Origin of the sequence: Mycobacterium paraintracellulare (genome assembly GCF_000276825.1) — a bacterium.
In the GTDB taxonomy this organism is placed as follows: domain Bacteria; phylum Actinomycetota; class Actinomycetes; order Mycobacteriales; family Mycobacteriaceae; genus Mycobacterium; species Mycobacterium intracellulare.
Genome location: NC_016948.1, coordinates 564,228 through 619,702, shown reverse-complemented (window position 1 = coordinate 619,702; position 55,475 = coordinate 564,228). Strand labels below are relative to the sequence as shown.

General features: G+C 67.7%; 60 protein-coding genes and 1 tRNA gene (2 of these 61 cut by a window edge). 27 read left to right on the top strand and 34 right to left on the bottom strand.

Annotation, left to right across the window (positions count from 1 at the left end):
* Positions 1-463, bottom strand: partial view of an adenylosuccinate lyase gene (gene purB / locus OCQ_RS03110; protein WP_014383793.1) — the start only. Its footprint begins 956 nt before the window's first position; the window shows 463 of its 1,419 coding nt (coding positions 1-463); its start codon is at positions 461-463; the stop codon falls past the left edge of the window.
* A gap of 153 nt (positions 464-616) precedes the next feature.
* Between purB and OCQ_RS03105 the strand changes: the two genes are divergently transcribed.
* On the top strand, positions 617-1,366 hold the full coding sequence (locus tag OCQ_RS03105) for a DUF429 domain-containing protein (RefSeq protein WP_014383792.1): 750 nt from the start codon (positions 617-619) through the stop codon (positions 1,364-1,366).
* On the opposite strand, the gene OCQ_RS03100 is transcribed toward OCQ_RS03105, so the two are convergent.
* Complete coding sequence (locus OCQ_RS03100; RefSeq protein WP_008263833.1) at positions 1,345-1,962, bottom strand: TetR/AcrR family transcriptional regulator; 618 nt, start codon at positions 1,960-1,962, stop codon at positions 1,345-1,347. The genes OCQ_RS03105 and OCQ_RS03100 overlap by 22 nt on opposite strands.
* Positions 1,963-2,035: 73 nt before the next feature.
* Here OCQ_RS03100 and OCQ_RS03095 point away from each other — a divergent pair, with 73 nt between their 5' ends.
* Positions 2,036-2,947 carry an alpha/beta hydrolase-fold protein gene (locus tag OCQ_RS03095; protein WP_014383791.1) on the top strand — a complete coding sequence of 304 codons (912 nt, stop codon included), beginning with the start codon at positions 2,036-2,038 and terminating at the stop codon, positions 2,945-2,947.
* Positions 2,948-3,029: 82 nt separating this feature from the next.
* Positions 3,030-4,613 carry a gamma-glutamyltransferase family protein gene (locus tag OCQ_RS03090; protein ID WP_014383790.1) on the top strand — a complete coding sequence of 528 codons (1,584 nt, stop codon included), beginning with the start codon at positions 3,030-3,032 and terminating at the stop codon, positions 4,611-4,613.
* Positions 4,614-4,619: 6 nt separating this feature from the next.
* Here OCQ_RS03090 and purD read toward each other — a convergent pair whose 3' ends face one another.
* Positions 4,620-5,888 (bottom strand): phosphoribosylamine--glycine ligase, encoded by a 1,269-nt coding sequence (gene purD / locus OCQ_RS03085; protein ID WP_014383789.1) that lies wholly within the window; start codon positions 5,886-5,888, stop codon positions 4,620-4,622.
* 50 nt (positions 5,889-5,938) lie between these two features.
* Positions 5,939-6,367 (bottom strand): MarR family winged helix-turn-helix transcriptional regulator, encoded by a 429-nt coding sequence (locus OCQ_RS03080; protein ID WP_232065632.1) that lies wholly within the window; start codon positions 6,365-6,367, stop codon positions 5,939-5,941.
* Between the two features lie 49 nt (positions 6,368-6,416).
* On the opposite strand from OCQ_RS03080, the gene OCQ_RS03075 reads away from it, so the two are divergent.
* Entirely contained in the window at positions 6,417-7,511 is a 1,095-nt protein-coding gene (locus tag OCQ_RS03075) for an aldo/keto reductase (protein ID WP_014383787.1), read from the top strand.
* A 10-nt stretch (positions 7,512-7,521) separates the two neighbouring features.
* On the opposite strand, the gene OCQ_RS03070 is transcribed toward OCQ_RS03075, so the two are convergent.
* From OCQ_RS03070 to OCQ_RS03055, 4 genes are read right to left on the bottom strand one after another with little or no spacing between them, the layout of a single operon-like run.
* Positions 7,522-7,950, bottom strand: a complete 429-nt coding sequence (locus OCQ_RS03070; protein WP_009951960.1) for a carboxymuconolactone decarboxylase family protein — start codon at positions 7,948-7,950, stop codon at positions 7,522-7,524.
* Positions 7,950-8,807, bottom strand: a complete 858-nt coding sequence (locus OCQ_RS03065; RefSeq protein ID WP_014383786.1) for an NAD(P)-dependent oxidoreductase — start codon at positions 8,805-8,807, stop codon at positions 7,950-7,952. The genes OCQ_RS03070 and OCQ_RS03065 overlap by 1 nt, the downstream gene beginning before the upstream one ends.
* A 46-nt stretch (positions 8,808-8,853) precedes the next feature.
* Positions 8,854-9,603 carry an SDR family oxidoreductase gene (locus OCQ_RS03060; RefSeq protein ID WP_009951963.1) on the bottom strand — a complete coding sequence of 250 codons (750 nt, stop codon included), beginning with the start codon at positions 9,601-9,603 and terminating at the stop codon, positions 8,854-8,856.
* A gap of 15 nt (positions 9,604-9,618) precedes the next feature.
* On the bottom strand, positions 9,619-11,088 hold the full coding sequence (locus OCQ_RS03055; RefSeq protein ID WP_014379073.1) for an aldehyde dehydrogenase: 1,470 nt from the start codon (positions 11,086-11,088) through the stop codon (positions 9,619-9,621).
* A gap of 210 nt (positions 11,089-11,298) precedes the next feature.
* On the opposite strand from OCQ_RS03055, the gene OCQ_RS03050 reads away from it, so the two are divergent.
* The 9 genes from OCQ_RS03050 (at position 11,299) to OCQ_RS26445 (ending at position 18,526) form a co-directional block, all read left to right on the top strand.
* Positions 11,299-11,937, top strand: a complete 639-nt coding sequence (locus OCQ_RS03050) for a TetR/AcrR family transcriptional regulator (RefSeq protein WP_009951967.1) — start codon at positions 11,299-11,301, stop codon at positions 11,935-11,937.
* A 3-nt stretch (positions 11,938-11,940) separates the two neighbouring features.
* Positions 11,941-13,158, top strand: coding sequence for a cytochrome P450 (locus OCQ_RS03045; protein WP_014379072.1), 1,218 nt, complete (start codon positions 11,941-11,943; stop codon positions 13,156-13,158).
* On the top strand, positions 13,159-13,986 hold the full coding sequence (locus OCQ_RS03040) for an SDR family oxidoreductase (protein ID WP_014379071.1): 828 nt from the start codon (positions 13,159-13,161) through the stop codon (positions 13,984-13,986).
* A gap of 58 nt (positions 13,987-14,044) precedes the next feature.
* Positions 14,045-15,397 carry a cytochrome P450 gene (locus tag OCQ_RS03035; RefSeq protein WP_014379070.1) on the top strand — a complete coding sequence of 451 codons (1,353 nt, stop codon included), beginning with the start codon at positions 14,045-14,047 and terminating at the stop codon, positions 15,395-15,397.
* A 12-nt stretch (positions 15,398-15,409) separates the two neighbouring features.
* Positions 15,410-15,619 carry a ferredoxin gene (locus OCQ_RS03030; RefSeq protein WP_008263814.1) on the top strand — a complete coding sequence of 70 codons (210 nt, stop codon included), beginning with the start codon at positions 15,410-15,412 and terminating at the stop codon, positions 15,617-15,619.
* Between the two features lie 2 nt (positions 15,620-15,621).
* On the top strand, positions 15,622-16,161 hold the full coding sequence (locus OCQ_RS03025; RefSeq protein WP_008263812.1) for a nuclear transport factor 2-like protein: 540 nt from the start codon (positions 15,622-15,624) through the stop codon (positions 16,159-16,161).
* A 200-nt stretch (positions 16,162-16,361) separates the two neighbouring features.
* A complete protein-coding gene (locus OCQ_RS03020; RefSeq protein WP_008263811.1) occupies positions 16,362-17,489 on the top strand; it encodes an NDMA-dependent alcohol dehydrogenase in 1,128 nt (375 codons plus the stop codon).
* Between the two features lie 188 nt (positions 17,490-17,677).
* Positions 17,678-18,115 carry a ketosteroid isomerase family protein gene (locus tag OCQ_RS26450; RefSeq protein ID WP_009951973.1) on the top strand — a complete coding sequence of 146 codons (438 nt, stop codon included), beginning with the start codon at positions 17,678-17,680 and terminating at the stop codon, positions 18,113-18,115.
* A gap of 6 nt (positions 18,116-18,121) precedes the next feature.
* The gene (locus OCQ_RS26445; RefSeq protein WP_009951974.1) at positions 18,122-18,526 is read left to right on the top strand and encodes an HIT family protein; all 405 of its coding nucleotides are present in this window, start codon (positions 18,122-18,124) and stop codon (positions 18,524-18,526) included.
* Here OCQ_RS26445 and OCQ_RS03005 read toward each other — a convergent pair.
* Positions 18,514-19,956 (bottom strand): sensor histidine kinase, encoded by a 1,443-nt coding sequence (locus tag OCQ_RS03005; protein ID WP_014381773.1) that lies wholly within the window; start codon positions 19,954-19,956, stop codon positions 18,514-18,516. The two genes, OCQ_RS26445 and OCQ_RS03005, sit on opposite strands and share 13 nt — an antisense overlap.
* A 40-nt stretch (positions 19,957-19,996) precedes the next feature.
* Positions 19,997-20,716 (bottom strand): two-component system response regulator PhoP, encoded by a 720-nt coding sequence (gene phoP / locus OCQ_RS03000; protein WP_008263800.1) that lies wholly within the window; start codon positions 20,714-20,716, stop codon positions 19,997-19,999.
* 158 nt (positions 20,717-20,874) lie between these two features.
* On the opposite strand from phoP, the gene OCQ_RS02995 reads away from it, so the two are divergent.
* Entirely contained in the window at positions 20,875-21,591 is a 717-nt protein-coding gene (locus OCQ_RS02995) for a hypothetical protein (protein ID WP_008263798.1), read from the top strand.
* Positions 21,592-21,742: 151 nt separating this feature from the next.
* Here the strand turns inward: OCQ_RS02995 and OCQ_RS02990 are convergent.
* The 3 genes from OCQ_RS02990 to OCQ_RS02980 form a co-directional block, all read right to left on the bottom strand.
* Positions 21,743-21,818, bottom strand: a tRNA-Thr gene (locus OCQ_RS02990).
* Between the two features lie 149 nt (positions 21,819-21,967).
* On the bottom strand, positions 21,968-22,216 hold the full coding sequence (locus OCQ_RS02985) for a hypothetical protein (protein ID WP_009951978.1): 249 nt from the start codon (positions 22,214-22,216) through the stop codon (positions 21,968-21,970).
* Positions 22,217-22,301: 85 nt separating this feature from the next.
* Positions 22,302-23,084, bottom strand: coding sequence for a DUF732 domain-containing protein (locus OCQ_RS02980; protein WP_014383785.1), 783 nt, complete (start codon positions 23,082-23,084; stop codon positions 22,302-22,304).
* A gap of 163 nt (positions 23,085-23,247) precedes the next feature.
* On the opposite strand from OCQ_RS02980, the gene OCQ_RS02975 reads away from it, so the two are divergent.
* The gene (locus OCQ_RS02975; protein ID WP_179293401.1) at positions 23,248-24,141 is read left to right on the top strand and encodes a lytic transglycosylase domain-containing protein; all 894 of its coding nucleotides are present in this window, start codon (positions 23,248-23,250) and stop codon (positions 24,139-24,141) included.
* A 7-nt stretch (positions 24,142-24,148) separates the two neighbouring features.
* Here OCQ_RS02975 and OCQ_RS02970 read toward each other — a convergent pair whose 3' ends face one another.
* From OCQ_RS02970 to OCQ_RS02955, 4 genes are all read right to left on the bottom strand, one after another.
* The gene (locus OCQ_RS02970) at positions 24,149-25,165 is read right to left on the bottom strand and encodes an MAP_0585 family protein (RefSeq protein WP_014383784.1); all 1,017 of its coding nucleotides are present in this window, start codon (positions 25,163-25,165) and stop codon (positions 24,149-24,151) included.
* A gap of 39 nt (positions 25,166-25,204) precedes the next feature.
* Positions 25,205-25,675 (bottom strand): lipoprotein LpqH, encoded by a 471-nt coding sequence (locus OCQ_RS02965; protein WP_014379063.1) that lies wholly within the window; start codon positions 25,673-25,675, stop codon positions 25,205-25,207.
* Between the two features lie 85 nt (positions 25,676-25,760).
* Positions 25,761-26,426: a S1 family peptidase gene (locus OCQ_RS02960; protein ID WP_014383783.1), complete on the bottom strand. Its 666-nt coding sequence runs from the start codon at positions 26,424-26,426 to the stop codon at positions 25,761-25,763.
* Between the two features lie 88 nt (positions 26,427-26,514).
* Positions 26,515-27,390: an alpha/beta fold hydrolase gene (locus OCQ_RS02955; protein WP_029385077.1), complete on the bottom strand. Its 876-nt coding sequence runs from the start codon at positions 27,388-27,390 to the stop codon at positions 26,515-26,517.
* Positions 27,391-27,510: 120 nt separating this feature from the next.
* Here OCQ_RS02955 and OCQ_RS02950 point away from each other — a divergent pair, with 120 nt between their 5' ends.
* Complete coding sequence (locus tag OCQ_RS02950) at positions 27,511-29,001, top strand: amidase (RefSeq protein WP_014383782.1); 1,491 nt, start codon at positions 27,511-27,513, stop codon at positions 28,999-29,001.
* On the opposite strand, the gene OCQ_RS02945 is transcribed toward OCQ_RS02950, so the two are convergent.
* Entirely contained in the window at positions 28,998-29,195 is a 198-nt protein-coding gene (locus OCQ_RS02945) for a hypothetical protein (RefSeq protein ID WP_008263776.1), read from the bottom strand. The two genes, OCQ_RS02950 and OCQ_RS02945, sit on opposite strands and share 4 nt — an antisense overlap.
* A gap of 377 nt (positions 29,196-29,572) precedes the next feature.
* Here OCQ_RS02945 and OCQ_RS02940 point away from each other — a divergent pair, with 377 nt between their 5' ends.
* The 3 genes from OCQ_RS02940 to OCQ_RS02930 all read left to right on the top strand — a co-directional run bounded on the left by OCQ_RS02940 (position 29,573) and on the right by OCQ_RS02930 (position 32,113).
* A complete protein-coding gene (locus OCQ_RS02940; protein ID WP_009955870.1) occupies positions 29,573-29,815 on the top strand; it encodes a hypothetical protein in 243 nt (80 codons plus the stop codon).
* Positions 29,816-29,832: 17 nt separating this feature from the next.
* Positions 29,833-30,213 carry a hypothetical protein gene (locus OCQ_RS02935; protein ID WP_014383781.1) on the top strand — a complete coding sequence of 127 codons (381 nt, stop codon included), beginning with the start codon at positions 29,833-29,835 and terminating at the stop codon, positions 30,211-30,213.
* A 340-nt stretch (positions 30,214-30,553) separates the two neighbouring features.
* Positions 30,554-32,113, top strand: a complete 1,560-nt coding sequence (locus OCQ_RS02930) for an LCP family protein (RefSeq protein WP_014710882.1) — start codon at positions 30,554-30,556, stop codon at positions 32,111-32,113.
* Between the two features lie 4 nt (positions 32,114-32,117).
* Here the strand turns inward: OCQ_RS02930 and OCQ_RS02925 are convergent, their stop codons facing one another.
* From OCQ_RS02925 to OCQ_RS02915, 3 genes are all read right to left on the bottom strand, one after another.
* Positions 32,118-32,909, bottom strand: a complete 792-nt coding sequence (locus OCQ_RS02925; protein ID WP_014379058.1) for an SDR family NAD(P)-dependent oxidoreductase — start codon at positions 32,907-32,909, stop codon at positions 32,118-32,120.
* 32 nt (positions 32,910-32,941) lie between these two features.
* Positions 32,942-33,781, bottom strand: a complete 840-nt coding sequence (locus OCQ_RS02920) for an SDR family oxidoreductase (RefSeq protein WP_009955875.1) — start codon at positions 33,779-33,781, stop codon at positions 32,942-32,944.
* A 103-nt stretch (positions 33,782-33,884) separates the two neighbouring features.
* On the bottom strand, positions 33,885-34,820 hold the full coding sequence (locus OCQ_RS02915) for an enoyl-CoA hydratase (protein WP_009955876.1): 936 nt from the start codon (positions 34,818-34,820) through the stop codon (positions 33,885-33,887).
* A 233-nt stretch (positions 34,821-35,053) separates the two neighbouring features.
* Between OCQ_RS02915 and OCQ_RS26440 the strand changes: the two genes are divergently transcribed.
* The 3 genes from OCQ_RS26440 to OCQ_RS02905 all read left to right on the top strand — a co-directional run bounded on the left by OCQ_RS26440 (position 35,054) and on the right by OCQ_RS02905 (position 37,365).
* Complete coding sequence (locus tag OCQ_RS26440) at positions 35,054-35,218, top strand: hypothetical protein (RefSeq protein ID WP_008263763.1); 165 nt, start codon at positions 35,054-35,056, stop codon at positions 35,216-35,218.
* Positions 35,219-36,700, top strand: coding sequence for an alpha,alpha-trehalose-phosphate synthase (UDP-forming) (locus tag OCQ_RS02910; RefSeq protein WP_014383779.1), 1,482 nt, complete (start codon positions 35,219-35,221; stop codon positions 36,698-36,700). It abuts the gene before it with no gap.
* Positions 36,701-36,786: 86 nt separating this feature from the next.
* A complete protein-coding gene (locus tag OCQ_RS02905; protein WP_008263759.1) occupies positions 36,787-37,365 on the top strand; it encodes a hypothetical protein in 579 nt (192 codons plus the stop codon).
* Position 37,366: 1 nt separating this feature from the next.
* Here OCQ_RS02905 and OCQ_RS02900 read toward each other — a convergent pair whose 3' ends face one another.
* The 12 genes from OCQ_RS02900 to OCQ_RS02845 form a co-directional block, all read right to left on the bottom strand.
* The gene (locus OCQ_RS02900) at positions 37,367-37,858 is read right to left on the bottom strand and encodes a mammalian cell entry protein (protein ID WP_008263757.1); all 492 of its coding nucleotides are present in this window, start codon (positions 37,856-37,858) and stop codon (positions 37,367-37,369) included.
* A complete protein-coding gene (locus OCQ_RS02895) occupies positions 37,858-38,565 on the bottom strand; it encodes a hypothetical protein (protein WP_008263755.1) in 708 nt (235 codons plus the stop codon). The genes OCQ_RS02900 and OCQ_RS02895 overlap by 1 nt, the downstream gene beginning before the upstream one ends.
* Positions 38,565-40,286 (bottom strand): virulence factor Mce family protein, encoded by a 1,722-nt coding sequence (locus OCQ_RS02890; RefSeq protein ID WP_009955883.1) that lies wholly within the window; start codon positions 40,284-40,286, stop codon positions 38,565-38,567. Before OCQ_RS02890 ends, OCQ_RS02895 begins: the two co-directional genes overlap by 1 nt.
* Before the next feature lie 11 nt (positions 40,287-40,297).
* The gene (locus OCQ_RS02885; RefSeq protein WP_009955884.1) at positions 40,298-41,452 is read right to left on the bottom strand and encodes a virulence factor Mce family protein; all 1,155 of its coding nucleotides are present in this window, start codon (positions 41,450-41,452) and stop codon (positions 40,298-40,300) included.
* Positions 41,449-42,888, bottom strand: coding sequence for a virulence factor Mce family protein (locus tag OCQ_RS02880; protein WP_014383777.1), 1,440 nt, complete (start codon positions 42,886-42,888; stop codon positions 41,449-41,451). Before OCQ_RS02880 ends, OCQ_RS02885 begins: the two co-directional genes overlap by 4 nt.
* On the bottom strand, positions 42,885-43,949 hold the full coding sequence (locus OCQ_RS02875; protein WP_014383776.1) for a virulence factor Mce family protein: 1,065 nt from the start codon (positions 43,947-43,949) through the stop codon (positions 42,885-42,887). The genes OCQ_RS02880 and OCQ_RS02875 overlap by 4 nt, the downstream gene beginning before the upstream one ends.
* Complete coding sequence (locus tag OCQ_RS02870; RefSeq protein WP_008263746.1) at positions 43,939-44,994, bottom strand: virulence factor Mce family protein; 1,056 nt, start codon at positions 44,992-44,994, stop codon at positions 43,939-43,941. The genes OCQ_RS02875 and OCQ_RS02870 overlap by 11 nt, the downstream gene beginning before the upstream one ends.
* Positions 44,994-46,196: a virulence factor Mce family protein gene (locus tag OCQ_RS02865; protein ID WP_008263744.1), complete on the bottom strand. Its 1,203-nt coding sequence runs from the start codon at positions 46,194-46,196 to the stop codon at positions 44,994-44,996. The genes OCQ_RS02870 and OCQ_RS02865 overlap by 1 nt, the downstream gene beginning before the upstream one ends.
* 19 nt (positions 46,197-46,215) lie before the next feature.
* Entirely contained in the window at positions 46,216-47,058 is an 843-nt protein-coding gene (locus OCQ_RS02860; protein WP_008263742.1) for an MlaE family ABC transporter permease, read from the bottom strand.
* Positions 47,059-47,077: 19 nt separating this feature from the next.
* Positions 47,078-47,842 (bottom strand): MlaE family ABC transporter permease, encoded by a 765-nt coding sequence (locus tag OCQ_RS02855; protein WP_014379050.1) that lies wholly within the window; start codon positions 47,840-47,842, stop codon positions 47,078-47,080.
* A gap of 235 nt (positions 47,843-48,077) precedes the next feature.
* Positions 48,078-48,992 carry a 3-oxoacyl-ACP reductase gene (locus OCQ_RS02850; protein ID WP_009957037.1) on the bottom strand — a complete coding sequence of 305 codons (915 nt, stop codon included), beginning with the start codon at positions 48,990-48,992 and terminating at the stop codon, positions 48,078-48,080.
* 44 nt (positions 48,993-49,036) lie between these two features.
* Positions 49,037-49,228, bottom strand: coding sequence for a ferredoxin (locus OCQ_RS02845; RefSeq protein WP_003877155.1), 192 nt, complete (start codon positions 49,226-49,228; stop codon positions 49,037-49,039).
* A gap of 212 nt (positions 49,229-49,440) precedes the next feature.
* Between OCQ_RS02845 and OCQ_RS02840 the strand changes: the two genes are divergently transcribed.
* The 5 genes from OCQ_RS02840 to OCQ_RS02825 all read left to right on the top strand — a co-directional run bounded on the left by OCQ_RS02840 (position 49,441) and on the right by OCQ_RS02825 (position 54,349).
* The gene (locus OCQ_RS02840; protein WP_008263734.1) at positions 49,441-50,622 is read left to right on the top strand and encodes an acyl-CoA dehydrogenase; all 1,182 of its coding nucleotides are present in this window, start codon (positions 49,441-49,443) and stop codon (positions 50,620-50,622) included.
* A gap of 29 nt (positions 50,623-50,651) precedes the next feature.
* Entirely contained in the window at positions 50,652-51,749 is a 1,098-nt protein-coding gene (locus OCQ_RS02835; RefSeq protein WP_008263732.1) for an acyl-CoA dehydrogenase family protein, read from the top strand.
* Positions 51,750-51,754: 5 nt separating this feature from the next.
* The gene (gene fadD17, locus OCQ_RS02830) at positions 51,755-53,266 is read left to right on the top strand and encodes a long-chain-fatty-acid--CoA ligase FadD17 (RefSeq protein WP_014383775.1); all 1,512 of its coding nucleotides are present in this window, start codon (positions 51,755-51,757) and stop codon (positions 53,264-53,266) included.
* Positions 53,267-53,325: 59 nt separating this feature from the next.
* Positions 53,326-53,544, top strand: a complete 219-nt coding sequence (locus OCQ_RS25745; protein WP_008263729.1) for a hypothetical protein — start codon at positions 53,326-53,328, stop codon at positions 53,542-53,544.
* 91 nt (positions 53,545-53,635) lie between these two features.
* Positions 53,636-54,349 carry a serine hydrolase family protein gene (locus tag OCQ_RS02825; RefSeq protein WP_008263728.1) on the top strand — a complete coding sequence of 238 codons (714 nt, stop codon included), beginning with the start codon at positions 53,636-53,638 and terminating at the stop codon, positions 54,347-54,349.
* Here OCQ_RS02825 and OCQ_RS02820 read toward each other — a convergent pair.
* Positions 54,335-55,475: the 3' portion of an acetolactate synthase large subunit gene (locus OCQ_RS02820; protein ID WP_008263726.1), read on the bottom strand. 410 nt of this gene lie beyond the right edge of the window; 1,141 of the gene's 1,551 nt are visible here — the last part of the coding sequence; the start codon falls outside the window, past its right edge — the gene reads right to left on this strand; its stop codon occupies positions 54,335-54,337. The two genes, OCQ_RS02825 and OCQ_RS02820, sit on opposite strands and share 15 nt — an antisense overlap.

The window sequence follows — 55,475 nt, the reverse complement described above, 5'->3', positions numbered from 1 at the left end:
TCGTGGCCTGGGCGGCGACATTGTGGCTGCGTCCGGCCATCACCAGGTCGCGATAGGCGACGGCCCGCTCGGCGAGCCGCGCCGCGACCGCAACCCCGTGCGCGAAGACGAGCTCCAGCGACCGCCGGATCTGCAGCTGCTCCACGTTCTCGGTCAGGTCGCGGCTGGTCATGCCTTTGTGCACATGCTCGTGACCGGCCAGCGCGTTGAATTCCTCGATGCGGGCCTTGACGTCGTGGCGCAGGACGCGTTCACGGTCCGCGATCGACGACAGGTCGACGTCCTCGAGCACCCGCTCGTAGTCGGCGATCGCGTCGGGGGGTACCGCGACGCCCAGCTCGGCCTGCGCGCGCAGCACCGCGAGCCACAGCCGCCGCTCCGCGACGATCTTGGCCTCCGGCGACCAGATCGCGACCATCTCGGCGCTGGCGTACCGGGTGGCCAGCACATTCGGAATGCTCACTTGGTCCTCACGAACACACAGCTTACGGTCGTCGCGCCCGGGTCTTCTCATCACCGGGCGTAACGTGGCGGCGAAAAATCGGGCCGAAAATCACCGTGGCGTTACATTCGATGCCGCCATACCCTCGTTGCGTCGCGGTCATACCCTGTGCGGATGTACTTCGCCGGTGTCGACCTCGCCTGGGCGGGTCGCAACCCGAGCGGCGTCGCCGTCGTCGACTCCGACGGCGATTTGGTGAGCGTGGGCGCGGCCCGCGACGACGACGAGATCCTGGCCGCGTTGCGGCCCTACGTGCGGGGCGATTGCGTCGTCGCCTTCGACGCGCCTCTGGTGGTGAACAACCCGACCGGCCAGCGTCCGGCCGAGACCGCGCTCAACCGCGACTTCCGCCGGTTCGAGGCCGGCACCCACCCCTGCAACACCGGAAAGCCCGAATTCGCCAACGGCCCGCGCGGCGGACGCCTGGCCGCGGCGCTCGCCCTCGACCTGGATCCTCGGTCACCGGTCGGCCGTCGCGCCGTCGAGGTCTACCCGCATGCGGCGACAGTCGCGCTGTTCGGGTTGGAGCGAACCCTGAAGTACAAGGCCAAGCCGGGCCGTAGCGTCGACCGGCTCAAGTCCGAGCTGCTGGTACTGATGGACGGGCTCGAACGGCTCGCGCAGGCCCCGATCCCGCTGCGCGTCGCCGCGCACGAGGGCTGGGTCGCGTTGCGGGCGGCGGTGGCCGCCGCGCACCGCAAATGCGAGCTGCGCCGCGCCGAGGATCCGGTCGACGCCGTCGTCTGTGCCTACGTGGCGTTGTACGCGCAGCGTCGCCCGGCCGGGATGACGATCTACGGCGACGTTGACAGCGGGTGCATCGTGACGCCGTCGCTGCCGGGTCAGATCTGCACGGGGCGCTGATCGATGGGGGCGAGCACCTCGATGAGATCGACCACCGCGCCCTGCGCCGCCGCGCGCGGATCCCGGCCCTCGACCAGGGCCGACACCACACACCCGTCGACCGCGCAGATCAGCGTGCACACCAGTTCGATATGCACGGAGCGGCCCGAGCGCTCGATGGCCTCCGCAACGGCCTCGGCGCGCTGACGCAGGCTGCGTCGCATGGTTTCCTGCAACGCGGGCAGGCGAGTGCACGCGATGTGTCGCTCGTAGCGCGAGATCAGCTGCTCGGTGAGTCCCGGGCCGGACACGTCCCCGACGAGCAGGTCCGCCAGCACCTCGGCGATGGTCTCCGGCCCGCGGCGCCGCCGGGACAACGCGGTGACCCGCGAGCGAAGCTGCGCCACCTCGATCATCGCGATGTGCTCGACCGCGCGTGCGATCAGATCGTCGAGGGAGGAGAAGTAATAGGTGGTCGACGCCAACGGCAATCCGGCCCGCCCGGCGACCGCCCGATGGCGCACCGCTTCGAACCCGCCCTCGGCGAGCAGCTCGGCGGCGGCGCTGATGAGCGCGTACCGTCGACGTTCTCCTTTCGGAGTAACCGCTGCAGTCACGAGTAGCCATCGTGCCAGCCAAAGTGGTACTGCATTGCCATTTCGGCCAAACGGCCCGCCGAACGAACATGGCATGATGGCCCGCATGCCCGACTTGAGCCGCCGCGCCGTGCTCGGTCTCGGCGCCGGTGCGGCCCTCGGCGCCGTCGGCGCGTACGGACTCGACATCCTGTTACAGCCACGCACATCTCATGCCACGCCGGTGTCGACGGCCGGCACCCAGGTGCCTTTGGCGCCGAGCCCGCCTCGCGATCCGGCTCCCCCGGCGGCGGCCGCGCCCACCATGGTGACCGGTTCCTTCGTCTCCGCCGCGCGTGGCGGCGTGAACACGAATTGGGCCATCGCGCGTCCGCCGGGCCAGACGAAGCCGCTGCGACCCGTGATCGCGCTGCACGGCAAGGGCAGTGACGCGTCCACCGTGATGGCGGGCGGCGTCGAACACGGTCTGGCGCAGGCTGTCGACGCCGGACTACCGCCGTTCGCGGTCGTCGCCGTCGACGGCGGCGGCAGCTATTGGCACAAACGGTCTTCCGGCGAGGACAGCGGCGCCATGGTGCTCGACGAGCTCATCCCGATGCTGGGCAACCAGAATCTGGACACCTCACGGGTGGCGTTCCTGGGCTGGTCGATGGGCGGCTACGGCGCATTGCTGCTGGGCGGTCGGTTGGGACCGGGCCGCACCGCGGCGATCTGCGCGGTGAGCCCCGCACTGTGGATGTCGTCGGGCGCGGCCGCGCCCGGCGCTTTCGACGGCCCCGACGACTTCGCCGCGAACTCGGTGTTCGGCATGCCCGCCCTGGCCTCGATCCCCATTCGGATCGACTGCGGCGACAGCGATCCGTTTTACAGCGCGACAAAGCAGTTCATCGCGCAACTGCCCAATCCGCCGGCCGGTGGCTTCTCACCCGGTGGGCACGACGGGGGATTCTGGAGCTCGCAGTTGCCCGCCGAGCTGACCTGGATGGCACCGCTGCTGACGGCGTGAGGGGTCTGCGCCGCCGCCCCGCGGGCGTAACGCCACGGCGAAGCATCGCGTCCGAAATCGCCATGGCGTTACGCTCGCGGAGATGAGCGCACCGTTCGACTGGAACCTCCCCTACGCCTGGCCCCGCAAGCCCGTCGTGGCGGAAAACGTTGTGTGCACATCGCAACCGCTCGCCGCCCAGGCTGGCCTGCGGATGCTCGCCGAGGGCGGCAGCGCGGTCGACGCGGCCATCGCCACCGCCATCACGCTGACGATCGTGGAGCCGGTTTCCAACGGCATCGGCTCGGACGCCTTCGCCATCGTGTGGGATGGCAAGCAATTGCACGGGCTGAACGCATCGGGCCGCTCCCCGGCGGGCTGGACTCCGGAATACTTTGGCGGAGAAGATGTTCCCCTCTTCGGGTGGAATTCGGTGACCGTGCCGGGCGCGGTGTCGGCGTGGACCGAACTGCACTCCAAGTTCGGCAAGCTGCCGTTCGAGCGGCTCTTCGAGCCCGCGATCTCCTACGGCCGCAACGGCTTTCTGGTTTCGCCGACGGTGGCCGAGCAGTGGGCGGCCCAGGTGCCGCTCTTCGAGAGGCAGCCGGGTTTCGCCGAGGCGTTTCTGCCGGGCGGGCGGGCGCCGAAACCCGGCGAGCGATTCAGCCTGCCCCATCACGCGGCCACACTCGAGGCGATCGCCGCCACCCGCGGCGAGGCGTTCTACCGCGGGGCACTGGCCGCCAAACTCGAGGCGCACGCGTCGGCCCACGGCGGTGTCATGCGGGGCAGCGACCTCGCGGCGCACCGCGCCGACTGGGTGGGCACGGTCGACGGCGCCTACCGCGGATACACCGTGCACGAGATTCCGCCCAACGGGCAGGGGATCGTCGCGCTGATCGCCCTGGGCATCCTGGAGCGCTTCGACATGGCGTCGCTGCCACCGGATTCCGCCGACAGCGTGCACCTGCAGATCGAAGCGGTGAAGCTCGCGTTCGCCGACGCCCAGGCGTATGTCGCCGACATCGAGCACATGCCGCTGCGGCCCGAACACCTGTTGGACACGGACTACCTGGCGCAGCGCGCCGCACTGATCGACCGCGCGAGGGCGAAGCCGGCCTCCGCGGGCGCCCCGACGGGCGGAACCGTCTACCTGACCGCGGCCGACGCCGCGGGGATGATGGTGTCGATGATCCAGTCGAACTACATGGGATTCGGTTCCGGCGTGGTGGTACCCGGCACCGGCATCTCGCTGCAAAACCGGGGCGCGAATTTCCTTGCGACGAAAGGCCATCCGAACGTCGTGGGCCCGAACAAGCGCCCCTTCCACACCATCATTCCGGCCTTCGTGACCAAGGATGGGGCCCCGGTGATGAGCTTCGGGGTGATGGGCGGAATGATGCAGCCGCAGGGACATGTGCAGGTGATGGTGCGCATCGCCGACCACGGGCAGAACCCGCAGGCGGCGTGTGACGGCCCGCGGTTCCGGTGGGTGGAGGGGACGCAGGTCAGCTGCGAAAAGGGTTTCCCGGCTGCGACGCTCGACGAATTGCGCCGGCGCGGGCACGACCTGGTCGCCGTCGACGACTACAACCAATTCGGCAGCTGCCAGGCGATCTGGCGGCTCGACGGCGGCTATGTCGCGGCCAGCGATCCGCGCCGCGACGGACAGGCGGCCGCCTTCTAACGCCTTTTAGACGCGGATCTGGCCTTCGGCCGCCAGCTGGGCGATGTCGTTGCGGAAATGACTGCCCGGCAGTCGAATCGAACGTAGGACGTCATACGCGTGATCTCGCGCTGCCGAGAGGTCGGCGCCGGTTCCCACCACCGACAGCACGCGGCCACCCGAGGAGACGATTTCGCCGTCCTCGCGTCGCGCGGTTCCGGCGTGCAGCACCCCGTCGGCCTCGGAGCCGACGATGACGTCGCCCACCCGAGGACGCCCGGGATAGTTCTCCGCCGCGAGCACCACCGTCACCGCGGCACCGTCGTGCCAGCGCAGCTCGCCGAACTCCGCCAAGGTGCCGCTGCCCGCCGCGTACAGGAGCTGGCCGAGTGGCGATTCCAGCAGTGCCAGCACCGCTTGGGTCTCGGGATCGCCGAAGCGGCAGTTGAATTCGACCACCGCGGGCCCGTTTGCGGTGATCGCGAGCCCGGCATACAGCAATCCGCTGAACGGGCAGCCACGCGCAACCATCTCGGCCGCAACGGGTTCGACGATGTTGCCGACGATGTCGCGATAGACCTCGTCGGGAAGCCACGGGACCGGCGCGTAGGCGCCCATGCCGCCGGTGTTGGGTCCGCTGTCGCCGTCGCCGACGCGCTTGAAGTCCTGCGCCGGCAGCAGCGGCACCACGGTCGCGCCGTCGACGACGCAGAACAGCGACACCTCGGGACCGTCCAGATACGACTCCAGCAGCACTGGGTGGCCGGCTTCGAGCAGCCCGGCGGCGTGCGCTCGCGCCGCACCGCGATCCGCGGTTACCACCACGCCCTTGCCGGCGGCGAGGCGGTCGTCCTTCACCACCCACGCCGCATCGCCGGCCGGCGGACCGAAGCGGTCCAGGGCGGCGTCCAAAAGTGCGGGGCTGTCGACGATTTCGGTGGCCGCGGTGCGCACGCCGGCCGAGGCCATGACCTCTTTGGCGAACGCCTTGGAGCCTTCGATGCGGGCGGCGTCCTTGCCGGGGCCGAAGCAGACGATGCCGGCCGACCGCAGCGCGTCGGCCACCCCGAGGACCAGCGGCACCTCGGGACCGATGACCACCAGGTCGACGCGGACCGCTCGGGCCAAGGCGACGACATCCTCCGCCGAGGTGACGTCGACGTCGTGCTGCTCGGCCAGCCGGGCGGTGCCGGCGTTGCCCGGGGCGATGGCCAGCCCCGTGACCTGCGGGTCTTTGCGCAGCGCCAGCAGCAGCGCATGCTCACGGGCACCGGAACCGATCACCAGGACGCGCACGACACGTCAGACTAGCCGGGCCAACCTGCTCACGCCCACAGTCCCCACGCTCAGAGGATTTTCTCGAGCAGGTTCCTGAGGTCGTTGCGCTGGGCGACGGTGAGCCGCCCGAGGCGCTTGTCGAACTCGTCGGAAAGCAGCTTCAGGCCGTCCCTGGCGGCCCGGCGCCCGGTCGTCGTGAGCTGCAGCCGGTGCCGGCGCAAATCGGACGGATCGATCTCGCGGCGCACGAACCCCGCGGCCTCGAGCCGTTTCAGGTAGAGCGTCACCGTCGCCTTGGGCATGCTCAGGGTCGCGGCCAGCTCGGCCGGATAGGGATGCTCGTCGATCTCGGCGAGCAGGAAAAGCTCCTTGGATTCGAGGCCCAGCGCGCAGATGTCCGCCTCGGCGCACGAGATGACCGACAGCAGCACCCGATAGTTCAGCGACCAGATCTTGGCCGCATCCACTGCGGACGACTTGCCAGATCGTTCAGACATAAACTAGTTTTGTTATGAACAACCTCATGGTCGAACAATCTACCAGGAAGTGGGCAACATGCCGCTGGATCAATACGTGACACTCGGACGCTCCGGTTTGCGCGTCAGCCCCCTTTGCCTGGGCGCGATGACCTTTGGGGAAGACCTCGGCTGGGGCAGCAGTGTCGAGGAGTCACAACAGATCATCGACCGCTACATCGAACTCGGCGGCAATTTCATCGACACCGCCAACTTCTACACCCGAAGCCACTCCGAGAAGATCATCGGTGACCACGTCGGGCGCCACCCCGCCCGTCGCGATCGGTTGACGATCGCCACCAAGTTCAGCGGCAACCTGTATCCGGGTGATCCCAACGGCGGCGGCTCGGGCCGCAAATCACTGATCAGCGCCTGCGAAAATTCGTTGCGCCGCTTGCAAACCGACTACATCGATTTGTACTGGCTGCACATCTGGGACGCCAACACCCCGATCGAGGAGACCATGGCGGCACTCGACGACCTCGTGCGTGCCGGCAAGGTGCGCTACATCGGGGTTTCGGACACCCCGGCGTGGAAGATCGCCGAAGCCAACCTCCTCGCGCGCTTCCGCGGCTGGTCGGCGTTCATCGGGCTGCAGGTCGAGTACTCGCTGCTGGAGCGCACCATCGAACAGGAACTCGTGCCGATGGCGTCCGAATTCGGCCTCGGCATCACGCCGTGGTCGCCGTTGAAGGGCGGCGTACTCAGCGGCAAGTACACCCGCGCCAACAGCGGCCGGCACGACGCCGACCGCGGCGCCATGGTGGATGCCTTTCTCAACGAGAAGACCTACGCCGTCATCGATGAACTCGAGGTCATCGCGAGAGCGCACGAGACGAATGTCGCCAGCGTGGCGCTGGCCTGGGTCCGCGCGCAGCGTGCCGTCTCGTCCGTCATCATCGGCGCGCGGCGGCTCTCCCAGCTCGAGGACAACGTCCGGGCCGCCGACGTGAACCTCAGCACGGACGAGCTGGCTCGGCTGGACGCGTTGACCAAACCGAGGCTCGGTTTCCCGCACAACATGCTGGAGCTGGCGCCGGGCATCATCAACGGCGGAACGACGATCAACGGGGTCTCCGCGCCGATCTCCGAATACGTGATGCCCGAAGGCGTTCAGCCGTACTGAGATTGACCGATCACTCGCCCGAGTGCATCTTCAGCGCGGCATCCACGTTGGCCTTCTTGTCCTCGCCGCCCCCCTTCGCCGCCGCCTTCTTGCGCTTGGCCACCACGGCGTCGACCGCGCCATTGAGGGCCGAACCCAGCGGGAAGCCGAGGTAGTGGGTGAGGAAGACGGCCATCTCCTTCAGTTCGGTCTCGGAGAGTTCGCCGTTGAGGAGCGCGGCGTTGATCTGGATCTCGGCCAGGTCGCGGTTCCCGATCGCGGTCACGGCCGTCAGCGTCATGATGCGCTTGTCGCGCATCGACAATCCCGGCCGCGTCCAGATGCTGCCGAACAGGTGATCGACGGTCAGGTCGAAGTACGCGTCGCCTTCGACGTTGGGCATCTCCCAGCCGTAGACCTCGTTCATCTTCGCGAGACCCTTGCTGCGCAGCTCGTCCATTACGCCTCTTTCTTCGTGTGCGGCACCCCGAGGCCGGCGGCCAATCGCTCGTAGGCCAACTGCGCGAGCGGTAGATCGACCGACACCGATTCGCCGAGAGCCAATGCCAGGCTCAGATCCTTCTCCCCCAGCCCCCGGGTGTGCAGGAACGGCTGGTACAGGAAGTTGTCCGGCTCGAGGTCTTTCATGTCCTCACGCACCATGATCGCCCCAGGGCCACCGGTGAGAGCGTCGGTATGACGCACCACCCGTCCGAGCGCCTGCAGATCCAGCCCGGCCGCCTCGGCGAGTTTCATGGCCTCGCACGCGGCGGCATACGAGGTGAACGTCAACATGTTGCGGGCCAACTTCATTCGGGTACCCGCACCCGGCTCACCGGCGTGGATGACCACGGCCGCCCAGTGTTTGAACGCCGGCTTGATCCGCTCGTACACCTCGCGGTCGGCGCCCACCATGGTGGCGAGCTCACCCTTCGCGGCGGCGGCCGCGCCGCCGCTGACCGGGGCGTCGACGATGTGGATGCCCCGCTCTTTGAGATCGCGGGCCAGTTCGACGGCCGTGATGTCGCTGATGGTCGAGTGGATGGCGATGACCGTCCCGGGCTCGGCGTGCGCGGCCACCTCGCCGACCACCTCGCGAACCTGGGCGTCGTTGAGCACGGTGATGTGGATGATGTCGGCGGCCGCGACGTCGGCGACGCTGTCGGCCAGGCGGGCGCCCTTTTCGGCCAGTGGGGTCATCGCATCGGTCCGAATGTCGAAAACCGTTACCCCGCCCGGCCATTCGGTCATCTTCGTGGCCATCGGAGCGCCCATATTGCCCAGCCCGATATAGCCCAGCTTGAGCTGGTCAGTCATCTGCGCCGCTCCTCCTCATCGCTACGTTCTGCATCGTCGCCGGCGGCTATGACCGGATTATCTGTCCGCCGTCGACATTGAAGATCTGCCCGGTGATCCACGACGCCTCGTCGGACAGCAGGAACAGGCACATGCCGACCAGGTCCGCCGGCGTGCCCATTCGCGACAGCGGCAGGCCCTTGACGATGTCGGCGACGATCTCTTGAGGGGTGGTGGTCCGGTTGGCCTCGGTGTCGATGGGGCCGGGCGCGATCGCGTTGATCCGGATCTTCTGGCCGCCCAGCTCGCGGGACAGTTGCTGCGTCAGGCCGTTGAGGCCGACCTTGGCCAGGCCGTAGTAGTTCGAGTACAGCCAGGCAGCGGTGGACGACTGGTTGACGATCGCCCCACCGCCGCGCTTGGCCATCTTCTTGTACACCGCACGCGTGCACCACAACGCCCCGTCGAGGTTCACGCTCATGAACTTCTTGTAGTACTCCGGGTCGATGGTGAGCAAGAAGTCCAACTTCATGCCCCCGAAGATGGCGGCGTTGTTGACCAGGTAGTCGATGCCGCCGAATTCGGCCAGCGTGCGGTCGGCCATCGCCTTGGCCGACGCCGGATCGGACACGTCGACCGGAACGCTGATCGCGGTTCCGCCGTCGGCCACGATCTGCTTGGCGACCGACTCGGCCGCCTCGGCGTTGATGTCGGCGACCACCACCGCGGCACCCTCGCGCGCCAGGGCCTCGGCGTAGGCCTGCCCGATGCCGCCCCCGGACCCGGTGACGATGCCGACCTTGTTCTCGAATCGCATGCTCTTGAGGCTCCTCTAGTTAATCGCTGTCGCAATGGTTTTGGTTTCCAGGTACTCCTCGAAACCGGCCAGGCCCATCTCGCGTCCGTTTCCGGACTGCTTGTAACCGCCGAAGGGCGCGTCGGCCGAGTACCACACGCCGCCGTTGACATTGATCGTGCCCGCGCGGACGCGCGCGGCGACCCGGGCCGCCCGGTCGGGGTCAGCGCCGAACACGGTGCCCGATAGGCCGTATGGCGAGTCGTTGGCGATGCGGACGGCGTCGTCGTCGCCGTCGTGCGGGATCACCGTCAGGACCGGGCCGAAGATCTCCTCGCGCGCGCAGCGCGCGTCGTTGCCCAGCCCCGCGATCACCGTGGGCTCGATGAAGAAGCCGACTTCGCGGTCGGCCGGCCGGCCGCCTCCGCAGGCGAACGTCCCGCCCTCGGCGATCGCCGAGTCGAGGTAGCCCTGTATCCGGTCACGCTGGCGCGCCGAAATCACTGGCCCGCAGATGGTTCCGGGGTCGGTGGGGTCGCCGGCCTTGATGCCGCCCATCGTCGCGGCCGCGACGGAGACGGCCTCGTCGTACTTCGCCCGCGGCACCACCAGCCGGGTGGTGATCGCGCAGCCTTGCCCCGCGTGCATGCACACCGAGAACGCGGCCACGCCCACCGCGCCGCCGAGGTCGGCGTCGTCGAGGACGATGAACGCCGACTTGCCGCCCAGCTCGAGGAAGACCTTCTTGATGGTCGCCGCGCCGTCGGCCATCACGCTGCGCCCGGTCGCCGTCGACCCGGTGAACGAAATCATGTCCACCCGTGGGTCTTTCGATAGCAACGCGCCGACACCGTGGTCGTCCGAGGTGACGATGTTGATGACGCCGGGCGGAAAGTCGGTGTGCTCGGCGATGAGTTCCCCCAGCACGGCGGCGCACCAGGGGGTGTCGGGTGCCGGCTTGAGGACGACGCTGTTTCCGGCGGCCAGGGCGGGCCCGATCTTGGCGAGGTTGATCTGGTGCGGAAAGTTCCACGGGGTGATGGCGCCGACGACGCCGACGGCCTCACGCGCGATGGTGCGCCTGGTGGGGATGCCCATCGGCGACGCCTCGCCGAGATCCTGGTTGTACTCGTAGGATTCGGCGGTGTCCGCGGCGAACGCCAGGTCGTTGACCGGGACTTCGAGCTGGGCGATGCTGGTGAGCATTCGCGGCGCCCCGACTTCCGCGATGGTCAGGTCGCGCAGCTCTTCGAGGTGCTGCTTCATCGCCTCGCGCAGTTGCCGCACGCAGCGCACCCGCAATTCGGTGTTGCGCGACCAGTCCGTCTCATCGAAGGCTCGCCGCGCGGCATCGATCGCGCGGTCCATGTCGGCGGCGTCGGCGTTGGCCGCGACCCCGAGCACTTCCTCGGTCGCCGGGTTGACCGTGGCAAAGGTGCCGGCGCTCCCGGCCGACATCTTGCCGTCGATGAAGAGTTCGCTCACGCCGCCGGCCAGCAAGGCCATGTCCCGCTCCTGTCTGTGCGCGGTCAACCCGGCACGCCAATCTAGTGGACAGTTGTCCGATATCGTCCGATCGAACCATAGTCTCCTGGCCAGCGGCGGTGCAAGGGCGGATCCCGTTCGGCTGGAATACTCGCCCCAAAACCGCAGATTAACCACAATGTTTCCCGGACGGACTTGCTTCGCGCCGACACCATCCACTAGCTTGGACATGTGTCCAGCGATGCACTGGCGATCACCTCCGACGCCGACCGTCAGACCGGCCAGACGCCGCGCAACCGGCGTCAAGAGGAGACCTTCCGGAAAGTATTGGCCGCCGGCATCGAAACGTTGCGCGAAAAGTCCTACGCCGACCTGACCGTGCGCGCGGTGGCGGCCCGCGCCAAGGTGGCGCCCGCCACCGCCTACACCTACTTCTCGTCGAAGAATCACCTGATCGCCGAGGTCTACCTGGACCTGGTGCGGCAGGTCCCCTACTTCACCGACGTCAACGACCCGATGCCCAGCAGGGTGGAACAGGTGCTGCGCCATCTGGCCCTGGTGGTCGCCGACGAGCCCGAAGTCAGCGCCGCCTGCACGACGGCCTTGCTCAGCGGCGGGGCGGACCCCGCGGTGCGCGCCGCCCGCGACCGCATCGGCGTGGAGATCCACCGCAGGATCACATCCGCGATGGGCCCCAACGCCGATCCCACGACCGTGTCCGCACTGGAGATGTCCTTTTTCGGCGCGCTGGTCCAGGGCGGCAGTGGCGAATTCAGCTACCGCGAGATCGCCGACCGGCTGGCCTACGTGGTCCGGCTGATCCTGACCGGCGCCAAAGACACCAGCCCAGAGACAGAGGCAGGAACCTAAGCGATGACCGTCCACGTTGGCGACCACGAGCTGGTCCTCGATCCGTACGATTACGACTTCCACGAGGATCCGTACCCGTACTACAAGCGTCTTCGCGACGACGCCCCGCTGTATCGCAATGAAGAACTGAAGTTCTGGGCGCTGTCCCGGCACCAAGACGTGCTGCAGGGATTCCGCAACAGCACCACGCTGTCCAACAAGTACGGCGTCTCGCTGGATCCGGCGTCGCGCGGCCCGCACGCCAGTAAGACGATGAGCTTTCTCGCGATGGACGATCCGGCCCACCTGCGGCTGCGCACGCTGGTCTCAAAAGGCTTCACCCCGCGCCGGATTCGCGAACTCGAACCCCGGGTCACCGAGATCGCCACGCAGCACCTCGACACGATGCTGGCCAAGGCGGAGAACGGCACCGTCGACTATGTCGACGAGTTCGCCGGCAAGCTGCCCATGGACGTCATCTCCGAGTTGATGGGTGTGCCCGAGCCGGACCGAGACCAGGTCCGCGCCTGGGCCGACGGGGTGATGCACCGCGACGAGGGCGTCACCGACGTGCCGCCCGAGGCCGTCGAGGCCTCCCTCAACCTCATCGTCTACTACCAACAGATGGTGGCCGAGCGGCGCGAGCAATTGACGGACGATCTGACGTCGGCGCTGCTGGAAGCCGAGATCGACGGCGACCGGCTCACCGACGACGAGGTGCTCGGCTTCATGTTCCTGATGGTGATCGCGGGAAACGAGACCACCACCAAACTGCTTGCCAACGCCGCCTTTTGGGGTCATAAGAACCCCGATCAGCTGACTCCGGTCTACGACGATCTGTCCCGGGTGCCGCTGTGGGTCGAGGAGACCCTGCGCTACGACACCTCCAGCCAGATCCTGGCCCGCACCGTGTCCGGCGAGCTCACCCTCTACGACACCACCATTCCCGACGGCGACGTCCTGTTGCTGTTGCCCGGTTCGGGCCATCGTGACGAGCGGGTCTTCGACCACCCTGACGACTATGTGATCGGGCGCGAAATCGGGCCCAAGCTATTGAGTTTCGGTAGCGGCGCACACTTCTGCCTGGGCGCGCATCTGGCGCGGATGGAAGCCCGGGTGGCGCTCACCGAGTTGTTCAAGCGAATCCGCGGCTATGAAGTGGACGAGGCCAACGCCGTCCGCGTCCACTCCAGCAATGTCCGCGGATTCGCCCACCTACCAATGAGCGTGGAGGTCCGCTGAATGCCCCGCTTTGAGCCCCTGCCCGAACGCCGGCCCGCCATCGTGGCCGGCGCGTCCTCCGGCATCGGGGAGGCCGCCGCCATCGACCTCGCGGCGCACGGCTTCCCGGTCGCCCTGGGCGCACGCCGGGTCGAGAAGCTCGACGACATCGTCGGCAAGATCAACGCCGACGGCGGCGAGGCGGTCGGGTTTCACCTCGATGTGACCGATCCAAATTCGGTGAAATCCTTTGTGGCCCAGTCGGTCGACGCGCTCGGCGACATCGAGGTGCTGGTGGCCGGGGCGGGCGACACGTACTTCGGCAAGCTCGCCGAGATCACCACCGACGAATTCGAGTCCCAGCTGCAGATCCACCTCGTCGGCGCCAACCGGCTGGCCGCCGCGGTGCTGCCGGGCATGCTGGAGCGCCAGCGGGGCGACCTGATCTTCGTCGGTTCCGATGTCGCCCTGCGCCAGCGGCCGCACATGGGGGCCTACGGCGCGGCCAAGGCCGCGCTCGTGGCGATGGTCACCAACTTCCAGATGGAGCTCGAGGGCACGGGCGTGCGGGCCTCGATCGTGCATCCCGGCCCGACGAAGACGTCGATGGGGTGGAGCCTGCCCGCCGAGAAGATCGGTCCCGCACTGGAAGATTGGGCCAAGTGGGGGCAGGCCCGCCACGACTACTTCCTGCGGGCGTCCGATCTCGCGCGGGCGATTACGTTCGTCGCGGAGACGCCGCGGGGCGGCTTCGTCGCCAACATGGAGCTCCAGCCCGAGGCGCCGTTAGCAGACAACAAAGATCGCCAGAAGCTCGCACTCGGCGAAGAGGGGATGCCAGGACAATGACGACCACTTCGCGAATCGACGATGCGGCGCGCATCGCGCGCCGAGGAGGAGTGAGCAGATGACCACCGCGATCGTGCCCCGGGTTTCCGGCGGTGAAGAGGAGCACGGCCACCTCGAGGAATTCCGCACCGACCCAATCGGTTTGATGAAACGCGTCCGTGACGAGTGCGGCGACGTCGGCTGGTTCCAGCTGGCCGGAAAGCACGTCATCCTGTTGTCGGGCGCGGGCGCCAACGAGTTCTTCTTCCGCTCCGCCGACGAAGACCTGGATCAGGCCGAGGCCTACCCCTTCATGACGCCGATCTTCGGTAAGGGCGTGGTGTTCGACGCCAGCCCCGAGCGGCGCAAGGAGATGCTGCACAACTCGGCGCTGCGCGGCGAGCAGATGAAGGGCCACGCCAGCACCATCGAGGGCGAAGTCAAGAAGATGATCGCCGACTGGGGCGACGAGGGCGAGATCGAGCTCCTCGACTTCTTCGCCGAGCTGACGATCTACACCTCGACGGCCTGCCTGATCGGTTTGAAGTTCCGCGAGCAGCTCGACCACCGGTTCGCCGAGTACTACCACGAGCTGGAACGCGGCACCGACCCGCTGTGCTACGTCGATCCGTACCTGCCGATCGACAGCTTCCGGCGCCGCGACGAGGCCCGCGTCAAACTCGTTGCGGTGGTTCAGGAGATCATGGACCAGCGGCTGGCCAACCCGCCGAAGGACAAGGCCGATCGCGACATGCTCGACGTGCTGGTGTCGATCAAGGACGAGGACGGCAATCTGCGGTTCTCCGCCGACGAGGTCACCGGCATGTTCATCTCGCTGATGTTCGCCGGGCACCACACGAGTTCGGGGACCTCGGCCTGGACGTTGATCGAGCTGATCCGCCATCCCGAGGTGTACGCCGAGGTGCTGGCCGAGCTCGAGGAGCTCTACGCCGACGGCCAGGAGGTGAGTTTCCATGCGCTGCGCTCGATTCCGAAGCTGGACAACGTGGTCAAGGAGACGCTGCGGCTGCACCCACCGCTGATCATCCTGATGCGGGTGGCCAAGGGCGAGTTCGAGGTCGAGGGCTTCCCGATACACAACGGCGACTACGTCGCGGCGTCCCCGGCGATCTCCAACCGGATTCCCGAGGACTTCCCCGACCCCGACGCGTTTCGGCCCGACCGCTACAACAAGCCCGAGCAGGCCGACATCGTCAACCGGTGGACCTGGATTCCGTTCGGTGCGGGTCGCCACCGCTGCGTGGGCGCCGCGTTCGCCCAGATGCAGATCAAGGCGATCTTCTCGGTGCTGTTGCGCGAGTACGACTTCGAGATGGCGCAACCGGCGGACAGCTATCACAACGATCACTCGAAGATGGTCGTGCAGCTCGCCCGGCCGGCCAAGGTCCGCTACCGCAAGCGCAACGCGTAAGGAGTAAGTCCGATGGGCGGATTCCGAATCGAAGCCGATCTGGATTTGTGTCAGGGCCACGCCATGTGCGAACTGGAGGCGCCCGACTACTTCCAGGTGCCCAAGCGGGGCAAGGTCGAGATCCTTGACCCCGAGCCCCCCGAAGACGCCCGCGACGAAGTCGAACGCGCGGTCGAGATGTGCCCAACACAAGCACTACTCATCAAAGAGAAAGAAGATTGACAGTGGCGTCACGCGAAGAGCTCGAGGCATGGGTCGACCGCTGGCTGCAAGCCAACAAGGACTGCGAAAAGGCCGGTGACTGGCGGCCATTGGCGGACTTCTATACCAAAGACGCGACCTACGGGTGGAACATCGGCCCCAAAGAAGACGTGATGTGCGTCGGCGTCGACGAGATCCGCGACATCGCTTTGGGTTTGGAGATGGAAGGCCTGGAGAACTGGGTGTATGAGTACCAGAAGGTGCTCATCGACGAGAAGCAGGGCGAGATCGTCGGCTTCTGGAAGCAGATCGTCAACAAGGCCGACGGCACCCAGGGCGAGATCTACGGCATCGGCGGCAGCTGGTTCCGGCTCAACGACGACCTGTTGATCGAGTGGCAGCGCGACTTCTTCGACTTCGGACACGTCGCGTACATGTACGGCAAGCTCATCGAGTCCGGCGACCTGAGCGAGGGCATGCAGCGGCGCATCGAACGCAGCATCGCGGGCGAGAAGCTGCCCGGCTACTACCCGCTCGGCGAAGCACCGGTCCCCATCTGGTGACCGAAGCAATGCCGGCAACCCGCTGCGCCCCGGCTACGCCGGGCTTGCGATCGCCGCGGGGAGCCAACCAAGCATTTGATTTGTTGCACGCGCTATGCTGACGCGACGAGGGTGCCTGTGGCATCCGTCACCTAGCTGGCCGGCATGAAGGGCCGGTCAGCGCTGATCAATTCCAAAGGCGAAATGGGGTCAGGACCATCGTGAAGACAAAAGGCGCACTGATCTGGGAGTTCAACCAGCCCTGGTCCATCGAGGAAATCGAGATCGGCGACCCGCAAGCGCATGAGGTCAAGATCCAGATGGAAGCGGCGGGCATGTGCCACTCCGACCATCACCTGGTCACCGGGGGTATCCCGATGGCCGGTTTCCCGGTGCTGGGCGGTCACGAGGGCGCCGGCATCGTCACCGAGGTCGGGCCGGGCGTGGAAGACATCGCGCCGGGTGACCACGTGGTGCTGTCGTTCATCCCGTCCTGCGGGCAGTGTCCGACCTGTCAGGCCGGCATGCGCAACCTCTGCGACCTGGGAGCCGGCCTGCTGGGCGGCGCCGCGGTGTCCGACGGGACCTTCCGCATCCAGGCCCGCGGCCAGAACGTCTTCCCCATGACGCTGCTGGGAACGTTCTCCCCCTACATGGTCGTGCACCGCAGCTCGGTGGTGAAGATCGACCCGTCGGTCCCGTTCGAGGTCGCCGCGCTGGTCGGCTGCGGTGTCACCACCGGCTACGGGTCGTCGGTCCGCACCGCTGACATCCGGCCGGGCCAAGACGTCGCCATCGTCGGCGTCGGCGGGGTCGGCATGGCCGCGCTGCAGGGCGCGGTCAACGCGGGCGCGCGCTACATCTTCGCGATCGACCCGGTGGAGTGGAAGCGCGACCAGGCGCTGAAGTTCGGTGCCACCCACGTCTACCCCGACATCATGGCCGCGATGGCCGGCATGGCCGAGGTCACCTACGGCCTGATGGCCCACAAGGTCGTCGTCACCGTGGGCGAGCTGCAGGGCGCCGACGTCGACAACTACCTCAACATCACCCAAAAGGGCGGGACCTGCGTGCTGACCGCCATCGGCAGCCTGCTGGACACCAACGTCAACCTCAACCTGGCGATGCTGACCCTGATGCAGAAGAACCTGCAGGGCACCATCTTCGGTGGCGGCAACCCGCAGTACGACATCCCGCAGCTGCTGTCGATGTACAAGGCCGGCAAGCTGAACCTGGACGACATGATCACCCGCCAATACCGGCTCGAGCAGATCAACGACGGCTACCAGGACATGCTGGACGGCAAGAACATTCGCGGAGTCATCCGCTACACCGACGCCGACCGGTAAAACCACCCGTCATCAGCCGCGTCTGCTGTGACCGGCTTTCCGCCACCTCATGGCGCCGGGGCGAACCGGCGCCATGGCGGTGTGCTGTCGAGCTCCCTCCTTGTGCCACAACGCAATCGGCTCACGGACGCCCATCGGGTTGACTCGTTCCGAGGCACCGGGTGCGCAAACTAGTGACAGGAGAAGAAATGACCGAAGCCGCAGCCGCGCAAGAATCCCAGGCATCCCCGGCCCTGGCCGCGTCGCAGTCCTCGTGGCGGTGCGTGCAGGCGCACGACCGGGCGGGCTGGTTGGCGCTGATGTCCGATGACGTCGTCATCGAGGACCCGATCGGCAAGTCCGTCACCAACCCCGACGGCACCGGTGTCCGTGGCAAGGAGGCCGTCGGCGCGTTCTTCGACACCAACATCGCGGCCAATCAGCTCTCCATCACCTGCGAGGAGACCTTCCCGTCGAGCTCCCCCGACGAGATCGCCCACATCTTGGTGCTCAACAGCAAATTCGAGGGCGGCCTGACCAGTTCGGTGCGCGGGGTGTTCACCTACAAGGTCAACGACGCCGGGTTGATCACCAACATGCGCGGCTACTGGAACCTGGAGATGATGCAGTTCGGCAAGGAGGAGTGAGTGCCCATGGCGTCGATCTTCACCAAGATCATCAACCGCGAACTGCCCGGCCGCTTTGTCTATGAGGACGACGACGTCGTGGCGTTCCTGACGATCGAGCCGATGACCCAGGGACACACCCTCGTCGTGCCGCGCGAAGAGATCGACAATTGGCAGGACGTCGACGGCGCGGCCTTCGCCCGGGTGATGGCCGTGAGCCAGTTGATCGGCAAGGCCGTCTGCAAGGCCTTCAGGACCGAACGGTCGGGCCTGATCATCGCCGGACTGGAGGTGCCGCACCTGCATGTGCACGTCTTCCCCACCCGCAGCCTCAGCGACTTCGGCTTCGCCAACGTGGACCGCAACCCTTCACCGGAATCGCTGGACGAGGCCCAGGCCAAGATCAAGGCGGCCCTGGCTCAGTTGGCGTGAACCGCGTGCTGCGCGTGGACGTCACTGATGCGCGGCAACGTCACCCGGAAGCAGCAGCCCTCGCCCGGCGCCGTGGTCACGCTGACGACACCGCCGTGCGCCCGCACCAGCGACTCCACGATGGATAGGCCCAGGCCGGTCCCGCCGCTCGCGCGCGCCCGCGACGAGTCGGTGCGATAGAAACGCTCGAACACCCGCGACGCGTCCTGCTCGCTCATGCCGGGGCCCTTGTCCGCCACTTCGAGGACCGCGTCGTCGCCGTCGGTGCCGACCCGCACCGTCACGTCGGCGCTTTCCGGGGTGTGCTGCAAGGCGTTGGCGATCAGATTGCTCAGCACCTGCCGGATGCGCGCTTCGTCGCCGAGCACCTCCGGCGTGCCGGGGCCGTCGAGGACCTTCATGGTGATGGTTCGCCCCGGATCGATCGCCTGCGCGTCGTGCACGGCGTCGCTGGCCAGCGCCAGCAGGTCCACCCGGTTGTGCTCGAGCGGTCGTTGCACGTCGAGGCGGGCCAGCAGCAGCAGGTCGTCCACCAGCAGACCCATCCGGGAGGCCTCGCTCTCGATCCGCGACAACAACATGGCGACGTCGCGGGCGGCGCCTTGGCGATACAGTTCGGCGAAACCGCGGATGGTGGTCAGCGGGGTGCGCAGCTCGTGGCTGGCGTCGGTGATGAAGCGGCGCATCCGGTCCTCGGAGCCGCGGGCCTTCTCGGCCGAGGACTCCGAGGACGCCAGCGCTTGCTGAATCTGCGCCAGCATTCCGTTGAGGGCGAGCGAGAGCCGGCCCACCTCGGTGCGCGGATCCCGTTCTGGGACACGGCGATCCAACTGGCCGGACGCGATGGCCGCGGCCGTTCGTTCGACTTCGGCCAACGGCCGCAGGCTGCGCTGGACGACGGCGAAGCTGGCGATCCCGACCAGGACCAGCACCCCCACCCCGATGGCGACCTGCAGCCAGACCAGTGAGCGGAGAGTGTGCTGGAGGTCGGACAGGTCGATCGCGACGGTCGTCAAACCCTGTGGCCCGCGCACCGATACAGCCCGCCAATGGATGTTCGAGCCATTCACCGAGGGCAGCGTCGTCGGGTTGGGACCCACGTCGTTGTTGGCCGGGAGCGCCGGTTCGGCGTTGCGGTCGTTGATGGCGGTGAAGGGGATGCCGTCCGTGCCGACGCCGCGCACGTAGAACTTCGACGGTGGCCGGCCCGGGTCGGGGCCCTCGTACGGCGGCGGTGACTGACGACGCGGGGCCAGCGCCCAGCTGTGGGATGCGTCGAGCAGCGTCTGGTCGATGCGGCTGATCTGACTGTGCCGCAGGATCGACGTCACCGCGACACCGGAAACGGCCAGGCCGCACGCGACCAGCAACAAGGTGGCGGCGACGAGCCCTATTCGGAGCGGCAATCCGCGTCGAGGCTGAGTGACCATCTACCCAATTCTTCGCTACCGTTGACGACCGCGCACGCGCTCAGCGCGGTTCCCGCAACACATAACCCACGCCGCGCAGCGTGTGCAGCAGGCGCTTCTCGCCGGTGTCGATTTTGCGCCGCAGGTACGACACGTAGGACTCGACGACGTTCACGTCGCCCCCGAAGTCGTAGCGCCATACGTGGTCGAGGATCTTCGGTTTGCTCAACACCGTGCCCGCGTTGATCACGAAGTAACGCAGCAGCGTGAATTCGGTCGGCGACAGCGACACGGGCTGACCGGCCTTCCACACCTCGTGCGTTTCTTCGTCGAGTTCGATATCGGCGAAAGTCAGTCGGGCGCTGCGTGGTTCGGCCCCGCCCTTGCCGGCGCGCCGCAGGATGACCCGCAACCGCGCGACGACCTCTTCGAGGCTGAACGGCTTCGTCACATAGTCGTCGCCCCCCAGCGTCAGGCCGGCGATCTTGTCCTGCAAGGAATCCCGCGCCGTCAAAAACAGCGCGGGGGCGTCGATGCCGTCGGCCCGCAACCGTCGCAACACCCCGAACCCGTCCATGCCGGGCATCATCACGTCGAGGATGACGGCATCGGGACGGGCTTCGCGCGCCCGGTCCAGCGCCTGGGCGCCATTGGTTGCCGTGTAGACCTCGAAGCCCTGGAACTTCAAGCTGACCGAGAGCAGTTCGACGATGTTGGCCTCGTCGTCGACCACGAGGACGCGGGCCTCCGGTTTGGTGTCGCTGGGAGTTGGCGATGTCATCAGGTGCTGCTGTCCCTTACTTGAAGTTACCTATGGAAAAATTGTGTGATTCCTGAAAGCTCAGTGTCAACCGTCTGTTAGTAGTCTGCCAGGCATCGGCGCGTTGCCTTGAGACGGATCGGCCTTTTCGCAGGCCGCGCCGTGCATAGACTCGAAGAATGAACCTCGCCAAAAGCATCGTGTCGGCGGCGACCGCTCCCGCGCGGGTCGGTCTGGCCGCGGCGGATGCGGGTCTGGGCGTGGCAAGCGCGGCCGTTGGCGTGGCGAAGCGGGCTTTGGGCGAGAACGGGTCCGCCGGCACCAACCCGATGACGTCGATGCTGGGTCTCGACGACGCGCTCGTGCGCGCCAACCGGCTGGCCAGGCTGCTCGACGACGACGCCCCGCTGGGTCGGGCGGTGGCCCCGGACGGGCCGCTCGATCGGTTGCTCCGCCCGGGTGGGGTCGTCGACATGCTGACCTCGGAGGGCGGCCTGCTCGACCGGCTGACCGCCGAGGGCGGCGCCTTGCAGCGCACGCTGCAGCCGGGCGGGCTTGCCGATCAGCTGGTCGCCGAGGACGGATTGATCGAACGCCTGCTGGCCGAGGACGGGCTGGCCGACCGCCTGCTCAGCGAAGGCGGCCTGGTCGACAAGCTGACCGCCAAACACGGGCCGCTGGACCAGCTCGCCGACGTCGCCGACACCCTGGCGCGGCTCACCCCGGGGATGGAGGCGCTCGAGCCCGCCATCGCCACCCTGCAAGACGCCGTCATCGCGCTCACCATGGTGGTCAACCCGCTGAGCAACATCGCGGATCGGATCCCGCTGCCGGGGCGCCGGCGGCCCTCGTCACGGGCGGTGCGCTCGGCGCGCGTGATCGACACCGACCAGTGACCGGTTAGGCCTTTACGCCGTAAGTGTCGGCGGTGTGATTGTTGGCATGCGTTGGTGCAGAACACCTTTCGCCGACGGCCGTCGAAATCGACTCCGCACCTGCGACAAACCGTGGACATAAGGCGACGCTATCGGTGAGTACCGACAGGAATGGAGCCGCGTGAGAGACTCGAACTCTCGACATCCGCTTTACAAGAGCGACGCTCTACCAACTGAGCTAACGCGGCCTGGGTGGCTCGACAAGCCACGACGATTCTACGGCAGGGGTGATGCCGTCCGAGCTACGCGTCGACTCGAGCCGGCGGAGGTGCGGGTGTAGGGCGGGAGCCCGCGAAACGGAGCGCTTTGGTAAGCGCTCAATCCTGCGTTGGCGCGCTCAACACGCCCTGCCATCGCCGTGGTCGTCGTCCTCCTCGTCGCCCCAGTAGGCCCATTCGGGAAGCGGCGTGTTGGGCATGGCGCCCAAAGCGGATGCCTCATACCCGGGTTGACCACCGGGTCCCTTCCACCGCGGATCCAGTCTGTTCGCGCGTGAACGTCTGACCCCGCGGGTGATCACAGCGACGGTGCCTCCGACGACGAAGGCGATCAGGGCGACTTTCAGAACCAGAAATAGCAGGGTCACGGTTGCATGCGCTCCACACTGCGTTGAGGTAACACCCTGCAGGGCAACGGGTCTCGATCCGACGCGGGATGGCGTCCCGTCCGGCTCACGGGTGGCCCGGAAGGTTGTCCAGATCTCCCTGGATGTCCCGCAGTTTTCCTTCGATGGCCTGCAAATCGGAGAGGGCATCCTGATAGGACGGCTGCATCTCGTTTGAGGCAGAGGGTAGGGACTGGGGGCAGTACGCGACGATGGCGCCCGCGGTGACATGGGTGCTTTGATCGGCGTCCCAGATCGACGATCGCTGCACGAACCCGACCGCGTCGGAAAAGTTGTGTTGGTGCGCCAGGAAGTCGCAGACGGCGTGCCCCTGGGCCATCACGTAATCCTGGCTGGGAATCGGCACGCCTTCGTGCTTCAACGCGGCGATGAACGCCGTGTCGGCTACGCCAATCCGCGGGGCGGGTGCGGGGGGAGCCATGCGAGCGGGTGGCGACGCGACCGGTCGACTGGGTGACGACGCGGCCGGCGGCGGGGCTTCCGTCGACTGCGCCGATGAATCTTGGTGGCGGACGGCGAATATGGCGATCGCGGCGGCGGCGATCGCCACCAGTGACAGCGGCAACGCCGCCACCAGGCCCAGCCGGCGCAGCACGCCGCTGGGCCTCAGGAGCGTGACCGTGTCGTGCCGGCGCCGGGCGGCGGCGACCGCCGGGGTTTCGGGGGCGCTGGGCGCGTTCACGAGCGTCGCCCCGGTGCTGTGGGCCAGGAGCTCGTCGAGCAGTTCGTCGACCTCTTGGGACGACGGCTGGCCACCCTGCTCGCGGATCGATCGTCGCCCAAGGGCGATGCGCCGCAGTTCTGAGTCGATCGTCTCGCGGTCGCGCATATCAACCAGTTTGAGCCTTCATCGGCATTGATGTCACGCGCTCGGATGCGACAGACTCGCTGTGAGGCGAACCAGCCGGAGCCGTGGGGGATCGAGGCGATGGACGGATGTGATCACTGTGGGCCGTAACCGACGCGCCGCGCCGCTCGTCCTCGCCGCGATCATGGTCGCGCTCGCCGGTTGTTCGGCGTCGCATCCCAAAAATGCCTCCCCGGCGGCCACGACGACGTCCGCCACCGCGGCGCCGACCCGGGTGGTGCCCGTGGATTCCGGGACGCCCGGCGGCGCGCAGCCGCCGCTGGCGGCGGATCCCGTGCAGCTGGCCGACGACCTCGTCGCCGACGAGCGCGCCCTGCGCGACCCGGGGACCGCGGAGCCGACGCTGACGGCGGCGGCACACCGCGAGCAGGCGGCCTACCGGGCCATCGCACGCCATCCCGAATGGGACGCGACGACGCGCCCGCGCATCCCGGCAGAGCTGGCCGAGGTGTACGACCGCAACGTCGACGCCCGTCGGCAACTCATCGCGCTGACCCCGGTGCGAGACACCCTGCCGGCGTGGCGCATCGAGCCGCCGGCCCCGGCCGACGAGCTGCTCAGCGACTACCACCAGGCGGAGTCCGAATCCGGCGTCGGCTGGAACTACCTGGCCGCAATCAACTTCATCGAGACCCGTTTCGGCAGCATCGTGGGCGCGAGCACCGCCGGGGCACAGGGCCCCATGCAGTTCTTGCCGTCGACGTTCGCCGGTTACGGACAGGGCGGCGATATCCACTCCCCGCGCGACAGCATCCTGGCGGCGGGCCGCTACCTGGCCGCCAACGGCTTTGCCAACGATCGGGATCGCGCCATCTACGGCTACAACCACGCCGGCGAATACGTGCGCGCGGTCGACCAATACGCGGCGCTGATCGCGGCCGATCCGGCCACGTTCACCGCGTACTACCGGTGGGACGTCTATTGCCGCACCACCGCGGGCGACGTCGTGCTGCCCATCGGCTACGACGCGTCGTCACCGATCCCGGCCGCGGACTACGTGGCGGCCCACCCGCAGTAATACGCGCTCAGTACAGGGGCACCCAGACACCGAAGAACCAGTAACCCCAACCGCCGTACTGCCAGTTGAAGACCGGGACGACGGTAAAGGTGTTGTAGTTGAACGGTCCGAAGTCCGCCCGGGCCACCAGCACGTCACGCGGCGGTCCGGCCCACGGCCGGTTCCACCCACCCGGAGGCGGCGGACCGTTCCAGCCCCCCGGGGGCGGCGGGCCCACCCAGTGCGGCGGCGGGTGGCCCGGCGCCGGGCCGTCGTTCCAGCCGTAGTTGTGCGGGCGCGGCGGCGGGGGTGCCCCGTGGCCCACGACGCTGAAGCCGGTGTCGAGACCCACCGGCCCGCCGATCTCGGCGTTGCCGCTGGCATACACCCCGCGCGGCGGAATGTACGGCGGGTGCGGCGGCTGCGTGCTCGGGGGGTTGAGCGAGGCGTACCGCTGCCGCTCGTTCCCCGGCGGATTCTGCGTGTTCGCCGGGGCGTTGGTCTGCCCGCCCTGCGGCGGGTTCTGACCGGGCTCATTCGGCGGGGTGTTCTGCCCCGGCTGCGGCGGGTATTGACCGCGCTCATTCGGCTGCGGGCCGTTCTGCCCGCCCTGCGGCGGGCCGTTCTGGCCGCCCTGCGCCGGCGGACCGTTCTGGCCACCCTGCGCCGGCGGACCGTTCTGGCCACCCTGCGCCGGCGGACCATTCTGGCCACCCTGCGCAGGCGGACCATTCTGCCCACCCTGCGCCGGCGGACCATTCTGCCCACCTTGCGCCGGCGGACCGTTCTGGCCACCCTGCGGCGGGGTGTTCCCCCCGCCCTGCTGACCGCCGTGGCCGCCGGGCTGTCCACCCGGGCCGCCCGGCGCGCCGCCCGGGCCGCCGGGGTTGCCGCCCCCGCCGCCGCCACCACCGCCACCGCCGTGGCAGCCCGGGCAGGGCGGAGGCGGGTCAAGTGGCGCGGAGTAGGCCGTCCCGGCGTTCAGGGTGGCCATGGAGATGCTCAGGCCGGCGGCCACCGCGGCAGCGCCGACGACACGTTTCATAGACATAGCTGCGTTCCCCTCGGGTGTCGATGGCCTGCGCTACGGGCAGGTGACGTCCAACTCGAATGACTTGGTTACCTGCTGCGGTTGCTGCGGGTTGCTCATGTCGACACCCGTAGCGGTGCCCTTGATCGCCCACGTCTTGCCGTTGACCGCGGCCCCGGCACTGCCGCCCTGGTTGGGCGCGGCGTCGGAGAAACCGAGCGCGACCCCGTTGACGGTGCCCAGCCCGACCGAATGGACCAGGGGCGGATTGCCATTGCTGACCACGGCGCCGAGCCCGGCGGTGGGGTCGCCGATGCCGATGTTGGTGTTGTCCCCCGCGGCGGTGCAGGTGACCTGCCCGCTGACGTTCTGGTTCTGGCCGTCGACGATCACCAGCGGACCCGCCGCACCCGCCGGCGAAGACGAGCCGGACGGCGACGTACCGGACTTGTTGCTCGAACACCCCGCGCCGGCCGCGATCACCAGGGCCACACCGGCAACGCCGGCTACGATCCCACGCTTCACTACTGCTTCCCCTTCGTGTCGCCGGTTCCGCTGCTTCACCATGGCGTCGGTACCCGGTACGTCAGAATTGCAAACGCTACGACACTCACGGGAGAACGCGCAGGCCCCACCTGTCCAGCAGCGGATTGATCAGCATGAAATAGGTCGTGTAGTCGTCACCGTCGGGCGAGGACATCAACAGACCGACGGCGCTCACGGTGCCGTCGGGGTTCATCACGAAGCCGGGACTGCCGCTGTCGCCGTCCAGGCTGAACACGCTTGCTTCGACCACGTCACCGTCGATGCCTTTGATGGCGCCGCACGTCTCACCCGTCACCGCACCGATCTTGCAGAACGGCATACCGGGTTGAATCTGCGCGTGGCTCAACACATCCCGAACCTGATACCTGCCGGCTATGTCGCCCACCGGCATGCCGATGCTCGGCTCGAGGCGGATGATCGCGGCGTCCCGCTTGACCCCTTCATGCTCGCTGGCCGAGATCTTGCCGAGCGGAGCATCGTTGCCGTACGTCCACTCCGCGCCATCGTGCGAGTCGCAGTGCCCGCTGGTCATCAGGTAGTAGCTGCCGTCGGCGCCCTGTGCCGCGAAACCCGCTGTGCACCTGCCGGATTCATGATCGACTCCCATGCCCGGTGCCGGGGGCGGCGACGGCAGGGCCGGCGGCGCCGCCGCAGCGGTTTTCGCCAGCGTCGTCGCGGCCACCAGCACGGCCCCAACGAGTCCCAGCCCCCGCAACCACGGCATGTTCACGCCGTCCCCCTCCGTTTGTGCCGGGCAGATAGTAACAGCGCCACTCGCCTCGAATGCGCTGGCGGCCAGCCGGTTCCGCGCGGCCGGTTCATCCGGCGTCGACGTGCCGGGCAAGGAAGTCCAGCACGGCGCCAGCGAAGATGTCGTTGCGATCACCGGCGACCATGTGTCCCGCGCCGCGGACATCGGTGAATTCGACTTGGGGAAAACGCGCCAGGAATTCGTCGGCGCGCTCCTGACTGACGAGGTCGCTCATCTGCCCGCGCACCAGGAGCATCGGCACCCCGCCGCGCAGGATCGCCTCCACGGCCGCGTGCATCCGATCGGGGTCGGTGACCTCGAACGGCGGGAATGCCGCTGTGCCGCTGATGAATTGCGGATCCCAGTGCCAATACCAGCGGTCGCCGCGGCGACGCAGGTTGGTGGTCAGGCCGTCCAGATCGGTCGGTCGCGGCCGATGCGGGTTGTACTCGGCGATCGCGTCGGCGACTTCGTCCAGTGAGCCGAACCCCGATTCCACCCGCTCGGCCATGAAGGCATGGATCCGGTTCGCCCCGGACTGGTCCATGTTCGGGACAATGTCGACCAACACGACCGCGCTCGCGATGCCCGGGGACAGCTCCCCGGCGAGCAGCATCGATGTGAACCCGCCCAGCGAGGCACCGACCAGCACCGGTCGCGGAGGCAGCGTGCGCAGCACCTCTTGGACGTCGCCGGCGAAACTGACGACGCGATAGTCGCCGTCGTCCGACCAGTCCGATTCGCCGTGGCCGCGCAGGTCGACGGTGACGGCCTGCCACCCCCGCGCGGCGACCGCGGCAGCGGCCTTGCCCCACGAACGGCGCGTCTGACCGCCGCCATGCAGGAACACCACCGCGCGCGCATGAGGATCCCCGAGTCGGTCGGCGACGATCTGGACCCCACCGGGACCCCGGATCGTAAACGGTTCAGCTGCCGTGGGCACCAGGTGATACTAAGGCGCCCGCAACCGGCGCCCGCGCTCGCTTGACGCCACTGGTGTGCAGCGGCGTCAATTTAGAGGGCGGGCGGCGCCGCAGCGACGGACCGAAGCGAAGGAGAGGGCATGCATCTCGACGAGTACATGTCGCTGGATGCGACCTCCTTGGCCGAGCTGGTCGAGCGCAAGCAGGTCACCCCGGCCGAACTGCTCACGTTGGCGCGGCAACGAGCGGACGCGGTGAACCCGCACTTGAACGCCATCGTCCGTCGCCTCGACACTGTCGCCGACGCCCGGGCCGCCGATCCGAGCCTGAAGGGCCCGTTCGCCGGCGTTCCCTTCCTGCTCAAAGACCTGGGCCAGGAGTACTGCGGCTTTCCCACGTCGTGCGGATCGCGCTCGCTGGCCAATGAGGTGTCCGACCGGCACGCGCTGATCACGCAGCGGTTTTTGGACGCGGGCCTGGTGATTTTCGGGATGACCAATACGCCCGAATTCGGCGCCAAGGGTGTCACGGAACCCGACTATTGGGGCCCGGCCCGCAACCCGTGGAACATCCGGCACACGCCAGGCGGCTCGTCGGGCGGATCCGGTGCGGCGGTGGCCGCCGGCATCGTTCCGGCCGCCGGAGCCAACGACGGTGGCGGGTCGATCCGAATCCCCGCCGCCTGCAGCGGACTCGTCGGCCTCAAGCCCAGCCGGGGCTTGGCTCCCTACGGCCCGCAGACCGGCGAGATGCTGTTGGGGATGGCGACCCAGGGGGTGGTGTCGCGCACCGTGCGCGACAGTGCCGCGCTCTACGACGCGATCGTCGGGCACCATCCGGGTTCCGCTTACCGAGTTGCGTTGCCCGACAAGCCATTCAGCGAGCTCGTGAAGCGTCGTCCGGAGCGGTTGAAAATCGGGTACTCGGCGCGCTCGGCGATCAACCCGCGGCCCAGCGCCGAGGCAGTCGCCGCGGTCGAGAAGACGGCGGTGCTCCTGGGCGAATTGGGCCATCAGGTCGACGAGGTCGCGCCGCCGTACGATGACGCCGCACTGGGCCGTGACTTCCTGACCATCTGGTTCGCACAGCTTCACCACCAGGTCGCCGACATCAAGCGGCGAACCGGCGCCCGCGACAGCGACTTTGAGGCCGACACGTTGGCCGTCAGCGAACTCGGCCGATCCGGTGGTGTCCTGGCGGTCATGTCCGCGCTGGAAAACAGGAACAACTACATCCAGTCCCTGGCCGAGTTTCACGGCGCCTACGACTACTTCCTGACCCCCACTCTGGCGACCCCGCCCCTGGAGGTGGGTGCCACCGCGACGTCGGCGGTGTTGCAGCGCGCGGCCCGAGTGATCAGCAGGCTACGCGCGGGAAAACTCATGGGGCTCAGCGGAATTCTCGACGACCTCATCCAGGAGAGCCTGGGCTGGGTGCCCTACACGCAGCTGGCCAACCTCACCGGGCGCCCGGCGATCAGCGTCCCACTGCATTGGACGCAGAACGGCCTTCCGCTCGGTGTTCAGTTCGTGGGGAAGCTGGGCGCCGACGGCGAGCTCCTCCAGTTGGCCGCCCAACTCGAAGAGGCGAACCCGTGGGCTCACCGATACCCGGCCCCGGGCACGAATTAGCCGCCGCCGTCAGAGGTTTCAGCTGGCGGCTCGGTGCCCTGCTGGCCGCGCTGACCCCGCCACAACCCGGCAAACCGACGGGCGATGTCACCCAGCCGGCCCCCCGCATGTTGGGAGGCTTTGATGCGGCCCAAGGTTTCCCGGCCTTCCTTCGCGTAGTCCTTGACCGATTCGTCGCCTTCCTCGGCGCGCATGTCTGTCCTCCGATCCTGCTCGGTCGCGTTTGTCATTCCGGAGTTTGACGCTCGGGCGGTTCCGATGGCGTCAAGCAGTCCGGCGGTTCGGTTGGCGTGAGCCGTTCGGGCGGTTCGGTGGGCGTGAGCCGCTCCGGCGTCTCGCCCGGTGTCCCCGGCTCGGGTGGCTCTGAATCGCCTGGCCGCTTCGCCGAAGGCGGCCTGAGGTCCGTATCGCCCATGCTCAGTCCTTCGATCGGCTCAAACTCGCGTACCCGCCGCACCCGGGCCTCCAAACGCTGCCGGGCTGGAAAAACGCCCGCGTCGCACCGGGTGCCGGGGGCGGCCCGGCCGCTTACACTCCAACCGTGGTAGGTCTGGCGCAAACGAGGTCGGCAGTGAAGAAAGTCCCGCTCGGCATCGGAATCGCCGTCGTCGTGTTGCTCGCCGTCTTCGCGATACCGATCAAGCAACGGTGCGGGGCGCCGGGCTACCCGTGCGCGTCGACGCTGGACAACGAGGGCAACACCCACTACTACTACGAGGTCGAACCGGCGGGCGTCTACCTCGCTGAAATCGTCACGGGCACCAACATCACGCTCTTTTACTCCGCGGGCGAGGACCTGGTCAAAGCCCGATAGCACTGCAGGGAGACGACATGCGCATCGGCGCAACTGCCCGGACCACGGCGGCCGTCGGGGTGCTCGCGGCGGCCGTGCTGCACCCGAACGCGCCGGCACTCGCCGCCGTGGGCCAACGCCCCTGTCGCGCAAATGCGTTGTGCGCCAACGCCCCCGCGGCCGACGGCGGTGACCAGGCCGCCGCCGAGCGTGCGATCATCGACGGCTACGTCAAGAAGCAGGTCGGATGCACGCCGACCATGCCGCCCCACCCGGTGTCCATCGCGTGGGATCCGCCGGGCTTCACGCCGGGGGTCGGCGGATCTGGCCTCATCCGCGATGCCAACCCGGCGCTGGGCGGCCAATACCGCGCCGACTACGTCGACGGTCGATGGCGCATCGAGTACCTGTACTGCTGACGGCGACGGTTTGCTGCCGGTCCCGGGCGGTCGATGCGGTGCCCGATATCCGTGCGGTAACAAGTTCGGCTCGATCCGTCTCGCGCTCGAGACCGGGCGGGGGTCATCCGGGGCGCACACCGGCACCGCCCGACCAAAACAGGCAGGTAGATCGGCGATCGCGGGCGCGAATCGCGCCGAGCGGGCCCGCTGATTCCGGTGACGGCGGCCGCCGGCGGGCGCTCTCGATTGGGGCCTTCACAGCCGGCTAACGCATACTTGTCACCATGCTCGAAGCGACATCGCCGCTAACCGCCGTTGCGGGGCCCGGTGATGCGCTGGGTGTGGGCAGAGGTTTGTGATGGCCCGCTCGGGCGGCGCCCATCGCCGTCATCGAGCCGTCCGTCAGCCCTCTCGATTCCGCAAAGGGCTGACGCGCACCCTCGGCGCGCTGGTTTCCGTGGCGGCCGTCGGGCTGACCGGCGCCGGGTACTACGTGGCGCACGGCGCGCTGGGCGGCATCACCGTTTCCAACGCCCTGCAGCCCGACGATCCGCGGTCCAGCGGCGACAACATGAACATCCTGCTGATCGGCCTGGACTCGCGCAAAGATCAGGACGGCAACGACCTGCCGTATTCGATCCTCAAGCACCTGCACGCGGGTGATTCCGACGACGGCGGCTACAACACCAACACGCTGATCCTCGTGCACGTCAGCGCCGACAACAAAGTGGTCGCGTTCTCGATCCCGCGCGACGACTGGGTGCCGTTCACCGGGGTCCCGGGATACAACCACATCAAGATCAAAGAGGCCTACGGGCTGACCAAGCAGTACGTCGCGCAAAAGCTGGCCAACCAGGGGACGAGTAGTCAGAAGGAGCTCGAGACCAAGGGCCGCGAGGCCGGGCGGGCGGCGACCCTGCGCGCGGTGCGCAGCCTGACCGGGGTGCCGATCGACTATTTCGCCGAGGTCAACCTGGCCGGTTTCTACGATCTGGCGCAGACGCTGGGTGGCGTCGAGGTGTGCCTGAACCACGCCGTCTACGACTCGTATTCCGGCGCCGACTTCCCGGCCGGGCGCCAGCGACTGGACGCGTCCGAGGCGCTGTCGTTCGTCCGGCAGCGGCACGGCCTGGAGAACGGCGACCTGGACCGCACCCATCGGCAGCAGGCGTTCATCTCGTCGGTCATGCAGGAGCTGCAGGCCGCGGGCACCTTCACCAACATCGACAAGCTCAAGAACCTGATGGCGGTGGCGCGCAAGGACGTGGTGCTCTCCTCCGGCTGGAATGACAACATGATCCAGCGGCTCGGCGGGCTCGCCGGGGGCAACCTGGAATTCCGGACGCTACCGGTGGTGCGCTACGACAACATCGATGGCCAGGACGTCAACATCGTCGACCCGGCCGCGATCAAGGCCGAGGTGGCGGCGGCGATCGGCACCGACGCACCGACCACCGCGCCCACCACCACGGCCGTCAAGCCCGATCCGTCCACCGTCGTCGACGTGGTCAACTCGGGCAGCATGAGCGGGCTTGCCACCGAGGTATCACGCGCGCTGAAGAAGAAGGGCTACACCCCGGGCCAGGTCCGCGACCGCGAGTCCGGCGAGCCGACCACCAGCTCGATCGCGTACGGCGCCGGCGCGCAGAGCGATGCGCGCAACCTGGCCACCATGCTGGGCCTCGACGCTCCCAGCCAGCCCAGCCCCGGCGTCCAGCCCGGCCACATCCGGGTGACGGTGGACACCAACTTCTCGATTCCCACACCGGACGAGACCCAGATGGACGACGTCACGAGCACCAGCACCACCACGTCGACCAAGGCCAAGACCTACTACTACAACGGCACCACCACGACGTACCCGACGCCCGATCAGGGGAAGCCGATCGACGGCGGCGGCGTGCCCTGCGTCAACTAGGCCATCAGCTGTGCGTGCCGCCGTCCATGCGGATCTCGGTGCCCGTGATCCAGGCGCCGTCGTCGGATACCAGCATGGCGACCACCCCGGCGACCGCTTCGGGTCCGGCCATTCCCGTGCCGCTGGACTCCGTCGTGGTCGGCAGGACCGGCATGAGCCGCGAGAACAGCGCCCAGTCGGCGTCCTGCGGGATGTATCCGCCGGTGGCATCGGTGATCCCGGACTTGATGCTGCCCGGCGCGACGCACGCCGCGCGCAGGCCCTTCTTGGCGTATTCCAGCGCCAGCGAGTGGGTGAAGGCCTGGATGCCGCCCTTGCTCGCGGCGTAGGCGGCCATGTAGGGATGGGCGAACGAGGCCGACGTGGAGCTGAAGTTCACGATCGCGCTGCGCGGGTTCGCCAACAAGGCCGGCAGCGCCTCGCGCACCACCAGAAACGTTCCGGTCAGGTTGACGCCGACGATTCGGTTCCAGAGTTCGAGGGTGGTGTCGTGAGTGTGCGCGGCCCGCAGGATGCCCGCCGCGTTGACCACCGAGTCAAGCCCACCCAGCCGCTCGACGGCCAGGCGCACCCCGTCGACCACCGAATCCTCGCTGCCGACATCCATCGGCACGGTGCTCAGCCGGTCGGCGGTGCCGGTCTCTTGCGCCCGCGCACGCGTGGTGTCCAGGCCCTCAGCCGCGATGTCGGAGGCCGCGACGGCGGCGCCCTCGTCGAGCAGGCGCAGCGCGGTCGCCTGCCCGATCCCCGACGCGGCGCCGGTCACCAGGATCCGCTTGCCCTCGAGACGCTTCATCGCTTCTCCCGTTCACTAGGCGCGGCGACGGGTCAGGGTGCCACCACCCCGCGCAGCGCTTCCTCGCCGTACATCTGCACCATCATCGACGAGTAATCCGGGCCGCGGCGCAGAATGTGTCCCCCGTCGACGTTGATGCACTGGCCGGTGATCCATGCCGCCGCGTCGCTGAGCAGGAACATGGCCAGGTTGGCCACGTCCTCGACCTCACCCACCCGCGGCAGCGGGGTGCACAGCGCGTAGTCGCCGCTGATCTCGGGTGACTGGATCACGCTCGCGTCGACCAGATCGGTGCGGATCAGGCCCGGCCGGATGCTGTTGACCCGCACCCAGGACGGGCCGAGTTCGTCGGCGGCCAGCATCATCATGTGGTCGATCGCCGACTTGGTGACCCCGTACGGCCCGAACCACCGGTGGGTGTTGCTGGCCGCGATCGATGAGATCCCGATGAACGAGCCGCCCCCGCCGCGGACAAGCTCGCGCCCCACGTGCTTGAGCACGTACATGGTGCCGTTGACGTTGAGGTCGACGGTGTTTCGCCACGCCTCCGAGTCGGTGTGGGTGATCGGCCCCACCGTCAACGAGCCACCCGCGCAATGCACCGCGCCGTGCAGCCGGCCGTGCCAGGCCGTCGCGGCGTCGACCGCGCGGGCCACCTCGTCCTCGTTCGTGACGTCGGCGGGCTCATAACGAATCGAGCCCTCGCCGGGCAGGGCTTCGATCTCCTTGACGGCCCCGGCGAGTCGATCGGCGTTGCGGCCGACGATCATGACCGAGGCGCCCGCCGCGACCAGCCCGGCGGCCACGCCTTTGCCGATCCCGCTACCCCCGCCGGTGATCAGGTATGTCCGGTCTTGGAAAGAAAGCTGCACGCGAGGCCCTTTCGAACTGGAACAGGTTCTAGCTATAGAAGCATGTGCCCTCCGGGGGGAATATCGCTACCCCCGGTCTCGTTAGGTCCTCGGCTGCGCGGCGCTACGGCGTATCGCGGCGCGCCACCTTCGTCGGCTTCGCGTCCCGCCAATCCTCGACGTGCGGAGGCTGGCCGACCGGCCACCGGTTCTCGTTGAACGCCGCCCAATGGGCATGCCCCAGCAGGTGCACGTGGAAGGCGTGCCGCAGCGCCTCGGTGTAACCCATCGCGTCGGAGGCGGCGTTGACCGAATCCTTGATGAGCAGCGACGCCATCGTGGGCCGCTCGGCGATGCGTCGCGCGAATTCGAGTGTCTTTTCCTCTAATTCGTCGACGGCGAAAACCTTGGACACCATGCCCAGCCGGTGCGCCTCGTCCGCGTCGATCGAATCACCGGTCAGCAGCAGCTCTTTAGCCTTACGCGGACCGAATTCCCAAGGGTGAGCGTAATATTCGACGCCCGGCATGCCCAACCGGACCGCGACGACGTCGCTGAACTTCGCGTTGTCTGCGGCGACGATCAGGTCGCAGGCCCAGATCAACATCAGACCGGCCGAGATCGCGTTGCCCTGCACCTGGGCGATTGTGATCTTGCGCAAATCGCGCCAGCGGCAGGTGTTTTCGAAAAAGTAGTGCCATTCCTGGTGGTACAGCTTCTCCATGATCGGCTCGAGCGTGGCCCCGCGCGAGCGGAAGCTCGGATGCTGCCCGGGCCCCGGTGCGCGCTCGGCCAGTGCCTGCTCGGAACCCAGGTCGTGTCCGGCGGAAAAGTTCCTGCCGCGCGCCGCCAGGATCACCACGCGAACGGTGTCGTCGGCCTCGGCGCGGCCGAAGGCCTCGTCGAGCTGGACCAGCAGGCCGCGGCTTTGCGCATTGTGGGCCTCGGGCCGGTTGAGCCAGATCCGCGCGATGCGGCCCTCGTCGAGGGTTTCGTAGGCCACGAGCTCCGGGGTGTTGGCGTCGGCCGCCCCGGTGTCGGCTTGCTCGGAGACTGTCATTCCGCCCACCTCGTTCGTCGTTGATTTGGCCTTGTTTACAGATTACGGCCAGTGTGTAATCGGGCCGCGCCGGGGGGACGCGCCGCGAGCCCTTGATCGGCGGCACGCCCCGGCCGGTCGTGTCTTCGCGAGCGGCGCGGCGAGTCCCTGCAAACCAGCCATAAATGCGCCCGAAGCCCGTTAGCTGGTGAGACGGGCTGCGGCCGATCACGCGCGTCGCCTACAGTTAAGTCATGCCTACGAAATCTGATCCTGGCGAAATCGGCGACGTCGAGCCGGTGGCGGACAGCACTGCGAGCCAGGCCAGGCGGGTCGTCGCGGCGTACGCCAACGACGCCGACGAATGCCGGGTCTTCCTGTCCATGCTGGGTATTGGGCCGGCGAAACTCGACGCGTAAATGGCTCCCGGGGGAGGGCGAGGCTCCAAGGCGGCCAAATTCGGGGATTCCGACTTCGTCGTGGTCGCCAACCGGTTGCCGGTAGATCGGGAGCTGCTTCCCGACGGCAGCACGGCCTGGAAGCGCAGCCCCGGGGGACTGGTCACCGCCCTGGAGCCGCTACTGCGCCGTCGGCGCGGCGCGTGGGTCGGCTGGCCCGGTGTGGTCGACGAGGACGTCGACCACGAAGACGAGCCGATCGTCCAGGAGGACCTGGAACTGCGGCCGGTCAAGCTGAGCGCGGACGACGTCGCCGAGTACTACGAGGGCTTCTCGAACGCCACGCTGTGGCCGCTGTATCACGACGTGATCGTCAAGCCGCTGTACCACCGCGAATGGTGGGACCGCTACGTCGTCGTCAACCGCCGCTTCGCCGAAGCCACCTCACGTGCCGCCGCGCGGGGCGCGACCGTATGGGTGCAGGACTATCAGCTGCAACTGGTCCCGGCGATGCTGCGCGATATGCGGCCCGACCTGACCATCGGCTTCTTCCTGCACATCCCCTTCCCGCCGGTGGAGCTGTTCATGCAGATGCCGTGGCGGACCGAGATCGTCGAGGGCCTGCTGGGCGCCGACCTCGTCGGATTCCACCTGCCCGGCGGCGCGCAGAATTTCCTGTTCCTTTCCCGGCGGCTGATCGGTGCCAACACCACGCGCGGGGCGGTCGGGGTGCGGTCGCGGTACGGCGAGGTGGAGCTGGAATCCCGCGTCGTCCGGGTGGGCGCCTTCCCCATCTCCATCGATTCCAGTGCGCTCGACCAAACGGCCCGGCACCGCGATATCAGGCGCCGCGCCAAGGAGATTCGGGCCGAGCTCGGCAACCCCCGCAAGGTGCTGCTCGGGGTCGACCGGCTCGACTACACCAAGGGCATCGACGTTCGGCTGAAAGCCTTTTCGGAGCTGCTCGCCGAGGGTCGCGCCAAACGCGACGACACGGTGCTGATCCAGCTGGCGACGCCGAGCCGCGAGCGGGTGGACAGTTATCAGCAGCTGCGTAACGACATCGAACGCCAGGTCGGCCACATCAACGGCGAATACGGCGAAGTCGGGCATCCGATGGTGCACTACCTGCATCGGCCGGTCCCGCGCGACGAACTCATCGCGTTCTTCGTGGCCGCCGACGTCATGCTGGTCACCCCGCTGCGCGACGGGATGAACCTGGTCGCCAAGGAGTACGTCGCCTGCCGCAGCGATCTCGGCGGCGCGCTCGTGCTGTCCGAATTCACCGGCGCCGCCGCCGAACTGCGCCAGGCGTACCTGGTCAACCCGCACGACCTCGAAGGGGTCAAGGACGCCATCGAGGCCGCCCTCAACCAGCCCGTCGAGGAAGGACGGCGGCGCATGCGGTCGCTGCGCCGCCAGGTGCTCGCCCACGACGTCGATCGCTGGGCACGGTCATTCCTCGATGCGCTTGCCGAGGCGCGGCCCCATGACGCCGATTAGCGCGGATGCCCCGGGAACCCATGGTGTTGGCGCGCCAACGCTGTGATACTCGGGAGCAGCGTCGCACGCGAAGGAGAAAGAGTCACATGAAGCTCCGTCACGGACTGGCCGCGGGTGCCGCCGTCTTCACGGCTGTCGCAACGGGAATCGCGCTGCAATCCGGCGAACCGGCCAAGGCGCTCGGGCCGCCGGCGGACGGCACCTACGCCTACAACGAGGCGGGCGTCTCCGGGGTTACCTGGACCATCTCCGCACTGTGTGACCAGCCGTCCGGGACCCGGAACATGAACGACTATTCCGACCCGATCGTCTTCGCGATGAACTGCGCGCTGAACATCGTGAGCTCTACGAACGAGCAGATCAGCGCCGCCGACAAGCTGCAGAACTTCAGCGGCCGGGCTCGCATGTCCAGCATGCTGTGGACGTTCAAGGTGCAAAAGGACAACGGCGTGGCCTGCCCGGGCGGGGGCACCGCGCCGTCCACCGAAACCTTCGCGTTCAGCGACGAAACGATGAGCGGCACCCACACCACGCTGCACGGGCCGGTATGCGGGCTGCAGCCGGAGATGAAGAAGCAACCCTTTTCGCTGGCGATGACCGGACCGCCGCCCAGCCCGATCGAGCGTTACCCGTTGTACTGCAACGGCATTGCGATGTGCTACTGAGCTAGATCGGCGTGATGTAGGCGATCAGCCACTGCTTGCCGATCTTTTTGAAGTCGACCCGCAATCGGCTGCCGTCATACAGCGGCTGCCGTGACTTGTCGGTGACCGTCCGGTTCATGTAGACCATCACCGACGCCGAATTCCGTTGGGCGGACATGACTCCCACGCCCACGACGTTGGCCTGCACCACCACTTCGCGCTTCTTGGCTTCGGGAATGATCTGGGTGTTGGCGCTCTTCTGGAACTCCGCGCGATAGTCGGGGGTCAGTAGCGGGTACGCCGCCGACAGGCTGCGTTCGACCGTTTGGTAGTCGTAGGCGAAAACCTCGGGGATTTCCTTGGCCGCCAAACCGGGCAGCACGGCACGCGCCGCCTGCTCACCGCGAACCTCGACCCGATCCCAATACATCCAGCCGGCCGCCGCGGACAACCCGACGAACGCCACGGCCAGAAGGTAACCCGCGACGATGAGCAGCCAACGCCGCCATCGCATCAATTACCCCCGTCTGGATACTTCAGGTCGTAGCCGCTCATGCGTCCGGAGTCGTCTTCGTGCACGATGACGCGCAACCGGTAGGGCATGGACGGCTTGTTGACGCCGTCGATATCGGCGACCGTGACGCGCACCGACACCAACACGGACGCGTTATCGGTAACGGCGTCAATGCCTTCCAGCGCGGCGCCGTTGACGACGGCTTCCGATGTCGCGTTGGTGGAGCGGAACAGGCCCTTGAGATTCTCGACATTGTTGTTGGCGCTGAGCATCCCGCGCAGCGGTCCGCTGGTCCCGTTGACGAACCGGTTGACGCTCTCGTCGATGTTGTCCTGCTTGTAGCTGAACATGTTGACCACCGTCTGCGTCGCGGTGTCGACGAAGCGTTGGTCGCGCCCCTGCGCCGCGGCGGCGTGGCGGTGCTGGACGGCCAGGAGGGCCACGCACCCGGCCAACGCCCCCACCGCCACCAGTGCCGCCGCGAAGGAGATCCACGCCACCAGGGCGCGGTGCGGCTGGCGCCGCGGTGGCGGCTTGATGGACTTGAGGCTCCTGACGGATTTCGCCGACGGCTTCGGCGCGGCCGGCACCTCCGTCTGGACCGTGACGTCCTGCGTCGACTCGCTCTTGGCAGGACCCGCCGCGCGCGAGGCTTTACGACGAGCGCGCGGCTTGGTTGTCTGTTCGTCCGTTATGGCAGCGTCCATTACAGAGGCCTTGGATCAAGCATGAGGTCCACCCAATTCTCGGCGCCGGAGGTTCCGGTGGCGCCGGCGGCGAAGATACCAGTGCCTCCTGCCGGATCGACAAACGCGCCGGTCTTCTCGTCATAGGTGGCATACGCCGGCCCGCTGGCCTGCGGCTGCCCCCCGGGCGGCGGGCCCCACGGCTTCTCCGGTCCGGGGCCCGGCGGCGGCGGGTTGATCCCCAGCGGCGGCGCCGGCGGGGGCAGCCACTTCGGATACGGAAGCTGCGGCGGTACCGGCGGCACCCCCGGCGGTTGCCACGACGTGAACGGCGGCGGCGGCCCGTTGTCGTTGGGCGGCGGCGGGGCGAAGGCCGGCTGGTGCGGCGCCGGACCGGGTCCAGGGACCACACCCGGCGGGGGCGGCCCGACCATCGGAGTGCCCGGATCTGGGTCGGCGTCCGGCGGGATGTACGGGAAGTGGTTGGGCGGCAACACGTTCAGCCCGTTGGTCATCGGGGTGTCGTAGGGCACCGGCGGGCCGCGCCACGGGTTGCGACCGATCGGCACGTAGCCCTTCGGGTCGCGGCAGAGCTGAATCGTGGGGGCGCGCTTCCCGGGGAACTCTTGGCACGGGTAGTTACGCGCGCCGCGCACGGTGCTGGGATCGTTCTGCGCGGTCTTGCAGTACATGTCCCTCGGAAGCTCGCGCACCGTCTCGTCGGCCGGGGTGCGCATCAACGGCGGCGGCAGGAAGCCGACGGCGCACGGCGGCGGGTCGTTGAGGTCGAGCTTGAAGTCCAGCTTGGCGCCCTCGTCTTGCGGCCCGCCGCCCGCGGCGGTGGTGATGGCCGCGAACAACGCCGGCAACACGACGAGCAGCTGTTCGATCGACTTGTTGTAGATCACGCCCACCCGGCCGAGGTTGGCCAGGCTGGCGGCCAGGGTCGGGAAGTTGGGGCGGATGCCCGAGAACGCGGTGCTGGCCTCGTCGGTCGCGCCGGGGGCCGTGGCCAGGGTGTCGCGGAGCTGGGGGTCGGCCTGACGGACCTCGGAGGTGAACCGCGCCAGCCCATCCGAGAGCGACTTGATGTCGCCACCGGCGCGGATCTGGGCCTGCAGGAACGGGCCGGCCTGATCGATCAGCTGCGAGACCTGCGGATAGTTGGCGTTCGCCTCGTCCACCAGCAGCCGGGCCGACTCGAACAGCCGGGCGAGCTCGGGGCCTGACCCGTTGGCCGCAATGAACGTCTCGTGCAACAGTTCACGCAACCGGGTGTCACCCAGGCTGTTGACCAGTGTCTCCGCCCGCTTCAACAGATCGGCGACGTCCTGGCCGATCCGGGTGTTCTGCCGCTCGATGCGGGCACCGTTGGTCAGCTTGCTCGACGCGGGCGAGCTCGGGGGCACCAGGTCGATGTACTGCTCGCCGACCGCCGACACACTCTTGACGGTGGCGGTGACGTTCGACGGGATGGCCGTCTCGCTGTTCAGCCGCATCTGGGCGATGACGCCGTTGGGGCTCAGCCCGACCGACTCGACGCGGCCGACGGCAACGCCGCGGTAGGTGACGTTGGCGTTTTTGTACAGGCCGCCGCCGGCAACGAAATCGGCGCTCACACCGTAGGTTCCGATGCCGAAGGTCGCGGGCAGCCGCAGGTAGAAGATCGCCATCACAGTCAGGGTGATCGCCGTGATCACGGCGAAGATCGCCAGCTGGATCCTGGTCAGTCTGTCATGCATGTGCGTCCGCCCTACTGTCCCGAAGCCGTGCCGGGCGGAATCTTGAACGGATCCGCGGCCTGTCCGGACAGGTTGGCCAATTCGCCGGTCAAGAAGTCCGGCGGGTTGAGGATCTCGTCCATGTGAGCCATGTTCGGGTCGAAATAGGCCGTCGTGAAGAACGTTTCACCGAGCCGGCGCAGGGTGAGGTCGAAGGTGGTGAACACGTTGAGGTAGTCGCCCCGCACCGCCTGCTTGATCCCGAAGTTGGGGAACGGAAACGTCAGCAACAGCTGTAGTGAGGTGACGAAATTCTTTCGGTTGTCGTTGAGGGTCTTCACGACCGAGTACAGGTCCTTCATGTCGGCGGCGAAGTCCACCTTGGTCTTGGCCAGCACGTGCGAGGTGACGTTGGCCAGTTTGTGCAGCGCGCCGAAGGCCTCCACGATGTGGTCGCGGTTCTTGTTGAGCACGCGAATCGCCTCGGGCAGCGTGTCCAGCGCCCGGCCCAGGTTGTCCTTGTCGCGCGCCAGTGCTCCCGAGAAGCGGTTCAATCCGTCGACCGCGTCGATGATGTCGTTGACCTGGCGGTTGAGCCCCGAGGTCAATTCCGCCAGCCGGGGGATCAGGTCGACGAACTGGTCCTGCCGGCCCGCGACGGCCCGATAGGTCTCGTCGGTGATCTCTTCCAGCGCACCGACATTGCCCTTGTTCACCACAACGCCGAGCGCCGAGAGCACCTCTTCGGTGGTGGGATAGCGGCCGGTGTTGGCCTCCGTGATCTTCGACCCGTCGGTCAGCCGGCCCACGGCCGGCTTGTTCTTCGGCCGGGCCAGGTCGATGTGCATCGAACCCAGCAGCGACGTCTGGGCGACGGTCGCGGTCGAGTTGGCGGGCAGGACGACGTTCTTGTTCAGCGCCAATTTGACTGCCGCATAGAACGATCCGTCGGCGCGCTGTTCGGCCGCGATGCCGGCAACGCTTCCGACGGTTACGTCGTCGACCATGACGGGCGAGTTCTGCGGCAGCGTCGCCACGTCGGGCAGCTCGACGGTCACCGAATAGGCGCCGCTGCCGTGACCGGCGGTGCCCGGCATCGCCAACGAGTTCAGGCCGTTGAATTGGCAACCGGCCAGCAGCACGCTGCCCGCGGCCAATCCGCTGGCGCGCAACCACATTCGGTTCATCCGCCACCGCCCAAACCGGCCGCGGGCCCGTTGGGCGCGGGTTGGGCCGGAGCTGGCCCCGGCCGCGGCCCGAACGCGCTTCCGGGAGCGGGACCGGGCGCGGGAGCGGCGCCGGCCGGCGCGGGGCCGGGCCCCGGACCGGCCTGCGGGGCCGGCGGGACGAGCAGCGCCTGCAGATCCGCCGGGTTCTGCGTGGCCGGCGTCTGGGCGCCCTTGGCCGGCACCCACGTCAGCTCCGGAACCGGGGTCGCCGCCTTGGCCTGAGTCTGCGGGGTGTCGTAGATGATCTGCCCCTTGTACGCCGTGATCGTGTTGAGCGGGTGGAACATCAGCGGCGGGTAGTTCACGGTGAGCCGGCGCAGCACCGGACCCAGCCGCTCACGACAGAGCTCGGCGCGCTTGAAGTAGTCCGGCGCCCTGGGCCCGGCCGCGGTCTCGAAGGATCCCCCACAGATGAACTGCACGGGGTTGGCGAATTCCGGTATCGACAGCAGACCGTTGAGCGTGCCCTGCGCGGGATCGTAGATGTTGTAGAAGTTGGCGATACCCGGGCCTGCCACGTGCAGCACCTGCTCGATGTCGTCGCTCTCGTCGCTCAGTGTCTTCGCGAGATCGTTGAGGTTGTTGACCGTATCGACGATGGTCGAGTTGTGTTCGTGGAGAAACCCACGGATGTCCGACAGCGCCGTGTTGAGGGTCCCCAGGGTGCTGTCGAGATGGCGCGAACTGTCGGCGAGCACCTGCGACACCGACGCGACGCTACCGGCGAATTGGACGATCTGTTCGTTACTGGACGACAGGGCGTTGACCACGACCTGCAGGTTTTTGACCGTCCCGAAGATGTCGCCGCGCGAATCCCCAAGTCGCCCAGCGGCTTGCGAGAGCTCGCGCAAGGCGCTGTGGAACGACTGGCCCTTGCCGTCGAAGGTGTCGGCGGCCTGGTTGATCGCCGCGCCCAACGGGCCCTGCAGCGACCCGGCCGTCGGGCCGAGCTGGACCGCCAGCTTGGTCAGCGACTCTTTGACCTCGTCCCACTCCACCGGGACCGCCGTGCGGTCAGGGCCGATGCTGGCGCCGTCGGCCATCTCCGGCCCACCGGTATAGGCCGGCGTCAACTGGATGAACCTGGCCGCCACCAGGTTTGGCGACATGATGATGGCCTTGGCGTCCTTGGGGACCTTCACGTCCTTGGACACCGACATCGTGATCTTGACGTCGGAGGGTCGCGGCTCGATCGTGTCGATGGTGCCGACCGGGACACCCAGGATGCGCACCTGGTCGCCGGGATACAACCCGACCGCCGACGCGAAGTGGCCGACGATCTTGCGGTTATTCCCTTGCGACGACAGCACATACACGCCGCCCACCAGCACCGCGACCAGCGCGATGATGGTGGCGTAGCGCAGCCCCCTGCTGCGGATGGTCCGCTGCATCATGGTGACTTCGGCCTGATGATCCAGCGTTCCTGAATCAACCCGCGCAGGTAGTCGGCCAGGCTGGCCGGCATCTTGCCGGGCTGATAGAAGAAGTCGAACATCGTCGCGAGCAGCGGCGCCGGGATGACGCCGTAGACGTTCACGTTGAAGCCGGGACCCGAGCCGACCACCTCGCCCAACTCGGTGGCGTAGGTGGGCAGCCGCTTGAGGGCCTCGGTGATGTAGTCGCGGCGCTCGTTGAGGTTGGACAGCACATCGTTGAGCTTGTTGAGCGCGGGCCCGAATTCCCTGCGGTTGTCGGCGACGAAGCCGGATATCTGCGCCGAGAGCTCCTGGATGCCCGAGATCAGCTGACCCAGCGCGCGGTGGCGTTCGTCGAGCGCGGCGAACAACTCGTTACCGTCGTCGACCAGCTTGTTGACCTGCTCGGCGCGCTGTGACAACACGCCGGTGACCGACTTCGCGTGCGCCAGTAGGCTTTGCAACGCCTCGTCGCGTCGGTCCAGGGTGCGAGACAGCGACGTCACGCCGTCCAGCGCACCGCGCAGCTCGAGGGTGGCGTCGTGCAGCGTGTCGGTCAACACGTTCAGCGCCTTTTCGAACTGCGGCTTGTTCAGGTTGCTGGCATTGGAACCCAAGTCCTCGAGCGCGCCGGCCAGCGTGTACGGCGTCGTGGTGCGACTGAGCGGGATGGTGGTTGCCTTGCCGCCACCGGCCGGGGTCACCGAGATGGAGCGCTCACCGAGGATGGTGTCGGTGCGGATCGCGGCCAGCGACTGGTCGCCGACGGCGACGTGGCGGTCGACGCTGAAGCTGATCTTGGCGCTGTCGCCGGCCAGACCCACGGAGGTCACCTTGCCGACTTTGAAGCCCGAGACGTAAACGGCATTGCCGGGATTGATTCCACCCGCGTCGCTGAAGTAGGCGTCGTAGATCTTGCCCTGCGGCCAGAACGGTAAACCGGAATACCCGAATGCGATGAGCACGACGCAGACCACGAGCACCACGCCGAAGATTCCGGTGCGCAGCGGATCGCGCTCATGTGTTGCGTTACTTGGCAAACGCGCACCTCCCCTTGCTGGGATCCACCTGGCCACCAAGCGGCAGGAGGATGTCGCCACCGGCGGGGCCGTTGATCTTGATCGTCACGGAGCAGAAATAGATGTTGAAGAACGAGCCGTAAGCGCCGAGGGCCGCCAGCCGCAGATAGTCCTCGCCCAGCTGTTCGATGTCGTTGTTCACCTCGGCCTTGCGGTTGTCCAGCTCGGTGGCCAGCGGACGGGTGTTCTCCAGGACGCCTTGCAGCGGGCGGCGCGAATTCTTCAGCAGCTGGGTCAAATCCGTCGTCGTGGAGGCCAGCGGGGGGATGGCACCCGCGATGTCGTCCTTGTGTTCGGCCAGCCCGGTGATCAGTTGTTGCAACTGGTCCACGCTTGTCGAAAACTGCGCGCTGCGTTGGTCCACGGTCGTCAGCACCGTGTTGAGGTTGTTGATCACGTCGCCGATGAGCTGGTCGCGCTGGCCCAGCGCCGAGGAGAACGCGCTCGTGTCGGCCAGCACGTTCGACAACGCGCCGCCCTGGCCCTGCAGCAGCTGGATGACCGCGCTGCTGATGGTGTTGACCTTGTCGGCGTCGAGGCCTTTGAGGACCGGCCGCAGCCCGCCCAGCAGCGCGTCGAGATCCAGTGCGGGCTGGGTGTGTTGGCTGTTGATCGTCGCGCCGGCGGGGAGTTTTCGCAGCTCTCCAGGGCCGGACGTGATCTCCAGATATCGGTCACCGACGAGGTTTTCGTAGCGGATCACCGCGCGCGTCGACGAGTAGAGCGTGTAGCGCTTGTCGACCCCGAACTTCACGTCGATGGTGTTGTCGCGATTGAGCTTGATGTCGGACACCGCACCGACCGGCACCCCGGCGATGCGCACCTTTTGACCGGCCTTCAACCGCGAGACGTCGGTAAACGTTGCGTGGTAGGTGCTTTCGGGTCCGAACCGGAAGTCGCCGAACACCACCACCAGCCCGGCCGACACCAGCAGCATGGCCACGGCGAAGATGCTGACCTTGATCATCATCTCGCGGTGCGACGGCATGCCCGAACTGTCCGGCATCAGAAATCGTCCCGTTCCGCGAAGGCGCCGTGGAACAAGAACTGCAGCGTCGAGGGCGCGTCGAACTGCAGCTCGGTGAACGGCTCGTACGGGATGTTGGCGTTGTCGGTGACCAGGAACGGCGCCCGGTAGAACGAGCCGCCGGTCTGCTTGGTCGGGATGTCGGGCAGCCCACGGCAATTCGGGCCGCCGGAGGCGTTCACGATCGGCAACGACTCCGGGTACGTGTACGACGGCGCGCCCAGCACGAAGCTCGACGACGTGAACAGGCCGGCCTTGCGGACGCCGAGCAGCGGGGCGAATTCCTTGATGCCGCGCTCGATTCCGGCGAACAGGCAGCCGAATTCCGGTGAGTAGTCGGCGGCCACCTTGAGCGGGGCCCGCAGCCGGTTGATGGCGTCGATGAAGTCCTGCTCGGCCGGCGCCAACGTGTCATAGGCGTTGTTCGACAGGCCGATGGTGGCCAACAGGGTCTTGTCGAGATTCTTCTGCTGGTCCACGACGGTCTTGTTGATCGTCGGCAGGTTGTCGAAGACGGTGTTCAGATTGGGGGCGGAGTCGGCGTAGACGTTCGCCACGACCGCGGTCTTGCGGAGGTCTTCCTGCAAGGCGGGCAGCTTCGGATTCGCTTGGCGCGTCAGCGTATTCAGTCCCGAAAGGATGCCGCCCAGGTCATCGCCGTGGCCACGCAGGCCTTCGGCGAACGCGCTCAACGTCCCGTTGAGTTCGACGGGGTCGACCTTGTGCAACAGGTCGATCAGCGACTGGAACAAGGTGTTGACTTCGAGCTGCACCGACGAGGCCGCGACGTGCGCGTCCGGACGCAGCGAGGTCGGCGACGGCGTTTGCGGCGGAATGAATTCCACCGCCTTCGCACCGAAGATGGTGTTACCCGCGATGTGCACCGCCGCGTTGGACGGGATGAAATGCATGTCGTCGCTGTTGATGCCCAGCGTCAGGCGCGCCTGGTCGCCGGAATAGTCGATGGTCTCGACCTTGCCGATCTGGATGCCCCGGTATTTGACCTTGGCGCCCTTCTCCATCACCAGCCCCGCCCGGGGCGCCGACACGGTGACGGTGTCGATCGACGCGAAGGCGGCCGTGTAGGAAAGGTAAGTCAGCACAGCGAAAGCCACCATGAGGCCGGCCAGCACTGCTGCTGCCAGCCGGACGGTCGTGCGTCGCGCGCCTGTTTCTGCCATGTCCTTTTAAGCGGTCCTCTTAGCCGGAGAGGTTGAAGTTACCGGACGCCCCATACACAGCGAGCGAGATGAACAAAGTGATGACGACCACGACGATCAACGACGTCCGCACCGCCTGGCCGACTGCGATGCCGACGCCGACGGGACCACCGCTGGCGTTGTAGCCGTAATAGGTGTGCACCAACATGACCGCGATGGACATCACGATCGCCTGCAGGAACGACCACAACAGGTCCGACGGGATCAGGAACGTATTGAAGTAGTGGTCGTAGAGGCCTTTTGACTGCCCGTTGATGTACACCGTGGTGAAGCGGGCGGCGAAGAACGCGGCCAGCACGGACAGCGAGTACAGCGGGATGATCGCGATCAGGCCGGCGATCAGGCGGGTCGACACCAGGTAGGACACCGAGTGCACCGCCATGCACTCGACGGCGTCGATCTCCTCGGACACCCGCATGGCGCCCAATTGGGCGGTGGCGCCGGCGCCGATGGTGGCCGCCAGCGCGATGCCGGCGATCACCGGGGCGACCACCCGGACGTTCAGGAAGGCCGACAGGAATCCCGTCAGCGCCTCGATGCCGATGTTGCCCAGCGACGAATACCCTTGCACGGCAATGACACCGCCGGAGGCCAGGGTCAAAAACGCCGCGACACCGACCGTGCCGCCGATCATCACGAGAGCCCCCGCGCCCATGGTCATCTCGGCGATCAGCCGGACCGTCTCCTTGCGGTATCGGGTGAGCGCGTTGGGGACGTAGCGCACGGTCTGCCCGTAGAACAACGCCTGCTCGCCGAAGTCGTCGACCGGCTCCTGCAGCCGCGAGAAGAGGCGACGAAACCGCAGTGTGGCGTCGTAACTCATCGCGTGCTCACCCGTCTCATCACTTCGCCGAAATTCGCACGCCGATGGCGGTCATCACCACGTTGATCACGAACAGACAGATGAAGGCGTAGACCACGGTTTCGTTGACCGCGTTGCCGACGCCCTTGGGCCCGCCCTTGACAGTCAGGCCGCGGTAACAGCCCACCATCCCGGCCATCACACCGAACAGCAGCGCCTTGACTTCGGCGAGTACCAGCTCGCGCAGTCCGGTCAGCACGGTCAAGCCGTTGATGAACGCGCCTGGGTTGACGCCCTGCAGGAAGACGGAGAACACATAGCCACCGGAAAGCCCGATGGCGCATACCAAGCCGTTGAGCAGCAGCGCCACCACCGTGGACGCCAGCACACGGGGGACCACCAGCCGCTGGATCGGGTCGATGCCGAGCACGCGCATCGCGTCGATCTCCTCGCGGATGGTGCGCGCGCCCAGGTCGGCGCAGATCGCGGTGGCGCCGGCACCGGCGACGACGAGCACGGTCACCACCGGACCCAGCTGGGTGATGGTGCCGAACGCCGTCCCGGCGCCGGACAGGTCGGCGGCGCCGATCTCGCGCAGCAGGATGTTGAGGGTGAAGGCCACCAGCACCGTGAAGGGGATGGACACCAGCAGCGTCGGGACCAGCGACACGCGGGCGATCATCCACGTCTGATCGAGAAACTCGCCAAACTGGAACGGCCGGCGAAAAGCTGCCCGGCCGGTGTCCATCATCATTTCGAAGAATCCGCCGACGGCGCGGGCGGGAACGGCAAGTTGCTCCCTCACCTCGGTGTCCCCCCTCGGCTGGTCTCGGCGAAGTCTATGGCTGGCCTTTGCGTTGTCTACGGTCGCATGGGGCTCGGTGTGAGCCGGATCATATTAACTCAGAACAAGTTCACCATGTCAATGAACAGCATTTCTTATCCCAACCGTTAATTCGCCAGGTCAGACGCACTTGTCACGTGTCAAACTGACACACGTTCTACCTGCCGATTCCCCCCGATCGACTAGCCCCAAATGGCTATTGATCCATCAGTGCGCTCGCCGAAAAATTGTGCTCAGGATCACGTCCAGCAAAGTATTCCTGCAGCGTCGCACTCAGCTGTGCAGGGTCCCAAGCGGCGCCGTCGGCGCTGAATTTGCGCTCGACCGTCGGGGCAGCGACCAGTGTCACCTGCGGACCGTAGACGATGAACACCTGGCCGTTGACTTCCGCAGCCGCCGGCGAGGACAGGAACTTGACCAGATTGACGACGTGCTCTGGCGACAGCGGATCGACCCCGCCGGCCTCCACCTCCGGTGCATCGCCGAACACGTCGGCCGTCATCGCCGTGCGCGCGCGGGGGCAGATGGCGTTGGCGCACACGCCGTAGCGGCCGAGCGCCCGCGCGGCGGTCAGGGTGAGCGAGATGATGCCCGCCTTGGCGGCGCCGTAGTTCGCCTGCCCGACGGGGCCGACCAGGCCGGCCTCCGATGCGGTGTTGACGATCCGGCCGAAGACCTTGCCGTCCGCCTCCTTGGCCTTGGAGCGCCAGTAGGTGGCGGCGTTGCGGGTCAGCAGGAAATGGCCGCGCAGGTGCACGGCGATGACCTGGTCCCACTCCTCGTCGGACATGTTGAACAGCATCCGGTCGCGCGTGATGCCGGCGTTGTTGACCACGATGTCGAGCCCACCCAGCCCGTCGGCCTGGGCGACCAATTCGTCGGCGGTGGAGCGTTCGCTGATGTCGCCCGCCACGGCAACGGCCTTCGAACCGGAGGAGTTGATCTCGTCGATGACGTCGGAGGCGTCCAACGCGGCGGCGATGTCGTTGACGACGACGGTCGCTCCGAGGCGTGCCAGGCCGAGCGCCTCGGCCCGTCCCAGGCCCGCGGCCGCACCGGTGACCACCGCGACCTTTCCGGAGAGATCGGTCGCGTTCGTGCTGCTAGTCAATTTATGAATACCTCTAGTTTCGGGTTGCGCGCTCTAGGCTCGGATCAGTCGCCGCGGGACAGCGCGGCGCGCGGGCATTCGGCGATCGCCTGCTCGGCCAACTGCTCCTGATCGGCGGGAATCGGGTCGAGCTTCACCACGGCGTAATCCTCGTCGTCGAGGTCGAAGATATCGGGGGCAATTCCCAAGCACACTGCGTTACCTTCGCACCGGTCACGGTCCACGATCACCCGCACAGCACCCTCCTTGAACCTGGCCTTCACCGCAGGACTCGCCTCATCAGTATGTAGGTCCACCATAAGACCCCGACACCGCTGGGGAAACGGTCGCTGGATTCCCAGACTAGAACGTGTTACAACCGGGAAGACGAATGGGTAGCCGTTGGTCGAGCTGCAGCCTGTGACGCGGGTTGTATTCGGAAACGTCGTTGACTTGAAGGACGGCTGAAATGCGCATCAGTTACACCCCTGAGCAAGAAGAGCTGCGTCGCGAGCTGCGGTCGTACTTCACCAACCTGATGACCCCGGAGCGTCGCGAGGCGCTGACCTCCTCGGGGGGCGGCGAGGTCGGTACCGGCACGGCGTATCGCGACACCGTCGCGCAGATGGGCAAAGACGGGTGGCTCACCCTGAACTGGCCCAAGGAGTACGGCGGCCAGGACCGCTCGCCGATGGACTCGCTGATCTTCACCGACGAGGCCGCCATCGCCGGCGTGCCGGTGCCGTTCCTGACGATCAACAGCGTCGCGCCGACCATCATGGCGTTCGGCACCGAGGAACAGAAGAAGTTCTTCCTGCCCAAGATCGCCGCGGGCGAGCTGCACTTCTCGATCGGCTACTCCGAGCCCGGCGCCGGCACCGACCTCGCCAACCTGCGCACGACCGCGGTGCGCGACGGCGACGACTACGTCATCAACGGCCAGAAGATGTGGACCAGCCTGATCGCCTACGCCGACTGGGTGTGGTTGGCGGTGCGCACCAACCCCGACGCCAAGAAGCACCGCGGGATTTCGATGCTGACCGTGCCGACCACCGCGGAGGGTTTCTCCTGGACCCCGGTGCACACGATGGCCGGTGTGGACACCAGCGCCACCTATTACTCCGACGTCCGCGTCCCGGTGACCAACCTGATCGGCGAGGAGAACGGCGGCTGGAAGCTGGTGACCAACCAGCTCAACCACGAGCGCGTCGCCCTGGTGTCGCCGCAACCGATCTTCCTGGCCCTGCGCGAGGTTCGCGAATGGGCGCAGAACACCAAGGACGACGGGGGCGCCCGGCTCATCGACTCGGAGTGGGTGCAGCTCAACCTGGCCCGGGTGCACGCCAAGGCCGAGGTCCTCAAGCTGATCAACTGGGAGCTGGCCTCGGCCGCGAGTGAGGACCTGTCACCCGCCGACGCGTCGGCGGCCAAGGTCTACGGCACCGAGCTGGCCACCGAGGCCTACCGGCTGCTGATGGAGGTGCTGGGTACCGCGGCGACGGTGCGCCAGAATTCGCCGGGCTCGTTGCTGCGGGGCCGGGTCGAGCGGATGCACCGGGCCTGCCTGATCCTGACCTTCGGAGGCGGCACCAACGAAGTTCAGCGCGACATCATCGGCATGGTCGCCCTCGGTCTGCCCCGCAACCGCTGAGCCGCTACGTAATAGAAGGACGGACGTTCATGGATTTCACGACAACCGAAGCGGCGAACGACCTCGGCAACCTGGTCGACACGATCGTGGACTCGGTGTGCACCCCCGAACACCAGCGCGAGCTGGACGGGCTCGATCAGCGGTTCGATCGCGACCTGTGGCGAAAGCTGATCGACGCCGGCATCCTGTCCAGCGCGTCGGCGTCATCGCTGGGCGGCGACGGTTTCGGCGCGCTCGAGCAGATCGCGATCCTGGTCGCGCTGGGCCATCAGCTGGCCGCGGTGCCCTACCTGGAGTCGGTGGTGCTGGGCGCCGGGGCGCTGGCCCGGTTCGGCTCCGAAGAGCTGCAGCAGAACTGGGGCGTGCCGGCGGTCAACGGCGAGAAGACCCTGAGCATCGCGCTCGACGGCGAGATGGGCGAGGGCCCGGTGCAGGCGCTAAGCGCCGGCGCCGGTTACCGGCTGACCGGCACGCGCACCCAGGTCGGTTTCGGCCCGGTGGCCGACGCGTTCCTGGTCCCCGCCGAAACGGATGCCGGCACGGCGGTTTTCCTGGTTGCCGCCGACGATCCCGGCGTCACGGTGACGGCCCTGCAGACCACCGGCCTGGGCAGCGTCGGGCACCTCGCACTGGACGGCACCGAGGTGGACGGCGGCCGCAGGGTCGGCGGCGCCGAGGTGGCGACCTGGCTCGGCACGCTGGGCACGTTGGGCCGCAGCGCTTTCCAGCTCGGGGTGCTCGAGCGTGGCCTGCAGATGACCGCCGAATACGCGCGCGAACGTGAGCAGTTCGACCGGCCGATCGGCAGCTTCCAGGCGGTCTCGCAGCGGCTGGCCGACGGCTACATCGACGTCAAGGGGTTGCGGCTGACGCTCACCCAGGCGGCCTGGCGAGTCTCCGAGGACATTCCGGCGGAGATCGACGTCGCCAGCGCGGCGTTTTGGGCCGCCGACGCCGGTCACCGGGTGGCGCACACCATCGTGCACGTGCACGGCGGCGTCGGCGTCGACACCGATCACCCCGCGCACCGATACTTCCTGGCCGCCAAGGAGATTGAGTTCGCGCTGGGCGGTGCCACCGGGCAGCTGCGCCGCATCGGGCGCGAGCTGGCGGAGACGCCCGCCTAGGCGAAATGGAGCTCACCGACGACCTGACGGTCACCAAGCTGCTGGCGCCGCTGACCGAGATCGACGACCGGGGTATCTACTTCGAGGACTCGTTCACCAGCTGGCGCGATCACCTGCAGCAGGGTGCCGCGATCGCCGCGGCGCTGCGTAAGCGGCTCGACCCCACCCGGCCACCCCACGTCGGAGTGCTGCTGGAGAACACGCCCTTCTTCTCGGCGATGCTGGTCGCGGCGGGAATGTCGGGGATCGTGCCGGTCGGGCTCAACCCGGTGCGCCGCGGCGAGGCGCTGCAGCGCGACATCGCCCGGGCCGACTGCCAATTGGTGCTCGCCGACTCCAAATCGTCTGAGACGCTGGGTGATATCGAGCACCTGAACGCCGACTCCGTCGCGTGGGCCGACGAACTGGCCGCGCACCGCGACGCCCCGATCGTTTTTCAGGACGCCGCGCCGGCGGATCTGTTCATGTTGATCTTCACGTCGGGTACCAGCGGCGAGCCCAAGGCGGTCAAGTGCAGCCACGGCAAGGTCGCGATCGCGGGCGTGACGATGTCGCAGCGCTTCGGCCTCGGCCCCGACGACGTCTGCTACGTGTCGATGCCGCTGTTTCATTCCAACGCGGTGCTGGTCGGCTGGGCGGTGGCGGCGGCGTGTGCGGGCTCAATGGCCTTGCGGCGCAAGTTCTCCGCCTCGAACTTCATCGTCGACGTCCGCCGCTACGGCGCCACGTACGCGAACTACGTCGGCAAGCCGTTGTCGTATGTACTGGCCACGCCCGAGCGGCCCGACGATGCGGACAACCCGCTGCGCGCGGTGTACGGCAACGAAGGCGTGCCCGATGACATCGAGCGCTTCGCCCGCCGATTCGGGTGTGTCGTGCAGGACGGGTTCGGTTCCACCGAGGGCGGCGTGGCCATCGCGCGCACGCCGGACACACCGCCGGGTTCATTGGGCCCCCTCCCGCCGGGCATCGACATCGTCGATCCCGACACCGGCGCGTCATGCCCACCGGGCGTGGTCGGCGAACTGGTGAACGTCGCCGGGCCGGGCCGTTTCGAGGGTTATTACAACGACGCCGCCGCCGAGGCCGAGCGGATGGCCGGCGGGGTCTACCACAGCGGCGATCTCGCCTACCGTGACGACGCCGGTTATGCGTATTTCGCTGGGCGGCTGGGTGATTGGATGCGCGTCGACGGCGAAAACCTCGGCGCCGCGCCGATCGAGCGGGTGTTGCTGCGCCACCCCGACCTGACCGAGGTCGCGGTGTACCCGGTGCCCGACGCGATCGTCGGCGACCAAGTCATGGCCGCGGTGGTGATGGCGCCGGGCACCGAGTTCGACGACGAGAAGTTCCGCACCTTCTTGGCCGAGCAACCGGACTTGGGACCCAAGCAATGGCCGTCATACGTACGGGTCAGCACCGAACTCCCGCGCACGGTGACCTTCAAGGTGCTCAAGCGGCAACTGGCCGCTCAGGGCGTCGACTGCGGCGATCCGGTCTGGAAGATCCACCGCTAGGGCCCCGGGACGGGCGTTATCGCGGGATGTGGGCGTCCAGGCAGTAAACTCAGCGCTCGATGAAAATCCGCGAAATGATCGCCCGCTCGCTCCTGGTCGGGTCGCTGGCTGGGGCCGCGCTCGGGCTGGGTGCCGGTGTCGCCGCGGCGGACCCGCCCCCGCCGCCTCCCCTGCCACCGCCACCCCCGCCGCTGGTGTGGTCACCGCCGACGCCGGACCCCGAACCGTGGGAAGCTCCTCCCCCGCCGGAGGAGGGCGCGCCGCTACCGCCGCGCTGAACATGCCGCAACGACAAGGAGACGCGATGGTTGATGCGCCGGTCCCCCGTCCCGGCGCCGCGGTCATTCGCGCCGATAGCGGAACCGGCGCATGACGGCTCGGCCTCTCGAGCTCGCGCTGGAAGCCAGCTTCGAACAGCTTTCCGCCGCGGCGCCGGCGAACGTCGGCATCGCGATCGCCCGGCCGGACCGGACATTTTCGCTGGGGAGCTGGTGGTCGGGTGTGGCATGGTCGACGATCAAAGTGCCCCTGGCGGTGGCGGCGCTGCGCAACGATTGGCTGGGCGCCCGCGATTTTGCCGTGAAGGCAATCACCGAATCCGACAATCGCGCATCCGAGCAGTTGTGGTCGCAGTTGGGCGAGCCGGCCGACGCGGCACGGCAGGTTCAGGCGGTGGTGGCCGAGGGCGGTGACACCGCGACGGTGGTCGAATCGCGCCGACTTCGCCGTGGTTTCACCGCTTTCGGCCAAACCCAGTGGAACCTGCAGCGCCAGGCGCGGTTCGCCGCGGAGCTGCCGACCATCCCCGACGCCGCCGAGGTGATCGACCTGATGCAACGACTCAGCAGCGGTGACCAATGGGGGCTGGCCGCCAAAGGGATTGCCGCGAAAGGGGGTTGGGGGCCCGGAGTGCACGGCGAGTACCTGGTCCGGCAATTCGGGATCGTCCCCACCCCGTCCGGGCAGTGGGGTGTGGCACTGGCGGCGGACGCGCACGACGGCGCGTTCGAGACCGGCGTCGACGTGGTCAATACGATGACGGACTGGTTGCTGAGCCGGCTGCCGACCCTAGCCCGTTATTGACGGCACCACGGCGTCGATCAGGTGCGGTCCGGCTTCTGCGAACGCGGCGCGCAGCGCGTCGGCGAACTCCTCAGCGGTGGTGACGCGCCGGGCCGGCACCCCCATGCCCTCGCTGATCTTGACGAAATCCATTGTGGGATCGGCTAAGTCGAGCAGGGACAGTGCTTCGGGCCCGGGCGCCGAGCCGGCGCCGACCCGTTGCAGCTCGATGCGCAGGATGTCGTAGGCCCTGTTGTTGTACAGCACGGTGGTGACGTCGAGGTTCTCCCGCGCCTGGGTCCACAACCCCGCAATGGTGTACATGGCGGAGCCGTCGGATTCCAGGCACAGCACCGGGCGATCCGGGGCGGCGATCGCCGCACCGACCGCCGCGGGAATGCCGTAGCCGATCGCCCCGCCGGTCAGGGTCAGCCAGTCATGCGCCGGCGCCCCGGCGGTGGCCTGGGCGAGCAGCAGGCCGGAGGTGTTCGACTCGTCGACCACGATCGCCCGTTCCGGCAGCAGCGCCCCGATCACGTCGGCCGCCGACGCGGACGTCAGTGCGCCGGTCGGCAGCGTGGGACGCGACGCGGCCGCCACCGGCGCCACCGTTCCCGGCGCCACCTGATCCGCCAAGGCGGTCAACGCATCCGCCGCGCCGCTGTGTTCGGCGAGCACGTGCACCTCGCAACCGGCGGGCACCAGGTCGCTGGGCATGCCGGGGTAGGCGAAGAACGACACCGGCGACTTGGCGCCGGCCAGCACCAGATGTTTGGCGCCGTCCAGCTGGGCCGTGGCGGCCTCGGCGAAGTACGCCAGCCGGTCGACGGCGGGGATCCCGGCGCCGCGCTCGAGCCGGGTGGGGAAGGTCTCGCACAGCACCCGCGCGCCGGTGGCCGCGGCGATCCGGGTGGCCGCGGCCAGGCCGGCGTGGCGGGTGGCGTCGCCGCCGACCATGATCACCGTCGGTTCTCCGGAGCCGAGCACCTCGGCCACTTCCGGGGCCAGCAACGGGTCGGCGCCCGCCGGCTGTGCGTCCAGGTTGGAGAACAGCTGGGCGCCGTCGGACCAGGACACGTCGGCGGGCAGGATCAGCGTCGAGATCTGTGAACCCCACCGGCTGGCCGCGATGCCCTCGACGGCGTCG

Bases quoted from the DNA above. Each gene is read 5' to 3' on its own strand.
- OCQ_RS03105 (WP_014383792.1), top strand. From the start codon at position 617: ATGTACTTCGCCGGTGTCGACCTCGCCTGGGCGGGTCGCAACCCGAGC.
- OCQ_RS03095 (WP_014383791.1), top strand. From the start codon at position 2,036: ATGATGGCCCGCATGCCCGACTTGAGCCGCCGCGCCGTGCTCGGTCTC.
- OCQ_RS03090 (WP_014383790.1), top strand. From the start codon at position 3,030: ATGAGCGCACCGTTCGACTGGAACCTCCCCTACGCCTGGCCCCGCAAG.
- OCQ_RS03080 (WP_232065632.1), bottom strand. From the start codon at position 6,367: ATGTCTGAACGATCTGGCAAGTCGTCCGCAGTGGATGCGGCCAAGATC.
- OCQ_RS03070 (WP_009951960.1), bottom strand. From the start codon at position 7,950: ATGGACGAGCTGCGCAGCAAGGGTCTCGCGAAGATGAACGAGGTCTAC.
- OCQ_RS03065 (WP_014383786.1), bottom strand. From the start codon at position 8,807: ATGACTGACCAGCTCAAGCTGGGCTATATCGGGCTGGGCAATATGGGC.
- OCQ_RS03060 (WP_009951963.1), bottom strand. From the start codon at position 9,603: ATGCGATTCGAGAACAAGGTCGGCATCGTCACCGGGTCCGGGGGCGGC.
- OCQ_RS03055 (WP_014379073.1), bottom strand. From the start codon at position 11,088: ATGGCCTTGCTGGCCGGCGGCGTGAGCGAACTCTTCATCGACGGCAAG.
- OCQ_RS03045 (WP_014379072.1), top strand. From the start codon at position 11,941: ATGACCGTCCACGTTGGCGACCACGAGCTGGTCCTCGATCCGTACGAT.
- OCQ_RS03040 (WP_014379071.1), top strand. From the start codon at position 13,159: ATGCCCCGCTTTGAGCCCCTGCCCGAACGCCGGCCCGCCATCGTGGCC.
- OCQ_RS03035 (WP_014379070.1), top strand. From the start codon at position 14,045: ATGACCACCGCGATCGTGCCCCGGGTTTCCGGCGGTGAAGAGGAGCAC.
- OCQ_RS03030 (WP_008263814.1), top strand. From the start codon at position 15,410: ATGGGCGGATTCCGAATCGAAGCCGATCTGGATTTGTGTCAGGGCCAC.
- OCQ_RS26450 (WP_009951973.1), top strand. From the start codon at position 17,678: ATGACCGAAGCCGCAGCCGCGCAAGAATCCCAGGCATCCCCGGCCCTG.
- OCQ_RS26445 (WP_009951974.1), top strand. From the start codon at position 18,122: ATGGCGTCGATCTTCACCAAGATCATCAACCGCGAACTGCCCGGCCGC.
- OCQ_RS03005 (WP_014381773.1), bottom strand. From the start codon at position 19,956: ATGGTCACTCAGCCTCGACGCGGATTGCCGCTCCGAATAGGGCTCGTC.
- phoP (WP_008263800.1), bottom strand. From the start codon at position 20,716: ATGACATCGCCAACTCCCAGCGACACCAAACCGGAGGCCCGCGTCCTC.
- OCQ_RS02995 (WP_008263798.1), top strand. From the start codon at position 20,875: ATGAACCTCGCCAAAAGCATCGTGTCGGCGGCGACCGCTCCCGCGCGG.
- OCQ_RS02980 (WP_014383785.1), bottom strand. From the start codon at position 23,084: ATGCGCGACCGCGAGACGATCGACTCAGAACTGCGGCGCATCGCCCTT.
- OCQ_RS02975 (WP_179293401.1), top strand. From the start codon at position 23,248: ATGGTCGCGCTCGCCGGTTGTTCGGCGTCGCATCCCAAAAATGCCTCC.
- OCQ_RS02970 (WP_014383784.1), bottom strand. From the start codon at position 25,165: ATGAAACGTGTCGTCGGCGCTGCCGCGGTGGCCGCCGGCCTGAGCATC.
- OCQ_RS02950 (WP_014383782.1), top strand. From the start codon at position 27,511: ATGCATCTCGACGAGTACATGTCGCTGGATGCGACCTCCTTGGCCGAG.
- OCQ_RS02945 (WP_008263776.1), bottom strand. From the start codon at position 29,195: ATGCGCGCCGAGGAAGGCGACGAATCGGTCAAGGACTACGCGAAGGAA.
- OCQ_RS02935 (WP_014383781.1), top strand. From the start codon at position 29,833: ATGCGCATCGGCGCAACTGCCCGGACCACGGCGGCCGTCGGGGTGCTC.
- OCQ_RS02930 (WP_014710882.1), top strand. From the start codon at position 30,554: ATGGCCCGCTCGGGCGGCGCCCATCGCCGTCATCGAGCCGTCCGTCAG.
- OCQ_RS02925 (WP_014379058.1), bottom strand. From the start codon at position 32,909: ATGAAGCGTCTCGAGGGCAAGCGGATCCTGGTGACCGGCGCCGCGTCG.
- OCQ_RS02915 (WP_009955876.1), bottom strand. From the start codon at position 34,820: ATGACAGTCTCCGAGCAAGCCGACACCGGGGCGGCCGACGCCAACACC.
- OCQ_RS26440 (WP_008263763.1), top strand. From the start codon at position 35,054: ATGCCTACGAAATCTGATCCTGGCGAAATCGGCGACGTCGAGCCGGTG.
- OCQ_RS02910 (WP_014383779.1), top strand. From the start codon at position 35,219: ATGGCTCCCGGGGGAGGGCGAGGCTCCAAGGCGGCCAAATTCGGGGAT.
- OCQ_RS02905 (WP_008263759.1), top strand. From the start codon at position 36,787: ATGAAGCTCCGTCACGGACTGGCCGCGGGTGCCGCCGTCTTCACGGCT.
- OCQ_RS02900 (WP_008263757.1), bottom strand. From the start codon at position 37,858: ATGCGATGGCGGCGTTGGCTGCTCATCGTCGCGGGTTACCTTCTGGCC.
- OCQ_RS02895 (WP_008263755.1), bottom strand. From the start codon at position 38,565: ATGGACGCTGCCATAACGGACGAACAGACAACCAAGCCGCGCGCTCGT.
- OCQ_RS02890 (WP_009955883.1), bottom strand. From the start codon at position 40,286: ATGCATGACAGACTGACCAGGATCCAGCTGGCGATCTTCGCCGTGATC.
- OCQ_RS02885 (WP_009955884.1), bottom strand. From the start codon at position 41,452: ATGAACCGAATGTGGTTGCGCGCCAGCGGATTGGCCGCGGGCAGCGTG.
- OCQ_RS02880 (WP_014383777.1), bottom strand. From the start codon at position 42,888: ATGATGCAGCGGACCATCCGCAGCAGGGGGCTGCGCTACGCCACCATC.
- OCQ_RS02870 (WP_008263746.1), bottom strand. From the start codon at position 44,994: ATGCCGGACAGTTCGGGCATGCCGTCGCACCGCGAGATGATGATCAAG.
- OCQ_RS02865 (WP_008263744.1), bottom strand. From the start codon at position 46,196: ATGGCAGAAACAGGCGCGCGACGCACGACCGTCCGGCTGGCAGCAGCA.
- OCQ_RS02860 (WP_008263742.1), bottom strand. From the start codon at position 47,058: ATGAGTTACGACGCCACACTGCGGTTTCGTCGCCTCTTCTCGCGGCTG.
- OCQ_RS02840 (WP_008263734.1), top strand. From the start codon at position 49,441: ATGCGCATCAGTTACACCCCTGAGCAAGAAGAGCTGCGTCGCGAGCTG.
- OCQ_RS02835 (WP_008263732.1), top strand. From the start codon at position 50,652: ATGGATTTCACGACAACCGAAGCGGCGAACGACCTCGGCAACCTGGTC.
- fadD17 (WP_014383775.1), top strand. From the start codon at position 51,755: ATGGAGCTCACCGACGACCTGACGGTCACCAAGCTGCTGGCGCCGCTG.
- OCQ_RS25745 (WP_008263729.1), top strand. From the start codon at position 53,326: ATGAAAATCCGCGAAATGATCGCCCGCTCGCTCCTGGTCGGGTCGCTG.
- OCQ_RS02825 (WP_008263728.1), top strand. From the start codon at position 53,636: ATGACGGCTCGGCCTCTCGAGCTCGCGCTGGAAGCCAGCTTCGAACAG.